Here is a 41877-nt window from a genome sequence, read left to right as displayed (position 1 = left end):
CCCGCTCGCATTCGAGGCCAAGGTGGCATAATGAGATAGGTGACCGGCACGAAACCGTTACAAGTCCAAAGTGATGAATGAAGAGGTCGCCGTTACGGTAGCCGGCAAGAAGCAGAAGATGACCAAAAAGGAGTTCCTGATACGTAGCAGCTATGACAAGGCGATCAAATCGAACTCCGTGAAGGAGTTGCTCACCCTCGCCCGACTTTATGAAAAGCTAGCTCCATCTTCGATGGATCCGCCCGAACCCATTCAGATCCACTCCATACCAGGTGATGAAGGATTGTGAATCCAGGGCAAATTGCCAGTTCCTTATGATTGGTAATGACGTGACCCCCTGGTTTCCACCAGCGGGGATTAGAGCCCAGCAGCTTTGTTGCGCATGAGCGCAGTGTAAGCAATGGCCTGTGCAGCGGAGCCCGAAGGGCGTAGCTGCACAGGCCATTGCTTATGCAGTTCGGCGGCGAACGCCGCCGGTGTCTCATATCCAAGGGCCGAGTGTGGCCGCGCCTGGTTGTAATCTTCGGCCCAGGCCGCGATCACTGTGCGGGCATGATCGAGGTCGAGGAACAGCGTCTCGTTCAGAAGCTCATCGCGCATCCGGCCATTGAAGCTCTCGACATAGCCGTTCTGCATCGGCTTGCCCGGCGCGATATAATGCCACTCGACCCCGACCTCACCGCACCATGCGAGCACCGCGTTCGATGTCAGCTCGGTCCCATTGTCGCTGACGATCATCCCCGGTCTGCCGCGCTCCTCGATCAGATCGCTGAGCTCGCGCACGACCCGGCGCCCGGAGATCGACGTGTCGGGCACCGCGCGCAGGCACTCCCGCGTGACATCGTCCACGATGTTGAGCACCCGGAACCGCCGACCTGACGCCATCTGATCATGCACAAAGTCGAGGCTCCACCGCTGGTTCGGCAGCGCGAGCACCGGTGCGGGCGCCCGCGCACCGATCGCCCGGCGCCGGTTGCGTCTTCGTCGGACCATCAGCCCCTCCTCTCGATACAGGCGCTGGGTCTTCTTCCTGTTGATCATCACGCCCTCCCGGCGCAGCAGGATATGCAGGCGCCGATAACCGAACCGGCGACGCTGCTGCGCCAACTCGCGCAGCTTCTCCCGAACCTCGGCATCGTCGCCACGCTGCGACCGGTAGCGCATGCTCTTCCGATCGGCGCCTGTGACACGGCACGCCCGCCGCTCGCTCATCCCATGGCAAGCCTGGAGATGGGCGACCGCTTCCCGCTGAACGGCGGGCGTCACCATTTTTTTGTGAGAAGATCCTTCAGCGCCGCATTGTCCAGCATCGAGTCCGCAAGCAACCGCTTCAGCTTCGCGTTCTCGTCCTCGAGCGAGCGTAGCCGCTTCGCCTCCGACACCTCAAGGCCGCCATACTTGGCCTTCCAGTTGTAGATCGTTGCTTCCGACACCCCGTGTCGCCGCGCCAGCTCGCCGGTCTTCGCGCCCGCCTCCGCTTCCTTCAACACCCCGATGATCTGCTCTTCCGAAAACCTCAAACGCTTCATCTGTCCGTCCTTCCTTCAAGACCGGACTCTAATCACTGTTGGAGGAAAATCAGGGGGTCACGTCAGTAGCACCACCGCTACCTGCGCGCCGCCATGCCCGGCGCCCACGATAAGCACGTCAAACTTCATCATCCCTCCGTTACGGCATCTTAAGCTTTTATGCGCGGTTTCCTGACAGGCGCCGAGGCAGCGCACAAGAAACAATGGCTATTCGGCCTGACGGAAGCAGGTAACGTGACTCGCTGCGCGCGAATTTTATCGCTGATTCAGCTTCGAATTTTGCCGTGCTGCACGGTCCCCGATTGCTCCGAGCGAAATGACGGCGTGACCTTGGACGCGGCGAGGTCCATTCGGGTGTCGATATCATTCAGTTCATGCACAGGCACATCAACTCTGAGGCATTGCGCCCTTGCGCTGAGATAGGATCCTATGCCGCGATCGCCCTGCAGCAGCGGCAGCATTTCCGCGAACTGATCCACCGTCAAACAGACAGGAATGCCCGCCTTGCCGTCTGGATATTTCGCTGCGGACGGACAGCCAACGGTAGCCGCGTCGGCGAGACGGCGCAGTGTCGCGGATGTGACAAACGGCATATCGCCAAGCATAAGTAGCAATTTTTCGCAATTTATCTCCACGGCGTGCCGCATGGCGACCGCGATCGACCCGGACAGACCGAGCCGAGCCTCCGGATTGCCGAGGAGCTTGGCGATACCTTCTGCCTCGGCCTCTTTCGCAAATTTGGGGCAGGTATCGCCGACGACAATGACCAAGTTCCTCGTATCGAACTCGAGAGCCGCATCCACCGCATGGCGTCCCAAGCGCTTTGAAGAAAATTCGACGTCAAGCTTGGGCCCTTCAAAACGGCGGGCCATGCCGGCCGCCATGATGGCTATGCAAAGCCGGTCGCTCACGGATGGGGGTGCAATGCTTCATAAGCGCCGACCACTTCCGATAGTATCGATAAGGCCAAGACTTCCGGCGTGCGCGCTCGAGGCACAAGCCCCACGGGGCTGTTGATGCGGACCAGGGCTGTATCGTCCCAGCCATTGGCGCGCAGCGACTCAAGCCGTCGCGCGCGCGCCTGAGCCCCGCCCTGGCAACCGATGTAGAAGGCCGACGTGTGAAGGGCCCACGCGAGAAGGCGATGCTCCCATTCATGATCGTGAAACAGGAGAAGAACCGCCGTCCAAGGATCTGCTGAAATCCCGGTGGGGACCGTATTCAAGGAAAAATGCTGACCGGCCACGTGCCATTCGACCTCGACGCCTGTTGCCTTGGCCTGCCGTTGCAGCGCCTCACACTCCGCTCCAGTTCCCACGACAAGTAACCGGAGCCGCGGAATGTAGCGTCTCATGCGCAAGAAATGCCGATCGTCGGCGGCCGGAACAGCTAAAGACAGCGCGGTCGCCCGGCGTGCGTCGAGATCGGCGACGCACTTCGACAGATGTTGCATTTGCGGAGCGGGATCAATCAGAATGTCGAGGCCTGACCCGCAAGGGAGACGAAAGTCGATGAAAGGCGATCCTTTTCCGTAGCGCAGCAATTTTATGATCCCGTCGCGCGCGGAAATTTTCGCTTGGCCCGCCAGTTCATTCTGCAGACAATTGTCGGCCATGTCCCCTACCAACGTACCATCGCGACCGATGGCGAGTTGCGCGCCGCACCGACGCGAGAAGCTGCCGTCGATCCCTATGATTGTGCACAAGGCGGCCGGTGCGTTTGCCGCATAAACGAGGGCTGCGTGGTCGGAAGACATCATTCCTTTCCCGCACTCTTCGCTGGCCGTGCGATTTTGGAGGAGCTTGCACTCGAAACCGGGACCGACTTTTCAAGCGCCAACATTTGTCGTCGCATTCCGTCAACTCGCCAGGATTTTGGTAACAGGCAGAGTGCGCAAACGCGGGCCGCCGGCATCCGCGATCGCGTTGACCAAGGCCGCGATCGTCACCGGCACTGCGTCCTCGCCGATACTGGCCGGCGGCTCAGTTGAGGGCAGGATTTCAATCGTAACCGCGGGCATCCGGTCAAGCTTCAGAATCGGATAATCATGGAAATTGCTTTGCTGCACCTGTCCATTCTCGACCGTGATCTCGCTATGGAGTGCGGTCGTCAGAGCGTAGGCGATCCCTCCCTCCAATTGGGCGTGGACGATATCGGGATTGATTACGGTGCCGGCATCGATTGCGAGAAAGACATGGTCGACCCGCAGGCCGACCTGTTCGTCCAAGCTGACGTCGACGATCGCCGCCTTTGTCGACGAAGGATAGCTTGGATAGTAGCTCGTGTCCCCTACCGCGAGCCCGCGGCCGCGTCCCCTCCCCTTCGGAGCGTGCCAGCGTCCTTTCTGGATCGCGAAATCGAGAAGCTTGAGGTGATTCTTCACCCGGGCAACGGCGATGTCGCGGTCCTCTATATCGGCGGGAATATAGGAAGGATCGAGCAGCGACCGGTAGAATTCGGGGACGTCTCGGCCAGTCAGCAGACGCAGTTCGTCGAGGAAACCGAAGTTCATCCAAAGATGCTGGGTGAAGCCGACGCCCCGCATCCAACCGAACGGAAGCGGCGAGTCGGGATTCCGCTTATAGGCAAAGCGGACATTGGGCGGCTGGAAAGGAAAGCGCGTTTCGCCATAGCTCTGCTCGGCCGACGTTCCGCTGGCGACAGAACAGGTCCAGACCGTCACATTGCCGGCGCCGTCCAGCCCCGCTTCAAAGCGTGCCGCCGTGATTGGCGCATAATAGCTTTTACGCACGCACTCCTCGCGCGTCAGCAGCAGTTTCACGGGCGTGCCCTTGCAGGCTAGCGCGATCTGTACCGCCTGATGGACGAAATCATTTTGCAGGCGCCGGCCAAAGCCCCCGCCGGCCGGGAGGATATGGACATGCGCCTTGTCGGGCGACACCCCGACCAAGCTATGGGCGATGCGCCAGGCATCGTCGGGAAACTGGCTATTGGTCCAAATATGAACCTCTCCGCCATCGACACACGCGCTGCAGTTCATCGGCTCCAACGGCGCCGGATCCATATAGGGATAGCTATATTCCGCCGACAGCGTCTTCGCCGCTTTTGCAAGCGCGCTCCGGGCGTCGCCAGCCTCGACAACCACCGGGGCATCGCTCCGGGCCTGGTTGGCAAGCGTCTTTATATACTCCACGCTTGAAAATTTAGCATGAGGACCGGCGTCCCAATCGATTGTCAGCGCATCGAGGGCGGTTTTTGCCTGCCACCAGCTGTCGGCGACGACCGCCACCGCATCATCCATCTTGACCGGCGCAGCCCAAACATCCGGATCCTCGCCTTCTGGAACGGGCCCATTATACCCGACCTTGGCTCCCTTGATCTCGACGACTTTGGGATTGCCCGGCATGTCTTTGATGCTGCCCTTGTCGATGCTGCGCAGCTTTCCGCCGAAAGTTGGACTTTGGCGGGCGACCGCAAAACGCATACCGGGCAGTTCGAAATCAATGCCATAGGTAATTTTACCGTGGATTGCGGCATCCACATCACGGCGCGGAATTGCCTTGCCGACCAGTTGCCGGTCAGCTGCATCCTTCAGCTTCACCGTTTTCGGATCGGGAATCGGCATTTTCGCGGCTGCTTCCGCCACTGACGCATAACTCAGTTTCTTTCCAGACGCCTTGTGATGGATCGCCCCCTTGACCGCTTCCAGCTCGACTTCGGGCACCTTCAGCCGCGCAGCCGCGGCGCGAATCAACATAGTCCGCACCTGTGCACCCGCTCGCTGGGTCGGTTCGAACAAGGTCTGCGCGGAATGGCTGCTCAAGACCGCCGTCCAGACGTAGACATTGCCCCGCGTTGCGTTAACGGCCGGATCGTAAAATTCGCTCTTTAGTGTGGACCAATCCACTTCGAGTTCTTCGGCCAGCATTTGCGGGATCGTCGTCAAGACCCCCTGCCCGATCTCGGTTTGGGGCACGCGCAAGGTGACGCTGTTGTCGCGATGGATCACCACCCAGGAGAGAAGTTCGACCCCCGGTTCGCTATCATCGGGAAGCTTCGTCCGGTCCTTGCAGCCTGCGAGCGAGAGCGTGAAACTCACGCCCGCCGCAGTCACCAGCGCGCCCGTGACGAAACCTCGCCGCGTGAGAACAGGTTCCTTCACTGGCCGCCCCTCCCGCTCTGAGCCGCACTGCGGATTGCCTTGCGGATGCGGTTGTAAGTGCCGCAGCGGCAGATATTGGTGACACCCTGTGCAATCTCCTCATCGCTTGGGGAGGGATTGTTTCTGAGGAAAGCGGCAGCGGCCATGATCATGCCAGGCTGACAATAGCCGCATTGCGGCACCCCCGCTTCGCGCCATGCCGCCTGTACGGGATGCTCGCTGCTCGCGCCGAGGCCCTCGATGGAAGTGATTTTCGATCCAGCGGCCTGGCCGACTGAATAGGCGCAGCTGCGCACCGCGGCCCCATCGACATGAACCGTGCAGGCGCCGCACAAGCCTGCGCCGCATCCGAATTTGGTCCCCTTGAGTCCCAAGCTGTCGCGCAAAACCCACAACAGCGGCACGGCCGGATCGACATCGAGCCGGTGCTTCGTTCCATTCACTTCAATTTCAAGCATGATGCCTCCCGTCTCCCATGCGATGCTCGAGGGGCTCGGTGCGACTGGGATTCACGGGCCTAGCGGAATCCACACCAAACTACGCGCATCGACGCTCCAAAATCGGTAGCACTACTACTGAATTATACAAACGAATAATTAATCAGTCAGCGATCGGGCGGACACGTTCCCCGCCCATAGCTGGTACAGTTGTCCTTTTCAGTCGGCGCCAGGGGGAAATACGGTGCCCCAACCTCGGCTCGGTTCCGACTAGAGGCCGTCATCGTGTTGTTCGATGGCCTTGGTAAAAGCCATCGAGTCGAAATGGGCGTGTTCGGTGCTAACCTTGCCCTCCACGATGGTATCGATCAATACGACGTCCCACGAGATTTCCGCGCCGCCAACGGGCGCGCCCTCGCCGACATATCGTGCCTTTACTCGCAATTCGCCTACGACGGCCTTGGAGCTTGCAACAATATTCGCATATTCGACCTGAACGGTTCCCGCTACGAACTGCGCATTGTAGTCTTCCAGATACTCGCGAAACGCATGCTTGCCCCGCACGGGACGATCCGAGAAAGGAATGTCTACATATACCATGTCCTCGTTGTAAACCGTTAAGAGCTCATCCAGATCGTTGCGCGCCCAAGCGTCAACTTGCCTCTTTAGCAACGCCTCGTTCTCGCGCGCGAGCTGCATTTCGACCGACGCCTCGACCATTATATTCCCCCAGTTCGCCGGAGTAGCAGCGCGTGCTCCGCCAGAAAGGCGTTTAGGTTGCGCGGAGGGTGTCCGGTGATACGAGCGACAACGTCGGTAACCACAGCCGTGTCCCCCTTCATGATGCTGCGCCCTATGTCGGAGAAATACTCAATGAATTGCTCCGACGCGCCCGCGTTTCGCAGCCTTGCCTCTGCCGCCTCGGTCGTCTCTTCGACGGGCCGGACAACCGCCCCGGCGACTGCTGATAAGCAATCCGCGAGCTGGTCGAGGGTGAGCGAATCAGGCCCAGTCAATGTGAGTGCTTGCTTGCCGCAATCCTGGCCGAGCAGGAGTTCTACAGCTACAGCGGCAATATCCCTGGCATCGATCCGGCTGGGCGTGGGAGAGACGCAGCTCCATCATGAACTGTTCGGCGGCAGAGCAGGGATCTGCGGACGTCACACCCTGACCGTTGGCACACAAACCGTCGATGTTGAGGGCTATCCCAGCCTGCTTGCGGCGATGGACGGACACGGCATCCCGGTTGTCGCCGATTGCCGCGCGGGGCATTGCGGGCTGTGTCGCCGTAGGATCGTTAGCGGAGATGTGATCCACGGGCCTGCCCTTGCGTGCGAGGTCAAGGCAGGGGAATGTCTGCCCTGCGTTGCCATCCCATTGACCGATTTGGAACTGGCGGCTCCTTGCCATTAGCGATGCGCTGCCAGCCAGTGAATGTATCGCAAGTTTTATCGGGCACAATTTTCGAAGGAAACGGCGGCCTTGTTAGCGACTGGCGCCAAATTGAATGTCGCGATCAGGGCAAGTGCCTTCGGGCGGCCACCGTCGCAATGGTGCGGTGTTTCTCTTGTGAAGACCTTAAAAACGCCTGCTTACGGGATGATCTTAATCTGTGACGGTGGCTACGTTATCATCATATCCGGATCGCAGGCAGCAAAAGCCAAATGGCGTGAAAGGCAATCTCCCACACTTGCTATTTTCCTATAATGTTCTCCCTTATCGTGTTTCACAGAACAATGGTTGCGGTGGCCTCAGCTCGTAGAAATAACCTGCAAGCGCTTCGGGATCGCTGGCGACCTTGACCTCCAAGACGACTTTACCCTTTGCATCCACGATGCACGCACTGCTCTCTTTCAGAGAGACATCGATCCCGGCACAATACTCAATGGCTGTTCCTCTCACGATGCTTGGGGCCGATCACTCGGAACCCGTTTTCAACACCATCATTCTGAGGGACAGCCACCAGCCTGGCTACTCTTGAGACGCCGGCCCATTACGGCATCTAGGTGTTTGGTCCCAGCATGTGATGACTGGGTTTGACGATAATGACATTAACTTGATCTTGCCCGGGAGGGCGCTCGGTTTGTAATTCTCCGGCTGCGGCGACGCCGCAACGCCATTTCCGGAGACGCTCGCCTTGATAGCGCTTGTGGCCCAAACAGAAAGAAGCGGCTCGGTTCGACCGCAAATTCGGGCGTTGGACGGCTTTGAATACCTTCGGTTTCCGGCCGGTTACGTTCTTCCTTTGCGCGGAGCACTATCAGGGCTGATCAGACTCCATCCCGGCGGCGAGGAACGCCACTATATTATCGAGCATCTCGTCTTTGGACAGATGGTGTATCTTGCCTTCCGTTAAATCCTCGATGCGCCCGAGATCATTTAACATGAACATATATGTGCCGACCAGGAACGACATTCGCAACCCGATCGTCCGTCGTGGCAGATGAGGAATAGCCTGAGCCAAGACGTCTACATATCGTTTGACCGACGCATCATAAACTTCCTTCCGAAGTCGCAAGGCGTGTTCTTCAGCCTCCGAATGAAGGCGGGACTGCAATCGCGCGAACGCTGCGCCAGACTCGCCGCTGTGCTTCAAGTCCCACTGAGGCTGGAGATAGGCCCGAATGATGTCCCGTACATGTATTGGCTGGTCAGAATCAAGCAACCGGTCTAACAATACATGACGATGCCCGGACAGCAGCCCGCCGCGCCGTTTATATACTTCGTCGAAAAGCTGCTCTTTCGTGTCAAAATAATAGCGAATCAGTCCCTGATTGACACCAGCGCGTTCCGCAATGTCACGAACGCTAATCCCGGTATAGCCACGTTCGGCAAAGGCGATTTCCGCCGCGTCCAGAATCTTTTCCTTCAGTTTGCCGTTATTCTTGGGACGCCCAGGCTGCCTTGCCGGCTTCTTTTTCTCACCCTTCACTGCATTTTCTGCAGCGACCGTGGCCTTGGAATCCATCTCAACTCCTTCCGAATTCAAGTTCGAGCCCTTTTCTAGCCATGAACGGCGTCACTGCCAGGAAGGGAAGCCTGTCCGCGGAGGTTCTGCTCGATCCATCCGACAAGCAAATCCGCGATCGCTGCGCTGTTTATCTCACTCATCAGCATGTGTCCATTGCCCCCGAGGCCATGCTCTTCAAGGCGGATATGCTCAGAAATATTTCCGCGATCGCGAATGAACGCGGCCGCGCGCGCATTGGCATCACGCATCCAACTTGCCTCGGCCGTGACGATTGCCACGGGTCGCTCGAACGGATCGGCCGTCCCGGCATAGGGCGCCGCACAAAGACCGTTCTCAAACGTTCCGAGTGGATGAACCATCCCAGGATAGCCCAGTGGCTCGATCGCGAGGATCCCCGCAACCTTGTCGCCGCCCTTGGCAGCTAGGGCCCAACCGCACGGACCACCGGCCGAATGACTGACGATGATCGTAGGGCCGGTCAATTCGAACAGTTGGTCGGCGATTGCCTCGACATGATGCTGGCTCGCCGCAAGCGTAGTCGCCATCGGACCTTGGCTCGCCATAAACCGGTCGCCAGCCTGGGGATCCTTGGGCCAGCGATCATGCTTTGCCGCCTCGGGCCAGAGATCATGCCGTGCCGGTTCAACAAAACGAGGATAAAGGAACCCATAGTCCGGAAGCGGCAACGCCGGGCCAAGTATCCGTTCGTTCCAGGCGCACCGCCCGTGTCCAGGGCGATCAAGGATAAAAACCGGATAGCCCGCGCTCAGAAAGCTATGCGCCCAGCCAGGCCGACCATCGGGTGTCCGCAGGAATTCGGACCCTTGCCCGCCCCCTCCGTGAACGAAGAGCACGGACACCGGCCGCGACTGCTCGGGTATGAACCACTCGACATAGGCACCGATCCCCGGCCAGATTTTGCCCTCAGCGTGAACGGGTTCACCGGTGAGGAACCGGCCGCCGAAGTCCTTGAGTCGATACGGCCCCACGATGACCTCAGAAATGAGTGATCAATTGGTCGGTGAAACTCAGTTCCCTTCGGATCAGTTCCTGATCCCCCGCGACGGTGCGGAGGAACTGAATTCGCTCCTCCTTCTCCTGGCCTTCCTTGAGATAATAGAGGTTGCGCAGGTTGAGCGAAGCGCGCGGTGACGTGATTTCGGTAAAAATGCGCCGCCGGTCTTGTTCGTAGAATTCCAGAATGTCGTGATCGGCGCCATCATGTATCACCCGGTTCAGAGCTTCGATCAAAGCGAACGCATCGAACATTCCGCCCGTGAGGCCGAGGCCGCCGGTCGGATTGGTCACATGTGCGGCATCGCCTACGAGGATGACGCGGCCTACGCGCATCTTGTCCGCCACGCGCTGGTGCATTCGGTAGGGCGAGGCGGCCAGAACTTCGTACGGCAGATCGGGCAGGTGGTCGGCGAACATGGCATCGATGCGTTCGGGCAACCCCTCGAGGGGTAATTCCGGATCTTCGACGAAGGTAACGCGCCAAGCGTCCGACTGATCGATCTTGCAGATGACCGCGCCATGCTTTTGGTCGATCTGCATGACTGTCGGCGAATATCCCAACGATGACAGATCGATCTTTGTATTGGTCGCGATGTAGCGGTTGGGCCAGGTCACGCCGAAGAATTGCAGCCCGAGAACATCTCTGCGCACCGTGCTGTTCGCGCCGTCGGCGCCAATAAGGAAATCACCCTCCAAGCGTTCCGGCCCGCCCGGTCCGTCGAGCTCGGCGACCACGCCACCCGCATGCTGGCTGCAACCTTTCAAGCGCGCCTCGTAGCGGATTTCGATATTAGGAAGCATCGCGACATGGCGGGCCAGAACCCGGGAGAGCAAGCCTTGATGCAGATGCAGGGCCTGGCCGTCCTCATAGGCTGGCGAACCCGCCCACTCGATCATTTCGCCCGTGCTGTGGATGTGCCAGCCGAAGGTCTGCCGAAGGAAGCCCTCGTTGACACAGTCCTGCAGAAGCCCGAGCTTCTCGAGGTACGGCAAAACAGGATAGTGGTAGACAAGCGCTCGCGGACTATCGTTGAGCTGCGCCTCGGATTCGAGGATTGTAACGCGCGTCCCCGCTTTCGCGAGGCCGATCGCCGTGAGCAGGCCGGTCGGTCCCGCGCCGGCGATGATTACATGTTGGGTCATTGATCTACCTCTCCTTCATTAACCGAGCCCCGCCCCTCCAAAGCCCCGAGCTGGCCGAACCAGTTCAGGATGTCGTCGGAGCTGGTAACGTCGCCATATTTTTGGGCGATGTCATAAAGATTGGCTTCGTGCGGCGCGGACGCCCGGTCCGCGCAGCAATCGCGCGGCACCAGCACGATAAAACCGGATTGCACGGCATCGACGACGGTCGCGCGCACGCATCCCGATGTGGTCGCTCCCGTAACTACAACCGTATCGACCCCGGCAGCGGTAAGCAGACCGGCAAGATTGGTGCCATGAAAGGCCGACGCACCATGCTTGACGATGATGGGATCGCCTGCGGTGATGCCCGTCGCGCTGTCGATCTCGACCAACCTCGTGCCCGCCAACAGCGCCTTCATGCCGGTCGCCTTGCGAAGCCAGGGCAATGCCTCCGCCTCCCACGGCTGATAGGCGATCGTGGTGTAAATAACGGGAAAGCCGCGTTCGCGCGCACCATCAGTGAGCCGACGCGTCGCAGCGATCTCAGCCTTCATATCCGTGGCTGTGGGATAGCTGGTGTCGGTGAAGCCGTAGGAGAAATCGACCACGATAACCGCCGGACGGGTTCCTCTGGGAGCGCTGCGGCCGAATCCGGCCCTTTCATAAACCTCAGCCTGCGACATCGAACACCTTGCTTTCCGCCTCCCTCGAACGGCCGTTTCGGTCGAACTGGAGTTCCTTGACCACGATTTCACCATCGATCAGCACCGGTTTGCCATCGAGGAAGAGTGAGCAGCCGCGCATGGGAATATCGAGGTGGCAGGCCGTATCGTTCATTCCGCCAAGCTCGTTGTTGGGGCCGGTCGAAAACAGCACATTGCCGAGATAGCTGCGCGGCTCCATCCCCATGCCCCCGGGAAATTCGCCCGGCGTCATTCGATGCCATTTGGCATCCGGATTCATCCCCCAGCCAATATGGCTCATGGCAAATCCGCGCTCGTCCTCAAAGTCGGCCATATAGGATTTGACGAGGTCGGCTTCCAAGCCGCCGCGGATGTCCGTGATCCATCCCCGCTTGATCGTATAGGTAATTGGCTCGCGAACGTAGATATTCTGGGGGAGGAGCACGTCGCCCGGCCCCACGACGATCTGACCATCGACACCGTCATCGTCCCCGCCGGTAAATACGAAGCCTGAAGGCCAATGATCCCAACGCCCGGGCTGGTCCGTGCAGGCATATTCGGTGATGGTGGGGTATGTGCCGAGCTTGTAGATCACATCGGTTCCATGAGGAGAGGTGATGTGCATCGTCTTGGCCTGCGCCAGCAATTCCCCCGCCCGCTCGACTTTCTCGCGCAGTTCAGGGTTCGGCAACATGCGCGCGAGCAGTTCGGGCGGCTCGACCACGGTCAGCACGCGCGTGCCGGCCGCCTGGATCGCCATCTGCTCCGGCGAGAACAGCAGAAAAATGCAGTCGATGAGCATGTCGGCGTTCTTGAGGGCCTCAACCGCCTCCGGCATGGCGGCGAGCGACGTCTGGCCGACCGCCCACCCCCCCATGGGAGACGCCGCGGGAAGGCGCATGTGATAAATATTCGCGCCCAACGTCCTGCCGGCAGCGAGGAAGGCATCTGCATAGTCGAGGCGTTCGTCGCCCTGGGTGAGGACAATCAGGCGCTCGTTCGCACGCACTCCGGACATCTTCAGTTGATGCAGGCAAATTTCGATAAAGCTTGCGCGATCCATTGCGGACGCTCCAATTCTGTCAAATTCTGAAATCGCTGACGGCGCGCAAAAAACCATCAAGGTCGTCCCACGGGATCATGTGCCCCGCGCCCTCGACCGTCGTGATTTCGATGCTCGGCGCAAGGCGCTTGAACTCTGCGATGTCGGCCTCTTCGATCACCGGAGAGGCGCCGGCCACTACCAGGCGCATCGGCAAATCGAGGTGCGGCAAGTCCTGATGAATGTCGTCGGTGTGAAAACCCTTGTAGGCGGTGTCGATCGCATGAAGATCACAGCTATGGAGCCACTCCGCCCGCAGCGCGCGCTGCTCTTCGGTCCAGGTGGGGCAGAAGGTCTTCATGTCCTCCGCCGAACAGCCCCGCTGTGCCAACAGGATGGAGTCTTCGTACCAGGGCCAGGCCGAGGGATAGGGACGCCGGCCGGGTCCGCTTACCGGCGGATCGACGAGGATCAGCCCGCCAAAGACCCCCGGCGCCTTGCGAGCAGCGCGGATCGCCGTGCGTGCGCCCATCGAATGGCCAAGAACGATAGGTGCGTCCATTTCGAGCGCCTCAACAAGAGCGACAGCGTCGTCCGCCATCGCATCGAGCGAATAGTCGAGGTCTCCCCCTTGGCTGAGCCCGCGCCCCCGCACATCCAGAACATGAACTTCGAAATGCTCCGAAAGGGGTTTTGCAACGAAGTCCCAGGTGACCGCCGGCGAGGTAATCCCCGGAATCAACAGCATTTGCGGGCCGCCCTCACCGTGCTGAATCAGATGGTGCCGGATGCCGTTCGCATGGACGTTATAGCCGCGCATCGCCATCCCCTTAGTAGGCGCCAGAAAGCAGGGTGCCGCCGCCGGGCACCCGCGTGTCGAGATCGAGCGACTTGAGCATCGCCCAGGTCGTGGCGATCGCCGCGGTCAAAACGGGCTTGCCGACCTGCGCCTCGACAATCGAGACAGCGGGCAGAGACGGCATCTGCACACATGCCGACAGCACGACCGCGTCGACGTCGCCGATCTGTTCCATGCTGGCGACAATGCCGGGAAGACGGGCCGGGTCGTGCCCGGCAACCGCGAGATTGTCGGAAATCTCAAGAGCGCGCCATTCCGTCACTTCAATACCCTCACTGCGGATATAGTTCACGACCATCTCCGTCAGCGGCTTCATATAGGGAGCAACGATAGCGACCTTCTTCGCGCCAATCGCCTTGATGCCATCGACAAGCGCTCCGGCGGAGGAGACAACGGGCGCTGAATTGCCGTTGTCGACGGTGACCTGATGCAGCCTCGCCTGCGACTCGCGATGATAGCCATGCCCCATCGACATGATCGCCACGAGGCAGGCATAGCCCATCACATCGACCGCAGCGTCGGACAGTTCAAGCGCGCAGCGATCACTCGCCGCATCCATCGCGGCCAATTCTTCCTTCGTGACATGCTTCATCCGCATGCGCGAGGAATGGAAGGTGAAGCGCTCAGGCGAAATCGTCTCACGCGCACGCAAGAGTGCCGGAATCTCGGTTTCCATCGTCACGTTGGAACTCGGCACGATCTGGCCGATGCGATAGGTTCTCATGAGGATCTCCTTTACTCATATATATTAATTAGTCACTCGTATAAATACAAGCGAAATTCGCCGGCCGCATGCATTGGATACACGCCGAGCGAAGCGTTGCAGTAACAAAATCGCATAGCAACCCACCACTCTCAATATAATGTAACAGTTTCATAGCTATAAGGGGTATGCCATAAAAACCTCCGTACAAAGCTGTTGGCTTGAAGCGGTGAGGGCTTCCCACGCTATGGCAATCTCGCCTAGGCCAGACGATTATGAAAAAGTTCTGCAATACGATCAAATTCTGCGAATGCGGTATTTTCTGAAACGTCCACAATCAATTTTGTTGGGCTGTACTTGCCGCGCCGAAAGCAAAAGAACTGAGGCCAATCTGCGCAGCCATTTTTGCAGATCCGCCAACCATTGCTTGAAAATCGCCCGTTAACTCATGCAGGTCGAGCACATGGGCCGATTAGTCGACTTGAAAGCAGGCGATCAAAATAAAACCTATCACAACATCAATCCCCAATGTTTTTTGCCGGCGTTTGGTGAAGGAACTTTCCAACCTGGTTAGTCGCTTACTACCATTGAATACCTCAAGGGCTGCCACCCGACGCCGCCGATGCTTCCCCCCGACGCGAAAGCTCTCGCAGTCGTAGCTCCTTGGCACTGGGTAACGCCTGCGACGTTTATCCCCTCAAACTTTTACGCGCATTCAACTACTTGAAGCAGCAATTGAGCGCTGATCAAACATTGGCTTTCCAATGCACTATTGTGGATTTGTGAGCGCTTGAGGAAATCATCTCTCGCAATGGGACACCAACAAACCACTTTGGTAGCACAGTGAAATGGCGGATACTTGCCTCTTTCCCGAATGTGGCACGCGCAAAGCATGATGATCAAACATTCAGTTTTATCGCTGCCGGTTGCGATAGGCGAGAGGCCGAACACTATACGAGTTTTCAAAAACGCGGCGGCTAACGTCAAACCAGACACGGAAGGATTATCATTCAATTTGCCCCCGCTGCAGCGTCGCAGCGGGGGAAGTTTACCAAGAGATTTGTTTGTGGCTTCCCGGGTTAGAACCGGAAAGTAGCATCTACGCCATATGTGCGCGGCGTGCCCCGAATGAGGTAATCAAGCCCCGCAAACCTCAACGCTAAACCGTAGTTGAAATACTTCTGATTGAAGAGGTTTTTCACGCCTGCACCAACAGAAAAACGATCTCCGTTGTACGCAATCCGAGCGTTGGAAACCCAATAGCCCTTCTGGGAAACCGCTGTCGTTTGCGCAATATCAAAATAGATGCGCGAGGTATAAGACGCATCAATGTTGAGATCGACCGTCCCATCTTTAATTTCCGCGAGCACGAAGCCGCCCGTGAGGTTTAAGCTAAATTTCGCAGAATTTGATATTTGGTTCCCGGCGACAATGGTGCCGCTCGAACCTGATACGACAGCATCGTTGTCATATTCGGGATCCAGTGCACCAATGCCCACACCAAGCGTTACCCGATCTATTGGCCGCGCAGTTATCTCGGCTTCGATACCGCGGACGCGGGCACCACTGATCGAACGGAGAGGAAACAACCCCCCCGCTTCAGTCACGACGACCTGCTGGTTACGGTAGTCGGTCTGGAACAGTGAACCGTTGATCGTCAGCGTGCGATCTAGCAGGGTAGATTTGAAGCCAGCTTCATAGGTCCGCGCCGTCTCAGGGGGCGCGAAGGTGATTTCGGACGGATCACTGAACGCTTGCGCATTCACTGCACCGCTGCGATAGCCTTCGCGCATGGAGGCATAGAGCAAGACGTCGTCGGAAGGCTTCCAATTTACACCTACTTCGAAGCTGGTATTGCTAAAGGTGCTGCGGTCGGAATAGCCACTTATGGTTGGGAAGGCCAAGGGATCTATATTATCCCCTAGGAATGCGTTGAAGTTTGCAACAGCGACTTTATCCCGACTGAATCGCACACCGCCATATACGGAAACTGTCTCAGTTATTTCTAAATCGCCACGAAGATAAGCCGCATAGCTTTTGCGCTCTTGATCGAAACTATTTGACTGGACAAAACCCGTTCCGGTTGGCGTAAATCCAAAGCTGCATGCGGGACCGCAACCCGGATCGGTAAGGAGCGAATAATCGAACCCGGCATTGACCGAGTCTTTCGAATAGAAAAGACCGGCCTGAGCATTGAATGGTCCATCAAATGACGTCGCCAAACGCAACTCCTGAACGAACTGCTTGATATCTCGGCCAAAGGTGACGATCGGGTCATCCGCCTCGATAACAAGGCCGTCGTCATCTCCAATATCGACCCACTTGCCCCAGTCATAGGTCGTCACAGAGGTCAGCCTGATAACATCGGATGCATCCCAATTCATGATCAGGTTTAGCCCATCGCTGCGGATAGTCCGCTCTGGCGTGTTGGTCGTTGCAGTTTGAAAAAAGCCCAAGCCATTTCGGTTCGATCCGGGAAGACCGGACAAATTATTGCCGGGAAACAAAATTGCCGGATCATTGAAATCAATGTTCCCGGCGAACGGCGCATAGTTACGGCCACCGCTCCTAACATGGTTGTAACGTAGCGTAGCCTCAAAGCTGTTCGAGGGTTCGAACTGCAGTGCCCCTCTGAAAGCAAAGACGTCCGTCTGGTCCAGATCGCCAAGGCCCGGCGTCACGTTTTCAAGCACGCCAGTGTCATGGACGTAGAGCGCAGCAACGCGCACCGCCAGCACTCCATCTATCAAGGGAGCTTGCACGGCTCCCTGTAACCGAACACGATTAAAGTTACCGTAAGAGCCGGTTACATATCCTTCGGTCGAAAAACTAGGCTTTTTGGTTACGATGTTTACGGCACCACCTGTCGCATTCTTCCCGTAAAGCGTTCCCTGTGGGCCGCGAAGAACCTCGACGCGCTCGACGTCAAACAAAGGCATCGTTTCAAATGTTGAAAGACCGCGGATGCCTTCGTCGATATAGACGGCAATAGGCTTGCTCTGGTTCGCAGAATAGTCGGTTGAAGAAATACCCCGAATAACAAAGTTGGGCGGACCGCCTTCACCGAAGGGAGATGCGACTTGTGTATTTGGCGTAACCTTCATCAAATCGCCAATCTGCACCGCTTGGCGGGCCGCAATCGCCACTTCGCCAAAGGCGGAGACGGCAACCGGAACGTCCTGGAGACGTTGCTCGCGCCGTTGCGCGGTAACAATAATGTCGCCGGAGTCGCCTGCAACCTGCTGCTCTTCCTCGGGCGTTGCGGCATCCTGAGCATAAGCCGCCGAAGAATAAACCAGCGGCAACGAAGCGAGCGAAACTGCCAACGCAGTATGTGCTGAACCGCGTATCAATCGAGCAATCATTTCAATTCTCCCTCTTTATGTATGTCATTCCCACCGATCAGGACTCCATGGCATTCGAATTCCGCCATCCTCCTCCCGCTCGCGAACAAGCACTCCCGCCCAGAGAAGTACGGTTAAACCACCTTTGCTATAATTATCCTACTGCATAATTTATGTCATTGTCAACGTCAATGCAAGCCTATCTTAATTGCCCTCGCGGTCCACTCTGCGCCAAAAAAGCACCTAGAATATAGCATATTATCATTAGTTTATGAAATTTTTTATGGATCGAATCGGAGGAGATATGACCACCTTGCCATCCTGACATAAAATCACCACTCGCATAAATTAGTTGTGGAGAAAAGCAATTTTGCTACTAGTGTGAGTCGTTCGCGACCAGCGCGATTTTCAGGCGACGCAGCGAATGCCAGTTTGCCTGCAGACGATAGCGCAATTGTCTTTGGGGCAGTGCGAACGAGATGGAGGGGTGGATGCAGAAAACGGGAATTGTTGAGCTTCGTTCACGGCGCTATCGATCAGGCATCGGTGTTGCGATCAAGCAGGGGTTGGATGCTCTTTCGTTGAAGCCCTCGAGATCAGAACTGTTGCCGTCAAATTCGGCATCCAATGAAATTATTGGTCGTTCATGGAGGAATATATGACCCAAACAAAGGTCGCCGTCGCATCTGGGTCTGTTCAGCCCGCCGTTGACGGTCAATCCGTTGCGCTTCCGCGCTCTCTGAGCACATTCCGGCTCGCTGTCTTTGTTATCGCGGCCGTCGCGCCACTCGCCTGCGTCATTGGGGTGCTGCCCGTGGCACTTGTGTTCGGTAGTGGCACGGCCCTCCCGCTGGCATTCGTCGTTGCGACGGTCGTCACGGCATTGTTCGCAGTGGGCTATTCCGCTTTCAGTCGCGAAGTGGTGACTGGCGGCGCATTTTACACCTATATCGCGCACGGCCTCGGTCCGGTTGTAGGCTTGGGAGCAGCCGGCGTCGCGGTCGCATCATACACAATGTTTGTGCCAGGGGGATTCAGTTATCTCGGTTATATGATGCAAACCACATTCAGCGACTTGCTCGGATTCGATCTCCACTGGGTCGTTTATTCTCTGGTAGCCTGGGTAATTATCGGTTTCTTGGGCCTTCGCCAGATCGACTTCAGTGCCAGAGTGGTGCTGATCGTCATCCTTATCGAATTCATGCTACTGCTATTTTTCGATGCAATTCTTGTTGGACAGTTGGGCAGCGCGGCTTTCCCGGCTCAATCGCTCGATTTCAGCGGTCTGTTAGGTGGTGCGCCCGGTGTTGCGATCCTGCTCGCGTTTACCTGCTATTTCGGTATCGAGTCCGCTGCACTGTTTTCCGAGGAAGCAAAGTCCCCCCAAAAATCGGTGGCCCGGGCAACTTACATCGCAATCTTCATAATCGGTATCTTCTACTTCATCACTTCGTGGATTACTATAGGTGCAATTGGACCCGACAACATTAAGGGAATTCCCGAAGCAGACGTCGGCCTCGTCTATTTCAAGCTGAGTGATAAGTATGTAAATGACGCATTTACAACTATCATCCAGGCGGCTCTCGTTACCAGCATGTTTGCGACCGTTCTTTCGATGCATAATGTTGCTGCGCGCTATCTGTTCGTGCTTGGCCGTCAGGGCTTTCTGCCCCGCGTGCTCGGTCGCGCGCATCCGGTACACGGCGCGCCAACAGCAGCAAGCGCCTCGATTTCGGTCGTCGCGCTTATTGTCTTTACAAGCGCTGCATTTCTGGGGCTGCACCCAATGCTTGGACTGGGCTTGATCGTTCTTGGTTTTGCGGCGGTAGGTGTAATGTTCATGCAGGCTCTGACCAGTGTTGCGGTTGTGTCCTATTTCCGAAAGCATCCCGAACGTCACCTCTGGCAGCACGTGATCGCGCCGATATTAGCGTTTCTCGGGTTGTTGGTGGCGCTGTACTTCGCGGTGACAAACTTCGAATATCTGAGCGGCAGCCAGAATCCGGTGGTCAATCGCATTCCGATTGGCATACCGTTGGCAATGGCGGCCGGCATAGGGTTCGCGCTTTGGCTCCGCCGTTATCGTCCAGCGAAGTTCGCTGAGATGCAGCTGGACGACCTGTGATGATCTGACATTCAACGGCAGGGCGCGTCAAACATGGCTGCAGTCAACATGTATGTGAATTTTGATCGGATTTTGGATGCATCAATTTTTACGGTCCGACCCCTTTTACCTTGAAGACCAACTGAGTGAAGAAGAACGCATGATCCGCGATGCCGCGCGGGCCTACGCTCAGAACGAGTTGCAGCCCCCGGTTGCCGAGGCTTTTGCTCAGGAACACACCGATACCGCGATTTTTTCGGAAATGGGGCGCAAGGGTTGCTCGGCATCACCATTCCCGAGGCATTCGGGGGCACGGGTGCAAGTTATGTGAGCTATGGCCTCGTCACCCGGGAGGTTGAGCGTGTCGACTCCGGCTATCGTTCGATGATGTCGGTGCAATCCTCATTGGTCATGTACCCGATCCATGCGTTCGGCTCGGAAGAGCAGAAGGCGAAGTATCTGCCCGGCCTGACAAGCGGCGAACTGATCGGTTGCTTTGGCCTCACCGAACCGGATGCAGGATCCGATCCGGCTGGAATGAAAACCCGAGCGCGCAAGGTCGATGGAGGATACGTGCTGACGGGAGCCAAGACCTGGATCTCGAACGCTCCGATCGCCGACGTCTTCATTGTGTGGGCGACTTCGGAAGTTCATGGCGGGAAGATCCGCGGGTTTATCCTTGAAAAGGGAATCAAGGGTCTCGACGCCCCCAAGATATCTGGAAAATTGTCACTTCGCGCCTCGATCACGGGCATGATCATGATGGACGAGGTCTTCGTACCGGATGATGCCCTGCTACCAGGCGTCGAGGGGATTCGCGGGCCATTCAGTTGCCTCAACTGCGCCCGCTACGGCATCAGCTGGGGTGCGCTTGGAGCGGCCGAGTTTTGCTATGCCGCTGCCTGCCAATATGGGCTGGATCGAAAACAGTTTGAACGACCGCTGGCGGCAACCCAGCTCTGTCAGAAGAAGTTGGCGGATATGGCAACTTACATCGCCTTGGGTCTGCAGGCGAGTCTGCGGGTGGGCCACCTGATGGACGACGATCGCTTCGCACCCGAGATAATCTCGATGGTCAAGCGCAACAATGTCGGCAGGGCGCTGGACATTGCGCGCGCCGCTCGCGACATGCATGGTGGAAATGGTATTTCAGAAGAATATCAGGTCATCCGCCATATGGTCAACCTCGAGACGGTCAACACCTACGAGGGTACCCATGATGTCCACGCCCTGATTATCGGCAGGGCCATCACGGGGATCGCGGCTTTCTGATGCAGCAAGAAACCGCGAGCGTAAACCAGCCGCTCAAGGGCCTAAGGGTCCTTGAACTGGCCCGAATTCTGGCCGGCCCGTGGGCCGGACAGCTCCTCGGGGATCTTGGCGCGGACGTATTGAAGGTAGAAAGTCCGGACGGCGACGACACGCGCCGATGGGGGCCGCCATTTATCGACAATGGCAACGGGACACATGACGCAGCTTATTTCCACGCCTGCAATCGCGGGAAGCGTTCGATTACCGCCGACTTCGGCAGGCCCGAGATCTCGAGGAGGTGCGCCGCCTGGCGATCGAAGCCGATGTCGTTTTCGAAAATTTTAAGGTGGGCGGTCTGGCCAAGTTCGGGCTGGACTATGCAAGCCTCTCGGCCCTGAACCCCCGCCTCATATATTGCTCCATCAGTGGCTTTGGTCAGGACGGTCCTTATGCCGCTCGTGCCGGCTATGATTTCATCGTGCAGGGTCTGAGCGGGATCATGGACCTTACAGGCGAACCCGCCGGCGCACCGCAGAAAATCGGCGTGGCATTGGCTGACATCGTGACCGGCCTATATGCCGTCATCGGCATCCAGGCCGCCCTCACGCGCCGTGAACGGACCGGCCGCGGTGACCATGTGGATGTTGCCCTGCTTGACTGCATGACCGGTGTTCTTGCCAATCAAGCGATGAACTACCTGGCGACGCAGGAAAATCCGGTCCGACTGGGCAACGCACATCCGAATATCGCACCCTATGCAGTGTTCCCGGCCAAGGATGGCTGGCTAATACTTGCGGTGGGCAACGATGGTCAGTTTGACCGCTTTTGCAAAGTAGTCGGACTCGACGAACTATCGGCGTCGTCTTCATTCGCGACCAATTCTTCGCGGGTAGCCAACCGGGACGAATTGACCACCATCATCAGCGCAATCACGCAAAATTGGTTGCGTGACGACTTACTGGGTGCGCTGGAGGCCGCGACGGTACCAGCTGGCCCAATCAATACAGTTGCCCAGGTGTTGGCTGATCCCCAGATTACGGCGCGCGGACTGGTAAGACGATTTGATCGAGCCGGCGCGTCCCCGGTCGAGGGGATACGCACGCCGCTTATATTTGAGCATGCCGGCCTGTCACTCGACTGCGGATCGCCCTTGCTAGGACGAGATCAGCCCTGCTGGCTTTGAAGGTCAGTACTCCCCGAGGCAGCGATCGTCACATTGGACGCATTGCAGCACTAGGAAACAACCAGCGCCCGCCGCAAATCTAAGCCAACGTCACTCCTTGTTACGCTTGTTCGGCGACCGATGAAAGCGGGTTCGGGCGATCGACTGAAGCACCTCGCCGTCCCCACATCGAGCGCGATTGGCCCAACAAAGACACGATGACACCGCCCCGCCCGCCGACCGCGCCTACTTTGCAGTAAGCTTGCCGGCCGAACAGGAGGAGTTCTCGGCTTCCGGCCGCGAGTGATGATCGCAACGTCGAGAATGTCATAGCCGACATAGTCGAAGGCGTCTGCAAGGACCGGAAATATCCAGCAAAGGGCCGGAAAGCCAATCGGCCCGGCTCTGGAAGACAGACTAATGAGCCTTGTACATGACCTGAGGGTGCACCGCGTGCAGCGCCCCCGAACTTGATCGGGAAGACCCTTGACATCGTGCGGCGGTTCAATACCGCGATGGGCTTCCCAGAAGCAATCAGTTGCCGAAGCCACCTGCTTGCCACATCTCCCGCACTACTCGCCAACCATGAACTGTACGCTTCAGCACGAAAAGCTGGCGAATCGTCTCTTGCTTCGTGGTCGCGGGCGGGTTAGGCTGACAAGTCAATACCGCAAACACCGAAGCCATGTCCCGGTCCGACGAGACAACAGTATCCTGCACGGCAAAGGCGCAGCCCTTATTGCCATTGGGGCCAAGATAAGCAAACCAGTCGTCAAGAGCTTTTACGGACGCCTCGATCCCACGCCTCGCCGCAACATCCCCCTCGCCGGTGATAATCACATCGTGGCTATAAAATCGCTCTGCGAGTTCGGTCGACGTCAAACCATCACGATTGGCCTGATCTTGGTCGGCGTAGAAGGCATGGAGCTCCTGGACGACATCGGCTGGCGCCGCTTGCACAGGCGTTTCGTGCGCCGCCGCTGATAGCGAAGGGGCACACATCAATGCGAGCAGAGCCAAGCGCGTCTTAAGGTTACAGGTCATATAATCTCCTCATTTCCCTGTGACAATACGGCAGCTTACTGGGCCGCATATAATTAATTCTACACCGAGATAATTATCTGTCTGCGATTTGGGTGTCAAGCGAGGATTGGCGGTTGGGCGGCATGCCTGGAAAGTCCCCATTCCATATCGGGCCTCACAGCCCGGCCAAACCACTATCGCGGCGGGCGGGGCATAAGCAGCTAGATCTGCCGCATCCCTCGCGCCACTGCTGAAAATCCCGGCCACGCCAAAAGGAGACACGCCAAATCGAGTTCAGGTCGCCAATGAGCCGTAATCCTGCTCGAAAGACACCTGGGATGACATCGAGCCGCCTTGCCGCGCCGACGTCCTCTCCGCCCGCAGACGAAAGTTTCGAATCGCCAAACCACGGTATGGTCTTGTCGGGCAGAGTGCGAGGGCCATGTCCTATGAAGATGCGCGAGGCCACGACATCGCCAAGACTCGCATCGACCCGCAGTGAGCGCGCCGCGAGAATCTTTTCCTCATGTCGCTCGTCTCGCAGTGCAAGCCCATAATTCGTCGATTGCAGAATTGATTTGCATGTCGGATCGTGGCGGAATATAAGCCGTAGTCTCGCCGCGACGCGTTCAACCGGACCGACCCGGGTGCCGCACATAGCGGGCAGGTAATGAACCGCATTGCGAAGGTGGAATGGATGGATAGCGGGCTCGGCGTGCGGCCGGTAAAGACATTGGCTATCGCGTGCATCCTTTACGCGCTTTCGATCATCCTGATCAATATCGCGCCATTCTTTGTCGGGCTCTACGTCGATACGCTTCACATAAGCTTGAGCGAAGCGGGGTTTGTCCAAACCATTGATCAAGCAGGCGGCATCATCGGGGCCGTCCTAGGCTTCTTTCTCATGCCGCGCCTCTCCTGGCGGACGCTGTCATTTTGCGCTGCGTTCGTGGCAACGATGGCCAATGCGGCAACGGCGTTGGCCGACAGTTACGTACTTCTGTGCCTGATCAGGTTTGTCGCAGGGTTTGCGGTAGTCCTGTTGACTACAGTCTCCGCATGCACCCTGGCCCGCGCGCGCGTCCCGGACCGTGCATTTGGGTTTGGACTGATGCTCGGCATGCTTCTTTCCGCCGTCGCGATCTGGGTGCTGGATGCGATAAGGACGGATTTTGGCTACAGCGCAAGCTTGGGATCGGGTGCTCTGTGGCTTTGCATCGCCGCGGGCCTTGCGCTGATGCTTCCTCGCGACCTGCGCGGGCGGACAGATAAGGCAGGCGCCTTCAGCGCCGACCCGGAACAGGCAAATATGCGCGTACTCGGCAAGGTCGGCCTCATCGCGCTGCTACTCTTTTCCATAAGCGCCAACGTCGGCTTCAGCTTTACCGAACGGGTAGGACTGGACAACGGCTTGGCGCCGAGCGCTATAGCCAGATCCTTCGCGATCGGCTGCATATTTTCCTTGGCCGGTTGCCTTTTGCCGACGATATTCGGTGCAGCTGGCGGGCGGATAAAATGGCTGTCTATAACGACTGCGTTTTTCATCATTGCACTTTGGCTCTTCTACACGGCCACAACAATTACCCTATATATTGTCGCCTTCTCCATATATCTTTCGGTATTCAATATGGGCCTTGCCTACTATATGTCCGTGGTAGCGGAAAATGATCCCGAGGAACATTATACGCGGGCGATATATATCGTAAATGTTACCGCTCAATCGCTTGGCCCCGCCATTGGCGCCCTGATACTGATAGGTTATCCTATCACCATTGTGTTCTTGATTGCTCCTATAACCGCAATAGGTGCCCTGCTCTTGGTAGCTTTTTATACATCGCGGCAGCCGCGCAATTTGCCGGCATCCCTCTAGATTGGCCGGAAGCGTGACTGGGACTTGGCGGGTCGCCCTAGTTCGGCGTGGCAATGGTTCAACTTTGGAAAGGTAAGATCATTGGCGAGTTCAAACGACCAGGATTTGGTCGACCCGGTAAAGATTTTTGACTTCGGCAGCACATCGATGCTCGATTCCTCCGATCTGTGGGCGACGCTCTAATGGCAGCGGCAGCTGATGATTCGACGCCCCGCGGGTCCGGTGGCCGTTCATCGCCGCCGCATGCCGGAAAGTCCTTCTGGATTCGTGACTTTGGCGACTATTCTTCAAATCCCGACCTGAATACGGATATACAGTGCGACATCCTCGTCATCGGCGGTGGCATTGCAGGCCTTTCATCGGCCTGGCATGCCGCAAAAAGCGGCTTGGGCAAGGTTGTCCTGATCGAGAGCGAGATCATCGGCTTCGGAGCGAGCGGCCGCGCGGCGGGCTGGATCATGCCCCAGTTCGGGATGGACCAATTGTCCATCCGCAAGACATATGGCGTCGAGCGATCCAGAGCGGCCTTCGCATATTGTCGGCGCGCAACCGCTTATACGCGCGAGATCATCGAGCAAAATGGCATCGAAAGCGATTATCGCGTGCCCGGCCTTATGCGGGTGGCCTTTGACGACCGTTGGGTGGACGATCTCCATGACCTGTATTCGACCTACCAGGATATCGGTGTGGATACGGTCTCATGGCTGACCGCACCGGACGTGCAGGCCCATTATAACGGGAATAGCAACTTCAAAGCAGCCATCTCCGACACGGACCTTGGCTTGCTCAACCCCTGCAAACAAGTGCGCGCCCTTAAGAGACTGGCCGAAGCGGCGGGCGTTACGGTCTATGAAAACACCTCCGCGACACATATCGAGCGACGGCCCGGCGGCGTGCGGGTCATGACGCCGGGCGGCTCGATTCAGGCGAGCAAGGTGGTGATTGCCACAAACGCTTTCACGCACCAACTGCAAGGGCCAGTCGGCCGAGAACTCGCTTCGTACCAGGCACCGGTGTTCGCGCGCGGCGCGGTGACGGAGCGGCTTTCTGACAAGCAGTGGGCCGAAATTGGCTGGAAGCAGGGCAATGCGATCGAAAGCTCGCTTGACCTGTTTCACTATATGGCGCCCACCGCCGACCAACGTATCCAGTTCTACTTCATCTATTATGGCGGCCATCCCGTATGCAATGAGATGGAACCGGCGGTCAGCGCCAAGGGTGCGGACGTCTCGCTGGCACATCTGAAACGCATATTCCCGGCTCTCCGAGACGTCCGGTTGGAGCATAATTGGGGCGGGCACATGTCGGCCACGCGCGACATGGTCCCTCACTTGACGAGTATCGGTGATCAGCGCGTTATCTACATCGGCGGCTGCTGGGGCCATGGCCTTGCCATCAACCACCTGCATGGCCAGACAGTGGCAGACATGTTGGCGGAACGGTCAACGGACCTCACCGATTTCTGGATTGTCGATCGGAAGCCCAAGAGTTGGCCGGTTTGGCCTCTCGATTTTATCGGCAAGCAGCTCGCCTGGTCTTTGCTCAAGCGCAAAGTGCGTAAGCAGATACGGGGATCCATTTTCGAGGGATGCGACGGTGAGCTCCAGGAATAGGGCTACCTGCTACGGGCAGCTTGTCGCCGACCAGATGCATCTGCCGCATCGTCTCCGGCCAAAGCCCCTCCCCCTCAAACCGCGATCACACCGCGTGACTCACAACACAACGGGTCGGATCCATCCCTTCACGCTCAAAAGAGAGCTTGAATCGCCTTTTCCCGAAAATGAAGAGATCCATTGACCCCAAGCCTTAACGCCCGCTCGCAAACTGGTCCCACCCGTTCGCTTCGCGGACGAAAGGTTTCTCGATCAAATAGTTGATATCGCCGATTGGCGTTTGGTCCATCTCTCGACCGACCCGATGACCTGAATGGACCGCATCAGCCATTGTACCTGGCGCAAAGCAGTCACCAATTGCGTGGACGGTGAACATCGGTGGGTTCTCTGCAACTGTTCTACGTAAATCATGAAGCAAGCCGTCGTTCGGTGACCGGAGGCAGACCATTACCACCGTCGCCGCGGGCAAACGGATTGCTTTGCCGGTATAGATACAATGCGCCTCCACCTCGTCGGCACCGATCTCCACCAGGCGTCTCGCTGTAACAAGCTTCACGCCGAGTTTAAGCAGGGTCTGGTGAACGGCCTCTCGCTCGGATGTATATTTGAGCAGCGGGGAAGGTTCCGGATCAGGGGTAAGGAGCGTGACATCCAGCCCTTGCTTGGCAAGCTTCTCGGCGATGACACCTCCAAGATAATAACCTTCATCGTCATTTATAACGACCGGCCCTTCGATCGTCCGGCCCGCCATCACGTTGTCGGGCGTGATGACGTGCGGCTGGTCCCAACCGTTGACGGGAAATCTGTTCGCTTTGCCGATTCCGTCCCGGTCCCATGTCGATCCGGTTGCGACGACTATCGTTGTGAAGTCGAAATCGGCCACATCGGAAGCTTCAATTTCGCTTCCGAGGTAAATGTCGACATTCGCCAGCTTATGGATCTGACCAATTCGATAATCGGCTACGCGCCGGTAGGTGGACAGACCGGGAAGCGCCGATTCAAGCACGGAGCGTCCACCCAGAAAATTGCTCCGTTCCGAAAGCGCAACAGAATAGCCACGCCTTCCAAGCGTGAGAGTCGCTTCGAGTCCTGCCGGGCCGCCCCCAATTACCAGGATGCGTTCATCGGACATTTTTGCCGGAACCCGCTCCGGGTGCCAGCCGCGCCGCCACTCTTCGCCGGTTGTCGGGTTTTGCGTGCAACGAATTGCGCCGCCCATATATTGCATGGAAAGGCACGTGTTGCAGCCTATGCACTCACGAATATCCTCGATGCGGCCTTCTTCTATTTTCTTTGGCAGAAAAGGGTCGGCAATCGACGGACGCGCCGCACCGATCAGATCGACCAACCCATTTTTGATGAGCGACACCATGCGATCTGGCGACGTGTATCTCCCGACAGCGACCACCGGCTTGCTTGTCACCTGTTTCACGAAGGCAGTGAATGGCTCCTGCCACCCTTCGTCGGCAAAGCGGGCAGTCATCACATCGAGATTGATGTTCTGAACATTGACATCCCACAGATCGGGCAGCTCGGCCAGCATCTCGACGACCCGCCGACCATCGCCGCTACAGGTGTAACCCGCATCGCCAAGGCCTTCGTCCACCCCAAAACGGACGGCAACGGCACAGTCGGATCCGATCTCTTCTTTGGTGTCCTCGATCAACTCACGCAAAAGCCTGGCGCGATTCTCGATAACGCCCCCATATTCATCCGTTCGCCGGTTGACACGCTGCGTAATAAAGTCGCCGGGCAAGCCCATCATGTGGCTTGCGTAAACATATACGATGTCGAAGCCGATATCGCGTGCGCGCCGGGCAGCAGCGCGGTGCCATCTTCTGACATCGCTGATATCCTGCTTGTCCATCTGCCGGACGACAGCTGGTACATCCATTGCCGGCCTGGGCGAGGCCGACATCGGGCGTTCTCTGGACATGCGGTTTCCGGCCAGGGCACCCTGATGGGTCAATTCGCACCCGGCAAGGGCGCCATGCTTTTGAACCGCCTCGACCATGAGCTGAAGCCCAGGCTTGTCATCGTCCGACCAGAGCCGCTCCCCACCGCTGGGGGACGAATCCGAAGAAGGATGGATCATACAGAGTTCGGTGTTCACGACGCCCCATCCGCCTTCGGCCTTTATCTCCCGAAATTTTGCGGTAGCGTGCGGAGAAAATGTACCAAGCGCCGTACAATGCGGAACCTGATAAAAGCGATTTTTGGTGGTCTTGGGCCCGATTTTCACGGACTCGAAGAGAATATCAAATCGTGGATCGCGCATCTTGCCATCTCCTTCTGTTTACCGTTCCCACCGGTCGCAAATATCCCCGGCAGACCAACGCCGCAGCCTAGTCACAGTGCCGACGATCTTTCCGCCATGGGGCGCCTCAGTGACGAGCAGCCCCGGTCAGTGAGCATATCAACCTGCAACCTTCGTGCCCCACCACCCCGCTACGGTAACTCGAGCCGATCCAGCCGCATCGTCGGCGCAGCGGTCGGCAGTCGCCACGACGGTGAGCAATCCTCGCGCTACTTCGCCGCAGATCAGTCCGATTACCGCTCAAAACGCGAAAAACGATAGGGTTTGGGATCAATGATCGGGGTCGAACCCATCAGTATATCGGCGGCAAGTTCGCCCGCCGCCGGAGCTGTACCGAAGCCGTGTCCCGAGAATCCAGAGCAGACAATCAATCCTGCAATTTCCGAAACCTGATCGATTACCGGCAGGGAATCGGGCGTCACATCCACTGTTCCTGCCCAAAGTTCCGCGATCTCGGCATCGTCGAATATAGGCCAGGCCGCGCGCAGTGCGACAAAGGCTTCGTGGATGGCGCCCTCGTCAACAGCGGGATCCTTGATTCTCATGCGCTCAAAGGGTGAAATTCTTCCGGATTTCCAACGACGAGGTAGCGTTAGGTCGTCGATGAAGTCGCGTCCGAACGCCAGACGCAGATAGCGGCCCTGCGATCGAAGCGACGACAAATATTTACGCCCAATAAGCAAATGATCGAACGTAATCGGGGCTTTGATGGCGCTGCGCTGGGTTATTACAAATCCACCGTCTGCGCGCTTGCGAAAAGAGAAATCCGGTCCGCCAACCGCGATCTCGGTGGGGCCATCCATGGGAACAGTGCGTGCCACGGAAACCGTGAGCGGCAGGGTCGGCAGGTCGATGCCGAGGTTCCCAAGGAAGCGCCGGGACCATAAGCCGCCTGCAAGCAGGACCGTATCGCAGCCGATTTCGCCGCGTTCCGTAACCACCCCGGTAACCCGCCCCGCAGAGCGGACGAGTGAGCGCACGGCACAATTCTCGACGATAATGGCTCCCATCGCCATTGCAGCGCGCGCAATAGCCGACGCCGCGAGCGATGGCTCGGCGCGCCCATCGGACGGCGTGTATATACCGCCGGCCCAATTTCCCCGCCCCCCAGGCACCAGTCGATCGATCTCGCCAGGGGTCAGAAGGCGCGAGTCGAGATCGAGAGGTTCCACGGAATGGATCCAGGCTTCATGAGCCTCCATTTCTGCCTCGTTCCTGGCAAGAAAAAGAATGCCCGCTTCTCGATAGCCGACATCTGTTCCCACCTTTTGCGGAAGGCGAGCCCAGAGGCGATCGGACGCGACGGCGAGGGGCATATCGGCCGGAGCGCGACTCGTCTTGCGAATCCAGCCCTGGTTGCGTGACGATTGTTCGCCGGCGACCACGCCCTTCTCAAGCACGATGACAGGAATACCGCGCTCACTGAGTGTAAGCGCCGCGACCAGACCGACAATCCCGCCCCCGATGATGACTACAGGAACGGAAGACGGAAAATCCTCACAAGTTTGTACGGGCGCGATATGGGGTGCCACCAGGCCATCTTTCAAGTTGAACCGCAGACTGACTATTGAGCAGCGCGGCGTATAACCAAATGGAAATCTATATGTTTTTCACTTCTATATTGCTCTTCGAAGCCCCTCTGTAAGCAGTGACTTCGACCTCGACCTTATAGTCTTTCGAGCTGAGCGGCGGACAGGTCAGAGTCATCGCCGGATCGATACCGCGAAACCGCTCTCCAATCTTGGCCATGACGGCCGACGTATCGGAGGGGTTCTGAATGAAGATGCGCGAGGCCACGACATCGCCAAGACTCGCATCGACCGCCAGCAGCGCGCGCTCGATATTGGCCAGCACCTGCTCGGTTTGTTCGGTGACGTCTTCCGGAATCTCCTGTGTCAGAGGATTGCGCCCCGCGGTGTTGGAAACGAAGATCCAATCATCGACGCTGACGAGCCGTGAGTAGCTCGCCAGGTCCTCATATCGTGAACCCGTTTTGAGCTTCAAAATCTCGACCATATTAACTCCAATTCAAAAGGACAGATAATGCTGCGGAAACCAGAGAGGCGCAGCCGACGCTGCGGGGTCAGCGCAAGGCTGGCACATCCCAAAGATTGAGCGACTGACCGACACCGCGCGCAAGGGCGTTGCGATAAACGACGGTGCCCCAGGCAACATCCTCGACTGGCATTCCGCCAACAGACAAGATGATGATTTCCTCGTCGTTCTGCCGACCCGGGGCCTCCCCAGCTACGATGCGACCAAGATCCTCAAGATCTTCTTTCTCCATCCGTCCACTGGCAATCATATCCATGAACTTTACACCGATAATCGGTATAATGTTGTGCGCAGGCTTGGGCAGTTCATCAAACCAGGCTTCGTAGAGACCGGTGTTGTCGACGACCTTTCGGACGTCTTTAGTCCCCATCGCCTCGTCAATCTCACAGCTCGATGGCATCGCCAGAAACGCGCCCGGCTTCACCCATTCGCGGTTGACGATAGGATAAGTCGAAGGGTCGCCCGCCGCGCCCGAGCCACAAAAACTAACTATATCGGAACCGCGAACAACAGCCTCTATCGTATCAACCACCTCAATGTTTGTGACCTGCGGCATGTCCGACTTTAACCAATCGAGGAAACTTTCAAGACTCGCTTTCCCCCGCGCCTTGATCTTGATCGTGTCGATCTTAGGACAGACGGCACGCAGCGCCATGAGTGTTGTCTTGCCCATGACACCCGGGCCTAAAAGCCCGAAAACCTTTGCGTCTTTTCGCGCAAGATGACGTGCCCCCACGCCTGGGATCGCTCCGGTCCGGTAAGCCGATAAGAGATTCGCTGACATGAAGGCGAGCGGGGCAGCGGTATCGGCGTCGTTGAGTACGAAAGTGAGGATCGAACGCGGCAAACCCTTTTCCCGGTTTTCGAGGTTCGATCCATACCATTTCACGCCTGCGGTCCGGAAACGGCCGCCAAGATAAGCGGGCATTGCCATGAAACGGCGGTCAGCAGTTCCCTTTGGCATGTCAGGAAACGGCGAGCTTTCTGGAAACAAGACCATCGCCCCATGGGAATCGTTGTTCGCCCCTGCCATGCGGTAATCCCCATGCCATAACAGGCTGAACATTTCCTCCATGGTGTCAACGCACATTGCCATATCGGTAACACCAGCTTTGATCATGTCTTGCTCTGACAGATACAAGAAATCTATTTTTGCCGATCCGGTCATTATTTTGCTCTCCAACTCACTCTCTCATTCGACTCAACACCATTGGAAAGCATGACACCTTTCATGCTTTCAACAACAGACATCAAACAAGACACCACAGGTCGTGGGCCGACCAATTTTTCCTTCCAAAGGGAAAATTGCTCAGCGGCCCCACATCTGTCGCCTCCGGACCGATCAGCGCGGCACATCACCCAGTCTCAATCCCACAAGAAAATTATATTATACAATCGAGGAATTTAAACTGGTGTCAATCAAAAAGTCAGCGATGGGCCATCGGTCGGACGGCGCGGACTGCCGACTTTTTCCTCTGATTGGGAGATCCTCCACAAGTCGATGAAGGTTCCCATTACGCCAAACGGCCGAACTTAAAAGGCCCTGCAGCGCCACTTTTTAGGCCTTGTGTACGATCATATATTCTTCGCGCTGGATATGTTAGTTCGCTCTACACACATTTCCATCGGAATCGATGTTGGAAAAGCGCGCAATGCGACCACAGTCGCGGATGCAGAACGTGGCGGCGAAGTGCGTTTCATCGGTGAAGTTGACGCATCACCCGATGCGATTCGGCAGGTCTTGCAGCGGATTGCCGCAAAGTACGACGTGGTACATTTCTGCTATGAGGCAGGCCCGACGGGGCACGAATGATATCGCCTGATTACCAAGCTGGGACATCGACACATCGAGATTGAAACAGGTTTCATGGCTTGAATATCTCCCGACTCGCAGCAAACGGAAAGGCGGATGATGCCATTTTTCGCCATCGCGACGCATCGACTATCAGTTGACCTATATAATTGTCTTTATGAGGAATTATACAATCTTTCAGTTGTTGAATTGGCGGTCAATTAAGCTCGACTTTCCAAAGAATCTGATGGGATGATATCACTTTATTTCACGGATTATCATATATTTAGTCTCCATTCTTGCGCTCACCTACGGGCCAAAAATGCCATCTCTATGCTCCTAGAAAATATCTGCGATTGACGAATTTAGTTGCGAATGGCACGAGAGATGCTACAAATTCCAACACATATGCTGTAAAACAAACTGTGCGGAAGAGCGTCGCAGCCGATCCGGCGCTGGGCTAAAAGCGCGCGAATATATGCCCCTTTGGACGATGTATCAAAAGTGCGGCATTTTGCGGACAGCTTGAGCGACGGATGTGCGCCAACCAGCCTGGGTTGTCAGGCGCGCAATCGGGTAATTGATGCAAGAGTTAGGTAAACCATGTACGCTTATAAAATGCTCATCGATGGACAACTGGTTGAGGGCGCGAAGACCATTGAAATCGTCAATCCCGCGACGGCCGAGCCCTTCACGACTGCCCCCGTAGCGGACGAAGACCAGCTCAACGCCGCCGTGGCGGCTGCGCGACGCGCTTTTCCCGCCTGGGCAGCAACATCCTGGAGCAAGCGTCGGGATTGTCTCCTGCTGTTCGCGCAACGGCTTGAGGAAGAGGCCGATCACTTTGCGCGTCTGCTTGTCAAAGAACAGGGCAAACCCCTGGCAGAGGCCCGGTTCGAAATTGGTGCCGCGGTGCAGGGGATACGCTATTACGCCAGCGTCGAACTGCCTGCCGAAACGAGAAGCCATGCAAATGGCAGCTACCAGATTGAGCGCCGCCCGCTGGGCGTCGTTGCGGCGATCACGCCTTGGAATTATCCATTGATCCTGGCAAGCAACAAATTCGGCCCTGCCCTGCTGACCGGAAACACCGTGATATTGAAGCCTGCGCCGACCACGCCGCTGACAAGCCTTGAATTGGGCCGGCTGGCGTGCGAGATTTTTCCCCGGGGCGTGTTCAATGTCATTGCTGACGATAACGATCTTGGCTCGCGCCTCACCAGCCACCCCGACATCGCCAAGATCTCCTTCACAGGCTCGACCGGCACCGGCAAGCGCGTCATGCAAGGCGCGGCAGAGACATTGAAGCGGGTGACGCTGGAACTGGGCGGAAATGACCCGGCCATCGTCCTCAAGGACGCCGATGTGGAGGGCGCGGCGCAGGGTCTCGCCGCCACCGCGTTCCTCAACGCGGGCCAGATCTGCGCAGCGCCCAAACGCCTTTATGTCGCCGACGAGATTTACGACGCTTTTTGTGAACAGCTGGTCGCGGCAGCCAAAGCATTAAAGCTCGGCGCGGGGGACGAAAACGGGGTCACTCTCGGCCCCATCCAGAACAGCCTGCAGTTCGATAAAGTACGCGAGATTATCGAGGAGGCGGCATCCCATGGCAGGGTCCTGACCGGCGGTCATACCGCCAAGCGTCCTGGCTTTTTCATAGAGCCGACGGTGATCGCCGATCTCGACGACGAGGCCAGGCTGGTCGCCGACGAACAGTTTGGGCCTGTGGTGCCGGTTCTACGCTTTTCTGATGAGACGGATGCGATTTCCCGGGCCAACGTCGGCCCCTACGGCCTCGGCGCTTCTATCTGGTCGCGCGACATCGATCGCGCTCGCGCGCTCGCGCGCGAACTCGAAGCCGGCTCGGTGTGGATCAATCAGCATGTCGCCATTTACCCCGACATACCTTTCTCGGGCGCGAAGCAGTCCGGTGTCGGAACGGAGGGCGGCATTGAAGGCGTGTGCGAATTCACCCGCCTCCAAGTGATCAATGCCGCGACATGATGGACTGGGGATTGAATAATGGAAAAGGGGGATGCCGTGATCAGGAATTCGGATGAAGAACTAACGATGACGAACCGGCCCGTCGACCGGCGTTCACTGATAAGGTTCGGCGCTGCCGCAGCTGGCGCGGTTGCGCTGGCGAGCTGCGCAAAGGAAAATCCGGGGCGCGAGACACGCGATGGCGGCGGCGAAGGCGGCCCTTATGATGTCGCCGTCATCGGCGCGGGTTATGCCGGCATCACGGCCGCGCGCGACCTTGCCGCCAAGGGCTGGCGCGTGGTCGTGCTGGAAGCGCGGCCGCGCATCGGCGGACGCACTTTCACCAGTGAGTTTCTCGGCCGCCCAGTGGAATTGGGAGGATCGTCCGTCCACTGGGTACAGCCGCATGTCTTCACGGAAATGCAGCGCTACGGCTTCGACTTCGAAGAAGTGCCTCTCTACGATCTCGACGCATCCTATATCATGACGTCGGATGGAGCCGTCCACAATGTGCCGCCCGCGAAGTTCGACACCCTTTACAACGACGCGTTCAACAGATTCTGCGCCAACTCGCGCACATTGTTTCCACAACCATACAAGCCCTTCGCCAACCCCGAAGTTCTGAAGATCGATGACATCTCGGCAGCTCAGCACCTTGCGTCGCTCGGCCTCGATCCGCTGGGGAAAGCGGCATTGAGCGCAGAACTCGTACTCTATGCCGGTGGCCCGACATCAACATTCAGCTATGCAAGTTTCGTCAAACTTTTCGCTCTCGCGGCGTGGGATCCTTTCACCTTCACTGACTCGGAGAAGCACTGGCATATCGCCAATGGCGGAACCGCTGCATTGGCCAAGGCAATCCTTGACGACAGCAAGGCCGATGTGCGGCTCGGCACTGTGGTCAAAGAAGTAGAACAGAGAGATAAGGGCGTCACCCTCAGGACTGCCGACGGACAAACAGTCGAGGCAAGAGCTGCTGTCTTCACTCTACCTACCTCTGTCTATCCAGACATCAACTTCAAGCCAGGACTGTCGTCCGCCAAACGTGAATTTATCGCCCATGGCGATAGCGCCGACGGCGCCACGATGTACATGAAAGTAAAAAACAACCTCGGTAACACGTTTGCCTTTTGCGATGATCCCAACCCGTTGAACGCAATCCAGACCGAGGAATTCGGTGACGACGGCACGATCCTGAAGGCGACGCTCGGTCGGCAATCGCTGATCGACATGAACGATCTAGATGCTGTCGGTGCGGAACTGCGAAAGATCCATCCCAATGCGGAAATCACCGACATCGCACCCTATAATTGGGTCAAGGATCCGTTCTCGAAACAAGCATGGCCGGCCTACAAGGTCGGATGGTTCAAAAAATACAAGGACATGGCAAAAGCCGAAGGCCGCCTGTTCTTCGCCGGCTCCGCTACTGCCGACGGCTGGCACGAATACATTGACGGCGCGGTGGAAAGCGGAATTCGCGCCTGTCGGGAAGTCACTGAAAAGCTTGCGCGTGAGGAGGCGGCAAATGGATAAAGCTCATATTGGCAAATTTAGGCTGGCGCTCTTGTCGGCACTGTGCCTGGCCGGAACGGCTGCTTGTTCCGAGCCTGCGGAGGATAGTAAAGACAGCAACCCCGGAGCCAGCGTTGAGGCGACCTCGTCGACCCCCGCTGCTGGATCAAGCGACTATGCGACGCTGGCCGCCGATGCGGGACAAGTCGAAGCGGGCAAGAAACTGTTCAGCAACTGCGCGGTGTGTCATTCGGTCGATCCCGGCAACCCTTCGCCAGCAGGTCCGAAGCTCATAGCGGTGGTCGGTCGCAAGATCGGCGGAGCAGAAGATTTCCGCTATTCGCAGGCGCTGAAAAATGCCGATGGCTCATGGACTCCAGAGAAGCTCGACGTGTTTCTGAAGGATCCGATGGCGGCTTATCCGGGCACCTCGATGGCCTTTGGGGGGCTTGCGAAGGAGGCAGATCGCAAGGCGATCATCGCATATCTTGCAAGTATTCAACCGAAATGACCCCCACCGGCGCAATGAAGCTGTCGGCCCCATTCGTCGAGCGATTGGACGATTCCCGCTTATGATCCTCAACAAAATCTTAGCCGATTTTAGCACCAAATTTGTGATGAAAGTTTCAAAATGAAAAGCCTATCTGAAATTGTCAGTTCCTTCATGGGGACGTTCAACACCGGTGATTTTGGGGCGATGCTGGAATTCTTTTCGGAGGGCAGCGTCTACATCGATCCATACGGCGTCGAACATAACGGGGTTTCCGCCATTGGGGATGCGCTCGCGCCCAGCTTTGAGGTATCCGATAGCAAGTCCCATTATCAGATTACATCGACCATTATCGATGAAGGCCAATCCATGGCGCTTGTTACTTGGACTTTGGTCATAACTGCCCCGGACGGAACAAAATCCGCGATCGACGGCCTGGATATACTTCACGTCCAAGATGGCAAGATTGTGTTGAAGAATGCCTTCTGCAAGGCGAACGAACTCACCATTCGGAAGGTCGCTTGACGCCGCCTAATTCTCGACGGGAAATCGCCCGGGAACCTTGCTGTATTTGAAATCGCCGATCCCTTTCAAGGGCAGGATTGCATTTGAGGAACTCCGAAAACCAGCATCCAGGCGGTCATTGATTGTTAATTTGCCGATGGAGCGACTTATGCGAGATCCACGCTACGACATCCTCTTTGAACCCGTACAAATCGGACCGGTCAAGACCAAGAACCGATTTTACGTTGTCCCGCACGCAATCAGCATGGGGATGTCGTCAATGGATGAGATGGTCGCCTACCGAAAAACGCGCGCCGAAGGCGGCTGGGGGGTGGTCTGCATTGAAGAAACGATGATCCACGAAACGTCGGATCACGCCCCCCTGCCCGATCCGTGCCTGTACAATGACAAGCATATCGAGCCAATCTCGCGCATTGTCGCGGCCGTGAAGGAACATGGGGCGTTGGCTGGGGTCGAGTTGGCTCACGCCGGCGCGTCGGGACCGGCAGCCTACTATCGCGAGCATCCGCTGTCTCCAACAGCCAAGTTTCCTCACTATTTTTACAATCCGATTTCCGCCAGAACAATCGACAAGCAGGACATCGCCGATTTCCGGCGCTGGTATCGCGATGCGGCAGTCCGTGCGAAGACAGCGGGATTCGACATCATTTATGTCTATTGCGCGCACAATCTGTCGCTGTTGCAGGACTTTCTCGATACCAAGACAAACAAGCGAACCGACGAATATGGCGGCGTGTTCGAAAACCGCGTGCGCTTGCTCCGGGAAACGCTATGCGACGTAAAGGACGCGGTCGGAGATAGCTGTGCGGTCGCCGTTCGTTTCGCCGTGGAGGATCGACGCAGAGTATCGAACATCACCGCGCAGGAAGACGGACGCCGGGTTGTGGAAGCCTTGGCCGATGTTCCTGATCTTTGGGACGTCAACGTAAGCGATTGGCCGTGGGATAGCGGCAGTAGCCGCTTCTTCGAAGAAGGCCAGCAGGAACCGTTTATAGACTTCGTGAAGAAGGTGACGAACAAGCCGGTGGTCGGCGTTGGGCGCTTCACGTCCCCCGACGCCATGGTAAGCCAGATCAAGCGCGGCATTCTGGATCTGATCGGCGCCGCCCGCCCCTCCATTGCCGATCCATTCCTGCCGAACAAGATTAATGAGGGACGCCACGACGATATTCGCGAATGCATCGGGTGCAACGCTTGCACCGCGGAAGTCATGACGTCCGTGCGGATCCGCTGCACGCAAAATCCCTCTGCCGGTGAAGAGCATCTGATGGGCTGGCATCCCGAAAATGTGCCACCGGCGGACGACCCCGACAAGAATATTCTTGTTGTGGGTGGAGGGCCTGCCGGACTGGAAGCTGCTCACACACTCGCCAAGCGCGGTTATCAGGTTTCGATTGCCGACGCAGGATCCGAATGGGGCGGTCGCCTTGTGCGCGAGCGCAAGATGCCGCGCCTAAGCACTTGGGGGCGCGTGGTCGACTATCGCGTCGGTCAGCTCCAGACGATGGTGAATGTGAACATGTACCTCGACAGCATGTTGACCGCTGAGGACGTCGCCGGTTTCGAGGCTGACCACGTCATTGTGGCGTCAGGTGCAACATGGCGTGGGGACGGAGTCGGCCGCAATCATGATGAGCCGATACCAGGACATGAGCTGCCCCATGTTTTCAATCCCGAAAACATACTGGACGGCAAGCTGCCAAGCGGCGACGTCATCGTGTATGACGAAGATTATTTTTACATGGCCACGGTGGTCGCGGAACGTCTCGCTCGTGCCGGCTGCAAGGTTACATATGTTACGACCGCAAGCGATCCCGCGCCTTGGACGTTAAACACGTTGGAAATGGTCCACGTCATCAATTCGATGAATGAAATCGGCATCGAAATCGTCGTCGGGACATCGATTGTCAGCATTTCAGAGGGCCATGTCAAAACCAGTCGCCTGCTGACGGGTGCCGAACATATCCGAGCCGCCGATGCGGTGGTATTGGTGACGGGCCAGATTTCGGACGATAATCTCTATCATGAACTCGTCAAAAAGCGTGACGCTGGAGAAATAGTGTCCGTGGAACGTATCGGCGACTGCCTTGGCCCGGGACAGATAGCCCAGGCCACCCGGGACGGTCGAAAGGCCGGCATGCAGTTTGGCAGGCAGGCAAAGTGAGAAGGATGGGCTGGCGCCGGTCCACGATATGTCGGGACCCGCGACAAGCCGCAACGCAATGGAGAGCCCGATGAAAATCCTCGTGCCCGTGAAGCGGGTGATCGACTATAATGTGAAGCCGCGGGTCAAGGCCGATGGCACAGGTGTCGACCTTGCGAATGTAAAGATGAGCATGAACCCCTTTGACGAAATTGCCGTCGAAGAAGCGATCCGCATGAAGGAGAAGGGCGCGGCGAACGAAATCGTGGTGGTCTCCGTCGGGCCGGCCAAGGCGCAGGAAACGCTACGCACGGCCCTCGCCATGGGCGCGGACCGGGCCATCCTGGTGCAGACCGACGATATGGTCGAGCCGCTGGCTGTTGCCAAGATCCTTAAAGGCGTTGCCGACGAGGAAGAGCCCGGCCTCGTAATCCGCAAAGGGCAGAATGGTAACGGCAGTTCCACCCAACCATTCCGACTGCGGCCGATAAAAACTCAGATTGCTACCCCGCGGCTGGAGGGAAACACCGGGAACTGGTGGTGGCGGCAATGCGGCAAGGATGTCTAGTGGCGGGACGCTATCGATGACCGCGCGCATATCCAGATTAATAGCGTTAGGATCGGGTTCAAGCCATCGCGGATGTCGCTCGATGCCAACGAACCGATCGGGGAATAGCTGAATGAACGAGTTCGGCAGGCAGCGTTTGTGGAACTCGACCGCTGAGCAGAATCGCTCGACCGGATCCCGCCAGAAAGCATAGATCGCCGTTGGCGCAATCGCCTCGTTTGGGAACCGAGCCTCGGCCAGCCGGATCGCCTCCCGCGCGATCGGATGCCGCCCCAACTCGCCAACCAAATCAACCCCGATCTGACCCAGTACAGCCCGCGCCGTCTGCGAACCGTTCTTCGGCACGCCAATGAACAGCGTTTGGCGGTCATGCGAAATGATCATGGGTCAAATCCCGGTCGTGGTGTTGGTGTAGGACCCGATCGCAAAGCTGTAGGATGGGGTGCCCGCGGTCAGAGCGCGGCTCAGCAACGAGAAGCTGCGGAAGGTCAGAGACCAGAAGGTGTTGCCGATGCTGGGGGATGAGGCGCTGTAGGTTACGCCTTGGGTCGAGGCACCGGCCACTGACCAGGTGCCGGTCTTTGATCCGTCGATTGGCACTTTGAAGATGGCGCCGCACAGATCCATGTACCCGTAGGGCGAGAAGTCCATCATCGTGTAGATGGAGAACACCATAGCCGTTGAGCTAACCGCCAGACCCGTGAGGCTGAAAGAGTTCGCGCCATTGCTCGTGTCGAGGCTGATGGAGCGGGACAGCAGCAAGGTACCGTCGGTTGAAAACTGATAGATGTCCGCCCCGGCATAGATCGGCGCAAAAATCCTCAGACTGCCGTCGGGCCCGAGGTTCACCGAACCACTGCCGTAGCTAGAGGGCAGGGACAGCTGCCACTGGATCACGGCGCCAGAACTGATCTTGAGCAGGCTCAGCGTGCCGTTGATGCCTGCGAGCCAGTAGATGTTGTTGCTGCTGTCTATCGCAACGCCATAGCCATAATCATAGCCAGTACTCCCGATCGAGCGCTGCCAGCTGACCGAGGGGGTGGCAGTGCTAATGACGGTGATCAGGGCATCGATGTTGCCCGCTGTTGACGTCGAGGTGTTGCCCGAGAGGACCAGCAGGCTGCCGTCCGGGCTCAGCGCCATCTGGCTGGCATATTCGTTGCCTGAGCCCCCAATCGACCGCTGCCACAGCAGGGTGCCGGCGCTGTTGTATTTGGCAATCAGCGCGTCGGCATTTCCGGAGCCACCGCTCGAGGTTGAATAGCCAGCCACATAGACGCTGCCGGACGCATCGACCGCCGCATTGTACCAGAGTTCCTGGCCTGATCCGTTGAGGCTGCGCTGCCATTGCAGGGTGCCCGAGGTGTCGAGCTTGGCCAGCCAGCCATAGTAGTTGCTCGAGTAGTAGGCCCCGGCAAGGTAGACATTGCCACTGGCATCGATCCAGCCGCCGTTGATGAAAGGCCCGGAGACATTTCGGGCCCAGATGAGCGCGCCGTCACGGTCCCATTTGAAGACCGCGCTCGTGGCGCTGGCGTAGATGTTGCCGCTGCTGTCAGTGCCCAGGTGGACTTGTAACGGTTTCGTGCCGGTCACCTATCTCATTATGCCACCTTGGCCTCGAATGCGAGCGGGC

34 protein-coding genes and 4 pseudogenes are annotated in these 41877 nt (G+C 57.6%); 16 read left to right on the top strand and 22 right to left on the bottom strand.

Features of this window, described 5'->3' with window-relative positions; translation table 11 throughout:
- Positions 1-73 precede the first annotated feature (73 nt).
- Positions 74-289 (top strand): hypothetical protein, encoded by a 216-nt coding sequence (locus ACFSAG_RS14870; protein ID WP_381516432.1) that lies wholly within the window; start codon positions 74-76, stop codon positions 287-289.
- 68 nt (positions 290-357) lie between these two features.
- Here ACFSAG_RS14870 and ACFSAG_RS14865 read toward each other — a convergent pair.
- The 7 genes from ACFSAG_RS14865 to ACFSAG_RS14835 all read right to left on the bottom strand — a co-directional run bounded on the left by ACFSAG_RS14865 (position 358) and on the right by ACFSAG_RS14835 (position 7105).
- A protein-coding gene (locus tag ACFSAG_RS14865) for an IS3-like element ISSpma3 family transposase (RefSeq protein ID WP_120218809.1) occupies positions 358-1529 on the bottom strand; the annotation gives its coding sequence in 2 pieces (ribosomal slippage) (positions 358-1277 and positions 1277-1529; 1173 coding nt in all).
- 266 nt (positions 1530-1795) lie between these two features.
- Complete coding sequence (locus ACFSAG_RS14860) at positions 1796-2440, bottom strand: nucleotidyltransferase family protein (RefSeq protein WP_381516430.1); 645 nt, start codon at positions 2438-2440, stop codon at positions 1796-1798.
- Positions 2437-3288, bottom strand: a complete 852-nt coding sequence (locus ACFSAG_RS14855; RefSeq protein WP_381516427.1) for an XdhC family protein — start codon at positions 3286-3288, stop codon at positions 2437-2439. The genes ACFSAG_RS14860 and ACFSAG_RS14855 overlap by 4 nt, the downstream gene beginning before the upstream one ends.
- Before the next feature lie 99 nt (positions 3289-3387).
- Positions 3388-5652 (bottom strand): xanthine dehydrogenase family protein molybdopterin-binding subunit, encoded by a 2265-nt coding sequence (locus tag ACFSAG_RS14850; protein ID WP_381516424.1) that lies wholly within the window; start codon positions 5650-5652, stop codon positions 3388-3390.
- A complete protein-coding gene (locus ACFSAG_RS14845) occupies positions 5649-6110 on the bottom strand; it encodes a (2Fe-2S)-binding protein (RefSeq protein ID WP_381516422.1) in 462 nt (153 codons plus the stop codon). The genes ACFSAG_RS14850 and ACFSAG_RS14845 overlap by 4 nt, the downstream gene beginning before the upstream one ends.
- A gap of 249 nt (positions 6111-6359) precedes the next feature.
- On the bottom strand, positions 6360-6809 hold the full coding sequence (locus ACFSAG_RS14840; protein WP_158899523.1) for a nuclear transport factor 2 family protein: 450 nt from the start codon (positions 6807-6809) through the stop codon (positions 6360-6362).
- Positions 6809-7105 (bottom strand): Rossmann-fold NAD(P)-binding domain-containing protein, encoded by a 297-nt coding sequence (locus ACFSAG_RS14835; RefSeq protein ID WP_381516419.1) that lies wholly within the window; start codon positions 7103-7105, stop codon positions 6809-6811. Before ACFSAG_RS14835 ends, ACFSAG_RS14840 begins: the two co-directional genes overlap by 1 nt.
- Before the next feature lie 85 nt (positions 7106-7190).
- Here ACFSAG_RS14835 and ACFSAG_RS14830 point away from each other — a divergent pair, with 85 nt between their 5' ends.
- Together ACFSAG_RS14830 and ACFSAG_RS14825 are read left to right on the top strand one after the other, a co-directional pair.
- The gene (locus ACFSAG_RS14830) at positions 7191-7502 is read left to right on the top strand and encodes a 2Fe-2S iron-sulfur cluster-binding protein (RefSeq protein ID WP_381516417.1); all 312 of its coding nucleotides are present in this window, start codon (positions 7191-7193) and stop codon (positions 7500-7502) included.
- A gap of 21 nt (positions 7503-7523) precedes the next feature.
- Positions 7524-7796 (top strand): hypothetical protein, encoded by a 273-nt coding sequence (locus tag ACFSAG_RS14825; protein ID WP_381516414.1) that lies wholly within the window; start codon positions 7524-7526, stop codon positions 7794-7796.
- A 54-nt stretch (positions 7797-7850) separates the two neighbouring features.
- Here the strand turns inward: ACFSAG_RS14825 and ACFSAG_RS14820 are convergent.
- The 9 genes and pseudogenes from ACFSAG_RS14820 to ACFSAG_RS14780 form a co-directional block, all read right to left on the bottom strand.
- Positions 7851-7976 (bottom strand): annotated as a pseudogene (locus ACFSAG_RS14820) (IS110 family transposase); the annotation flags it as partial.
- A 373-nt stretch (positions 7977-8349) separates the two neighbouring features.
- On the bottom strand, positions 8350-9057 hold the full coding sequence (locus ACFSAG_RS14815) for a TetR/AcrR family transcriptional regulator (protein ID WP_381516411.1): 708 nt from the start codon (positions 9055-9057) through the stop codon (positions 8350-8352).
- 35 nt (positions 9058-9092) lie between these two features.
- Positions 9093-10049 (bottom strand): alpha/beta fold hydrolase, encoded by a 957-nt coding sequence (locus ACFSAG_RS14810; protein WP_381516409.1) that lies wholly within the window; start codon positions 10047-10049, stop codon positions 9093-9095.
- A 7-nt stretch (positions 10050-10056) separates the two neighbouring features.
- Positions 10057-11220 (bottom strand): FAD-dependent oxidoreductase, encoded by a 1164-nt coding sequence (locus ACFSAG_RS14805; protein ID WP_381516406.1) that lies wholly within the window; start codon positions 11218-11220, stop codon positions 10057-10059.
- Positions 11217-11885, bottom strand: coding sequence for an isochorismatase family protein (locus ACFSAG_RS14800; protein ID WP_381516404.1), 669 nt, complete (start codon positions 11883-11885; stop codon positions 11217-11219). Before ACFSAG_RS14800 ends, ACFSAG_RS14805 begins: the two co-directional genes overlap by 4 nt.
- Positions 11872-12948 carry a 2,5-dihydroxypyridine 5,6-dioxygenase gene (gene ndpE / locus ACFSAG_RS14795; RefSeq protein WP_381516401.1) on the bottom strand — a complete coding sequence of 359 codons (1077 nt, stop codon included), beginning with the start codon at positions 12946-12948 and terminating at the stop codon, positions 11872-11874. Before ndpE ends, ACFSAG_RS14800 begins: the two co-directional genes overlap by 14 nt.
- Before the next feature lie 19 nt (positions 12949-12967).
- Positions 12968-13747 (bottom strand): N-formylmaleamate deformylase, encoded by a 780-nt coding sequence (gene ndpF / locus ACFSAG_RS14790; protein ID WP_381516398.1) that lies wholly within the window; start codon positions 13745-13747, stop codon positions 12968-12970.
- A 10-nt stretch (positions 13748-13757) separates the two neighbouring features.
- Positions 13758-14510, bottom strand: coding sequence for a maleate isomerase (gene ndpH / locus ACFSAG_RS14785; RefSeq protein WP_465270199.1), 753 nt, complete (start codon positions 14508-14510; stop codon positions 13758-13760).
- A gap of 1058 nt (positions 14511-15568) precedes the next feature.
- Positions 15569-17854, bottom strand: coding sequence for a TonB-dependent receptor (locus tag ACFSAG_RS14780; RefSeq protein ID WP_158899539.1), 2286 nt, complete (start codon positions 17852-17854; stop codon positions 15569-15571).
- A gap of 637 nt (positions 17855-18491) precedes the next feature.
- Between ACFSAG_RS14780 and ACFSAG_RS14775 the strand changes: the two genes are divergently transcribed.
- From ACFSAG_RS14775 to ACFSAG_RS14760, 4 genes and pseudogenes are all read left to right on the top strand, one after another.
- A complete protein-coding gene (locus tag ACFSAG_RS14775) occupies positions 18492-19958 on the top strand; it encodes an APC family permease (RefSeq protein ID WP_158899541.1) in 1467 nt (488 codons plus the stop codon).
- 76 nt (positions 19959-20034) lie between these two features.
- Positions 20035-20360, top strand: a pseudogene (locus ACFSAG_RS14770) (acyl-CoA dehydrogenase family protein); the annotation flags it as partial.
- Positions 20349-21209, top strand: coding sequence for an acyl-CoA dehydrogenase family protein (locus ACFSAG_RS14765; RefSeq protein WP_381516435.1), 861 nt, complete (start codon positions 20349-20351; stop codon positions 21207-21209). The pseudogene ACFSAG_RS14770 and the gene ACFSAG_RS14765, both read left to right, overlap by 12 nt.
- Positions 21209-22371: pseudogene (locus ACFSAG_RS14760) on the top strand (CaiB/BaiF CoA transferase family protein). The gene ACFSAG_RS14765 and the pseudogene ACFSAG_RS14760 overlap by 1 nt, the downstream one beginning before the upstream one ends.
- Positions 22372-22884: 513 nt before the next feature.
- On the opposite strand, the gene ACFSAG_RS14755 reads toward ACFSAG_RS14760, so the two are convergent.
- On the bottom strand, positions 22885-23394 hold the full coding sequence (locus ACFSAG_RS14755) for a hypothetical protein (protein WP_158899543.1): 510 nt from the start codon (positions 23392-23394) through the stop codon (positions 22885-22887).
- 649 nt (positions 23395-24043) lie between these two features.
- On the opposite strand from ACFSAG_RS14755, the gene ACFSAG_RS14750 reads away from it, so the two are divergent.
- Positions 24044-25243: an MFS transporter gene (locus tag ACFSAG_RS14750; RefSeq protein ID WP_158899545.1), complete on the top strand. Its 1200-nt coding sequence runs from the start codon at positions 24044-24046 to the stop codon at positions 25241-25243.
- 182 nt (positions 25244-25425) lie between these two features.
- The gene (locus ACFSAG_RS14745) at positions 25426-26856 is read left to right on the top strand and encodes an NAD(P)/FAD-dependent oxidoreductase (RefSeq protein ID WP_381516393.1); all 1431 of its coding nucleotides are present in this window, start codon (positions 25426-25428) and stop codon (positions 26854-26856) included.
- A gap of 193 nt (positions 26857-27049) precedes the next feature.
- Here the strand turns inward: ACFSAG_RS14745 and ACFSAG_RS14740 are convergent, their stop codons facing one another.
- The 4 genes from ACFSAG_RS14740 to ACFSAG_RS14725 form a co-directional block, all read right to left on the bottom strand.
- Positions 27050-29134 carry an oxidoreductase gene (locus ACFSAG_RS14740; RefSeq protein WP_381516390.1) on the bottom strand — a complete coding sequence of 695 codons (2085 nt, stop codon included), beginning with the start codon at positions 29132-29134 and terminating at the stop codon, positions 27050-27052.
- Between the two features lie 272 nt (positions 29135-29406).
- Positions 29407-30705 carry an NAD(P)/FAD-dependent oxidoreductase gene (locus ACFSAG_RS14735; RefSeq protein ID WP_158899551.1) on the bottom strand — a complete coding sequence of 433 codons (1299 nt, stop codon included), beginning with the start codon at positions 30703-30705 and terminating at the stop codon, positions 29407-29409.
- Positions 30706-30772: 67 nt separating this feature from the next.
- Positions 30773-31189, bottom strand: a complete 417-nt coding sequence (locus ACFSAG_RS14730) for a RidA family protein (protein WP_158899553.1) — start codon at positions 31187-31189, stop codon at positions 30773-30775.
- A 67-nt stretch (positions 31190-31256) separates the two neighbouring features.
- Positions 31257-32396, bottom strand: coding sequence for a tyramine oxidase subunit B (locus tag ACFSAG_RS14725; RefSeq protein WP_158899555.1), 1140 nt, complete (start codon positions 32394-32396; stop codon positions 31257-31259).
- Positions 32397-32825: 429 nt separating this feature from the next.
- Here ACFSAG_RS14725 and ACFSAG_RS14720 point away from each other — a divergent pair, with 429 nt between their 5' ends.
- From ACFSAG_RS14720 to ACFSAG_RS14690, 7 genes and pseudogenes are all read left to right on the top strand, one after another.
- Positions 32826-33041 carry a hypothetical protein gene (locus ACFSAG_RS14720; RefSeq protein WP_381516385.1) on the top strand — a complete coding sequence of 72 codons (216 nt, stop codon included), beginning with the start codon at positions 32826-32828 and terminating at the stop codon, positions 33039-33041.
- Between the two features lie 582 nt (positions 33042-33623).
- A complete protein-coding gene (locus ACFSAG_RS14715; RefSeq protein ID WP_158899559.1) occupies positions 33624-35024 on the top strand; it encodes an aldehyde dehydrogenase family protein in 1401 nt (466 codons plus the stop codon).
- Positions 35025-35090: 66 nt separating this feature from the next.
- A complete protein-coding gene (locus ACFSAG_RS14710) occupies positions 35091-36536 on the top strand; it encodes a flavin monoamine oxidase family protein (protein WP_158903193.1) in 1446 nt (481 codons plus the stop codon).
- Positions 36529-37026 (top strand): c-type cytochrome, encoded by a 498-nt coding sequence (locus ACFSAG_RS14705; protein ID WP_158899561.1) that lies wholly within the window; start codon positions 36529-36531, stop codon positions 37024-37026. Before ACFSAG_RS14710 ends, ACFSAG_RS14705 begins: the two co-directional genes overlap by 8 nt.
- Before the next feature lie 120 nt (positions 37027-37146).
- Positions 37147-37530: a nuclear transport factor 2 family protein gene (locus ACFSAG_RS14700; RefSeq protein WP_158899563.1), complete on the top strand. Its 384-nt coding sequence runs from the start codon at positions 37147-37149 to the stop codon at positions 37528-37530.
- 136 nt (positions 37531-37666) lie between these two features.
- Entirely contained in the window at positions 37667-39694 is a 2028-nt protein-coding gene (ndpC, locus tag ACFSAG_RS14695; RefSeq protein ID WP_381516378.1) for a 6-hydroxypseudooxynicotine oxidase, read from the top strand.
- A 70-nt stretch (positions 39695-39764) separates the two neighbouring features.
- Positions 39765-40110: pseudogene (locus ACFSAG_RS14690) on the top strand (electron transfer flavoprotein subunit beta/FixA family protein); the annotation flags it as partial.
- A 518-nt stretch (positions 40111-40628) separates the two neighbouring features.
- Here ACFSAG_RS14690 and ACFSAG_RS14685 read toward each other — a convergent pair.
- Entirely contained in the window at positions 40629-41837 is a 1209-nt protein-coding gene (locus ACFSAG_RS14685; protein WP_381516375.1) for an NHL repeat-containing protein, read from the bottom strand.
- Positions 41838-41877 lie beyond the last annotated feature (40 nt).

Source organism: Sphingorhabdus buctiana, from assembly GCF_042680825.1.
Taxonomy (GTDB): Bacteria; Pseudomonadota; Alphaproteobacteria; order Sphingomonadales; family Sphingomonadaceae; genus Sphingorhabdus_B; species Sphingorhabdus_B buctiana.
This window is presented reverse-complemented; position numbering and strand designations above follow the sequence as displayed.

Bases quoted from the DNA above. Each gene is read 5' to 3' on its own strand.
- ACFSAG_RS14845 (WP_381516422.1), bottom strand. From the start codon at position 6,110: ATGCTTGAAATTGAAGTGAATGGAACGAAGCACCGGCTCGATGTCGAT.
- ACFSAG_RS14855 (WP_381516427.1), bottom strand. From the start codon at position 3,288: ATGATGTCTTCCGACCACGCAGCCCTCGTTTATGCGGCAAACGCACCG.
- ACFSAG_RS14715 (WP_158899559.1), top strand. From the start codon at position 33,624: ATGTACGCTTATAAAATGCTCATCGATGGACAACTGGTTGAGGGCGCG.
- ACFSAG_RS14710 (WP_158903193.1), top strand. From the start codon at position 35,091: ATGACGAACCGGCCCGTCGACCGGCGTTCACTGATAAGGTTCGGCGCT.
- ACFSAG_RS14815 (WP_381516411.1), bottom strand. From the start codon at position 9,057: ATGGATTCCAAGGCCACGGTCGCTGCAGAAAATGCAGTGAAGGGTGAG.
- ACFSAG_RS14730 (WP_158899553.1), bottom strand. From the start codon at position 31,189: ATGGTCGAGATTTTGAAGCTCAAAACGGGTTCACGATATGAGGACCTG.
- ACFSAG_RS14775 (WP_158899541.1), top strand. From the start codon at position 18,492: ATGACCCAAACAAAGGTCGCCGTCGCATCTGGGTCTGTTCAGCCCGCC.
- ACFSAG_RS14700 (WP_158899563.1), top strand. From the start codon at position 37,147: ATGAAAAGCCTATCTGAAATTGTCAGTTCCTTCATGGGGACGTTCAAC.
- ACFSAG_RS14780 (WP_158899539.1), bottom strand. From the start codon at position 17,854: ATGATTGCTCGATTGATACGCGGTTCAGCACATACTGCGTTGGCAGTT.
- ACFSAG_RS14755 (WP_158899543.1), bottom strand. From the start codon at position 23,394: ATGACCTGTAACCTTAAGACGCGCTTGGCTCTGCTCGCATTGATGTGT.
- ACFSAG_RS14800 (WP_381516404.1), bottom strand. From the start codon at position 11,885: ATGTCGCAGGCTGAGGTTTATGAAAGGGCCGGATTCGGCCGCAGCGCT.
- ndpF (WP_381516398.1), bottom strand. From the start codon at position 13,747: ATGCGCGGCTATAACGTCCATGCGAACGGCATCCGGCACCATCTGATT.
- ndpH (WP_465270199.1), bottom strand. From the start codon at position 14,510: ATGAGAACCTATCGCATCGGCCAGATCGTGCCGAGTTCCAACGTGACG.
- ACFSAG_RS14705 (WP_158899561.1), top strand. From the start codon at position 36,529: ATGGATAAAGCTCATATTGGCAAATTTAGGCTGGCGCTCTTGTCGGCA.
- ACFSAG_RS14750 (WP_158899545.1), top strand. From the start codon at position 24,044: ATGAACCGCATTGCGAAGGTGGAATGGATGGATAGCGGGCTCGGCGTG.
- ACFSAG_RS14720 (WP_381516385.1), top strand. From the start codon at position 32,826: ATGTTAGTTCGCTCTACACACATTTCCATCGGAATCGATGTTGGAAAA.
- ACFSAG_RS14740 (WP_381516390.1), bottom strand. From the start codon at position 29,134: ATGCGCGATCCACGATTTGATATTCTCTTCGAGTCCGTGAAAATCGGG.
- ACFSAG_RS14745 (WP_381516393.1), top strand. From the start codon at position 25,426: ATGGCAGCGGCAGCTGATGATTCGACGCCCCGCGGGTCCGGTGGCCGT.
- ACFSAG_RS14825 (WP_381516414.1), top strand. From the start codon at position 7,524: ATGTATCGCAAGTTTTATCGGGCACAATTTTCGAAGGAAACGGCGGCC.
- ACFSAG_RS14725 (WP_158899555.1), bottom strand. From the start codon at position 32,396: ATGACCGGATCGGCAAAAATAGATTTCTTGTATCTGTCAGAGCAAGAC.
- ACFSAG_RS14840 (WP_158899523.1), bottom strand. From the start codon at position 6,809: ATGGTCGAGGCGTCGGTCGAAATGCAGCTCGCGCGCGAGAACGAGGCG.
- ACFSAG_RS14805 (WP_381516406.1), bottom strand. From the start codon at position 11,220: ATGACCCAACATGTAATCATCGCCGGCGCGGGACCGACCGGCCTGCTC.
- ndpE (WP_381516401.1), bottom strand. From the start codon at position 12,948: ATGGATCGCGCAAGCTTTATCGAAATTTGCCTGCATCAACTGAAGATG.
- ACFSAG_RS14765 (WP_381516435.1), top strand. From the start codon at position 20,349: ATGTACCCGATCCATGCGTTCGGCTCGGAAGAGCAGAAGGCGAAGTAT.
- ACFSAG_RS14870 (WP_381516432.1), top strand. From the start codon at position 74: ATGAATGAAGAGGTCGCCGTTACGGTAGCCGGCAAGAAGCAGAAGATG.
- ndpC (WP_381516378.1), top strand. From the start codon at position 37,667: ATGGAGCGACTTATGCGAGATCCACGCTACGACATCCTCTTTGAACCC.